We start from the raw sequence: 51,353 nt of genomic DNA, 5'->3' as shown, positions 1-51,353 counted from the left end.
TTAAAGTAAAAGTCATAAAGTTCATGTTCACATAATCTGTAGATCCTATTGTGACCCTCATGATTTTCTGGCCCGCAGAAAGATTGATGTCTTTCACATTTACAGTCTGCCAGGTTTGCCAGCCAGCTGTATTAGGAATAGCTATATTGCTGGCAATATCCTTACCATCCATAGCTACTGATACAGTTCTCCCATCACCACTGCATGCAATACGAAGAGCCATATCATAAGTACCTGCTTTAGTCACATTTACACTGTATTCAAGCCACTCACCTGCCGTGGTATAGCCCAAATTATAGCCTCCGCCTACATCAGTGCAATTCTCTATATCCACATCTTCATCTGTTCTATAATTGACTACAGGCGTTACCGCACTGCCAGGACTATCATCTTTATAAGCTACCCCATTACCACCAAGGTCATATTCCTCTAACTGTATCGTACCAGGAATAATATGCGCTGTCCCTTTATAAGGCCCCTGAGGTACATTTACTTTAATGGTGATTGAAGATTCCGCAGTTTTTCCCTGATTGTCCGTAGCAATTGCCTTCAGATTATAAGTTCCTGCAGGCACTTTGCTCCACACAATGGAATATGGCGAAGAATTATCAGATCCTAACAAAGTATTTCCATTATAGAACTGAACATTGTTGATTGTGCCATTTGGAGAGCTTGCAGAAGCAGTCAACGTAATGTCATCTCCGGCCTGATATGATTGCCCTGAAGCAGGGCTTGAGAAAGATACACTCGGACCATTGTATATGATATTATTCACACTTGCACCCACACGATAAAAATCAAAATCTGCATATCCTCCGGCTGATTTAGTCGCATAACTAAATAAACCAAAGCGATACCCCATAAAATGAGGAATGGTATACGCCATTTGCAAGCTTGTACCAATGGCAGTCCATGAAGTACCATTCAAACTATAATAAAAATAAGCTTTATCAGTGCGATTAGTGAAATCCATATCAATCCGAACATAAACAGTATTTTGATTCAGAGGAATGGCGGTCTTTTCACTTGGGGTGCCTGTAACATCGTCGCCAGTTACCATTATAATAGATTTGGTATTTCCTGACATTTTAACACCCACATAGCCATATTGCTTTTGAAGAGCAATCATTCCAGCATAATCACCATCTTTCATTCCAGAAACGTCTATGGATGTATAGGCTATAGACTTTGGACCAAATGTCCTTTGGGTTAAAGTATTGGTAGTCATTAACACATTGGGATCTGTCCGCTCGTTAGTTAAACGAAAATATCCTGGGCGTTGTGAGAGTGACCAATATTGGCTTTGGGGATTATGATTCCATTGCCAGGCCAACTGCAAGGGGCCCGAACTGCTAAATTCATCTGAAACTACAATGTTCCCTAAACCACCTCTACCTTTTGGAATATCTAAAGTTGTCGGCACAGCACTCAATACTGGCCAGCCATTCGACCATGTCATAGGAACCAGATACGGGATACGACCGACAGAACCAAAGTCTCTGAATAAATATGAATACCATTTACCGTCAGGTGTATCAATAAATGATCCCTGAGCCACACCCTGATCCTTTAAAATAACCCTTCCCTCATATGTACCGGTAATACTAGCACTGCGATGAAGAATCTGAGTGCGCATACCACCACTTGGCCAGCAGATATTATTAATATAATAATATCCATTAACCTTAAGGACCTGCGTTCCTTCTGCGTTAAGTCCTATGGGACCAGCAAGTGCTCCAGCATTTGAAATTAAAGTTTTATTTACTCCACCAGCCTTTACTGCTGATGCATCCGCTGTTAATTCAATAATCTTAATATCACCTCCACCATAAATAAGATATACCCGGTCATCATCATCAAAAAAAAGTGAACAGTCATGATAAGATGCATTCAAGGTTGAAACTGTCCAAGGTCCAGTTTCAATATTCGTCGTTTTATAGATATACGTTTTCCCGGTGTTTGCAAAAGTGGCAACATAATAAGTCCCATTCTTATAACGAATACTACTCGCCCAGGATCCATGTCCATATTCCTGCTTTCCATTATTTAGGCTATAGCTATCAGAATTGGCCAATGTCGTATAGCAATAATTAACAAGATCCCAGTTGACTAGGTCTTTGGATTTCATAATCGGAACACCTGGATTCATGTGCATGGTGGTGCTGCTCATGTAATAAGTATCTCCTACCCTGACCATCGAAACATCCGGCACGTCTGCATAGATGATGGGATTTGAAGCATTTTGAGCCTTTGTGATTGGCCTGATAAAAATTACCAGGCCAATTACAAATAGCAGATTTAATCCTGTTCTCTGAAATGAACTCCGTTTGTTTTTCATTTCTTCACTATTTTGTGAACAATTACATCATTATTATTTTCAACTATAAGGAAATAAAGTCCATCGCTTAAGTTTTTTCCAACCTTAAGGCCACCTTCTCCATTTCCCGATTCTACCAGTATACCGCTTACATCAGTAATTTTATAATTGAAATTTCCTGCATTGTTTATCTGTATACCAGTATCTGAAAATGGATTTGGAAAGACTGAAATTGACGAAGATTCATTCTCAGCAATACCTGTAATCACATCTTTGAATTCAACATAGTTAAGATTCATATAATCTGAATCAAAAGCGATACGCATTATATGTTCTCCCCCTGTCAGGCTTATATCTTTCAGAGTCACAGTTTGCCATGTTTGCCATCCTCCTGTGTTAGCGACAGTGATCGGACCGGTTACATTTATGCCATCCATTTCGATATGGAAGGTTTTACCCTCACCATCTGCAGCTATTCTCACATCCAGATCATAGTTACCTGATGCAACTACATTTACTGTATATTCAAGCCATTCGTCTTTAAGGATATAACCCACATTGTAAACACCTTCGACATCCTGTGTAGTTTCTATATCCACTTCATCGTTTCTGAGTGTTGCTTTTCCTTCATTACCATTGGCATTGGCTTCGTGATATGCAAGGCCTTCTCCACCAAGATCATATTCTTCAGCTTCTATTCTGCCTGGAATCAAATGCGCAGAACTTTTGAATGGTTCCTGTTTTAGTTCTTTGGTTAAAGTAAAAGTCATAAAGTTCATGTTCACATAATCTGTAGATCCTATTGTGACTCTCATGATTTTCTGGCCCGCAGAAAGATTGATGTCTTTCACAGTTACTGTTTGCCAGGTTTGCCAGCCAGTTGTATTGGGAATAGCTATATTGCTGGCAATGTCCTTACCATCCATAGCCACTGACACAGTTCTGCCATCACCGCTACATGCAATACGAAGAGCCATATCATAAGTACCCGCTTTAGTTACATTTACAGTATATTCCAGCCATTCACCTGCCGTGGTATAGCCCAAATTATAACCTCCGCCTGCATCTGTGCAATTCTCTATATCCACATCTTCATCAGTTCTATAATTAACTACAGGCGTTACCGCACTGCCAGGACTATCATCTGAATATGCAGCGCCATTGCCTCCAAGATCATATTCCTCCAGTTGTATCGTACCAGGAATAATATGCGCTGTTCCTTTATAAGGCCCCTGAGGTACATTTACTTTAATGGTGATCTGGCTTTGAGCAGTTGCTCCGTTATTATCTGTAGCCACGACTTTAATGGTATATGTCCCAGCTTGCACATTTGTCCAATTAAAAGTATAAGGTGCTGTATTATCAGAGCCTAATAAAGTAGAACCATTATAAAACTGAACATTACTAATACTGCCATCGGCATCAGATGCATCTGCTGTCAGCGTGATCGCAGCTGGTGATGTAAATAACGTATTTTCCGCAGGAGAAGAAAATGTAACTGTAGGAGGATTATTTCCCCCGTTACAAGAAGCAAATGGAGCAGGAGCAGGGCAACAAGACAAACTAGCCTGAGAAGCCATGTATTGTTTCAACCAGGTCATAGCAGGTCTCTCACCAAGTGGCTTGGTTGAATAGTTTGAGCTATATAAAAGACCAGTATCCGTCCCATTGGGCCCAAGAGTGCCATTACCACCTACCCAAGTACTTCCTTGAATGTATCCCCAAAGTGTAATACCAGCGACATGAGGGTGCTCCCAGGCAATTGGAATTAAAGTAGAATATACTGATTGTTGTTTAGATTCATTAGGGTTCGCATCTGAATCAAATTCGGTGATATGAATAGGTACACCTGTTTTGTTCCAGATTTCATCAATACAGTTTTTGAAATTTGTGGCAGTCAAATTGTTTATTCCGTGACATTGAAGCCCTACACCATCAATCAGATTCTTTTTACCATCTGTTAAGTTAGGAGCATTTTTTACTGCCTGAACCATTGCAATGTATGGAGCCCTGCAGTTATTCCAGTTCATCTCAATATTATATTCGTTGATTAGCAAGGTAGAATTTGGAAAATATTTTCTTGCAAGTTGAAAACACCAAATAACCCATCCGTATTGATTATTTTTATCATTAGCATTGGCCGGCTCAGCCTGGTAACCTGCAGTTAGGGCCGCCTTCATATTTCCTGGCATGGGAGTATTAACAGGTTCATTTAACACATCTATTAATTTTAGACCTCCCATAGGTGCATAGTGTGTTGAACATGCCTTAATATAATCTTCCACTCCTTTAGTTATAGTAGCAGCACTTGTACTAGAATTGCTGACCCATCCAGGAGTTTGTCCCCCCCAAACAAAGCAGTGATATTTAAACAAGCCATTGTTGTTTTTGGCCAAATTATAAGCAAGATCTGAATTACTAAAGTTATAGCTTCCTTTTGTTCCTTCTACTGACCCCCATTTGGAGCCATTTTCTGAAGTAACCTGATTCCAATATGTTCCATAATTGGAAGGAGTACTATAGGCTATGATATTACCAAAGTACTTACCCTTACATTTACCTATTTGAGCAAATGCAACTTTTGCGAACGATAGATATAAGAGACATGTCAGACAAAATATTTTTAGTACTGTCTTTTTCATAAAACTTCGTTTTAATATTTTTTAACAACAATTTCCCGCCTACAATTATTGATAGATTTTAGTAAACAGATTTTTCAAAAATTAATCAGGTATTAAAAATGATGATTATTAAAACCCTCATTTCAAGATCAAAACTATATCTTCATAAATAGTCAAACTAACAGGCCCAAAGAACCAATTCTATCATATGGGCCTGTGATTCAGAAATATTGCTAATGGCACTTCCGATATCTATGTTTAAATTTTAGATCATTAAAATATGCCAGCACAGAATTTCCTAGCTTTTATTGTCTTGCTATTTTATGAATGAAAACTCCATCATTATTCTCAATATTCAGAAGGTACATTCCAGATCTCAGGTTCAAACCAATTGCCATATCATCAGATCCATTGCCTGATTCAACTAAGGACCCGCTCAAATCTGTTATTCTATAAGTAAAATTACCCGCTTTGTGAATATGTAATCCCATGTTATTAAAAGGATTGGGAAAAATCTCTATTCCTGAAAGATTATTTGTCTTAACTCCCGTGATCACATCTCTGAACTCAACATAGTTGAGATTCATATAGCTAGCATCAAAGGCTATCCTCATTATATGTTCACCTGCTGTCAGACTGATTCCATTCAGTGTAACAGTCTCCCAGGTCTGCCAGCCTGCTGTGTTGGGTACATTAATTGGACCGGTAACATCTTTTCCATCCATTTCTATATGAAATACCTTACCATCTCCATCTGCCGCTACCCTTACATCAAGATCATATAATCCAGTCCCAGCTACATTTACTGAATATTCCAGCCATTCTCCTTGCAGAATATAGCTTACATTATAAGAGCCATCTGAATCCTTTGTTGCTTCTATATCTACTTCATCGTTCCTTAAACTTGCTCCACCTTCATTACCATTTGTGTTTGCCTCATGATAAGCCAAACCTTCTCCTCCAAGGTCATATTCCTCTGCTTCTATACGACCTGGGATCATATGAGCTGACTGGTTATATGCAGATTGTACTCCTTCTATGGTTATGATTACTGGTGAAGAGGTAGTACTTTGTCCTTTATCATCTGTAGCTATTGCCGTTAAAGTATGGACTCCCGAAATCATTCCTGACCATGCATAGCTGTATGGTGCGCTATTGTCCGTGCTGAGCAAAGTTGTTCCATCATAAAATTTAACACTGACAATACTACCGTCAGGGTCTGAGGCCGTTGCGGTTAAAGTAATTGTTTGCAAAGTAGTTCCGCTTGCTGGGGCTACAAGAGATACAACCGGAGCTTTGTTTGTCTCCACTGCTGTAAATGTTAAATAGTTCAGGTTGACATAATTCTGAGATCCTATTGTAACACGCATTACATAAGTACCCGCTGTCAAGCTGATATTGTTCACTGACACATTTTGCCAGGTTTGCCAGCCTCCAGTGTTTGGCATGGCTATATTATCAGCGATAGTCGTATTGCCCATTGCAACTGTCACAGCACGGCCATCACCATCGCATGCAGCTCTGAAATCAAGTTTATATAATCCGGTTGAAGTCACGTTTACACTATATTCCAGCCATTCACCTGCTGTTGCATAACCTATATTATATCCACCACCTGCATCTGTGCAAGCTTCTATATCTACATCTTCATCTGTTCTGAAGTTGACTACTGGTGTTACAGCACTGCCGGGACTATCATCCGAGTAAGCAACACCATTGCCACCTAAGTCATATTCTTCCAACTGAATTGTGCCAGGTATAACATGTGCTGTTCCTTTATAAGGACTTTGAACACCTTGAACTAAAACTGAAATTGAAGAAGAAACCGTGCTAATACCCGTGTTATCTGTAGCTTTTGCTGTAATTATGTGAGTTCCAGCTTTCGCGCCAGTCCAGGTAAAGCTATAAGGTGCACTGTTATCCGTTCCCAATAAAGTAGAACCATCGTAAAATTCTACATTTGCAATAGTTCCGTCTGCATCTGCAGCTGTTGCTGTGAGCGTAATGGTTTCCTGCGTTGTAAAACTGCTGTTGTTAGCTGGAGCTGTAATACTTACAGTGGGAGGTGTGCCTACTATATTGAGAAATTTAATAGTATTTACAAAAAAAGAATTTGCACCACCTACCCATCTCAAATATACATCATGTTGTCCTGAAGCATTAAATGAGCCAGTCACGTTTTTCCATGTATCAGCTCCTCCGGTACTGGAAATGGGAATTGTAACAACTTTTTTTCCTTCGCCTCCTATATTATCAAGCCATATTTCCAAACTAGCATTCCCGCTTGCTGAAGCTACATTTACCTCAATACCGCTGGCAGTGGTATTACCTCCGCCTAAATCCACTCCTGCCATCATAAGCCAGTCTCCGGTGGTACTATTAGTAACTGTCCTTCCCGGGGTTTTATTCGAATAAGTCACACCATACCAGTTGTTTCTTCCTTCTACTTTAATTGGAGTAAACCCATATCGATAACTGTACATGTCAAAATCTGCTGTGGTATTTGAGGCATACAAACCTACAGATGTTCCCACCCATTCATTATAATTTTCTTGTGACTTGTCAAGGCTGGAGACATCTTTAGTACCAATCTGTGACCAATTGATCCCATCAGCGCTATAATAGCCCGTAAGGATATGAGCTGCACGTTCAACCCGAAGCCATACCACATTACCGATAGTATTATTTACTTCAACAGTAGTAGTTCCGGTAAACTGCATTCCTATCTTCTTTCCTCCATTGTAGCCAGAATAAAGTGTGAAATAAACAGCATCTTTACCATTCGTTAGTCTGAGACCTGCTTGTTGTCCATTAGCCGTGGCATTGAAATCAACCTTAGTGGTTAATGAATAATATTTCCCTTTGTCCTTTTGCAAAATATGGGTTGTACCACTTCCTGCCTTCAATCTCAAATAGCCAGGTTTCTCAGTAAGGCTGAATTTCCCATAATTGGCCTTGTTGAAGACATGCCAATCAAGTTTAAGTGTGGTAGACTCAAAATAGTCTGATTTTCCAAAATCATAAATATAGCCAGCTGTATTAGCCAAATTAGGCCCCAATACAGGATTGGTACTAACAGGCTCTCCTTTGGGAACTCCATTCGCATCCCAATTAACCCTATGTAAGTGACTTTGGCGACCTTGACCTTCCCAACCTCCATTGTCGTAAGCATGAGATAGGCACCACCAGGATCCATCGGACAACATCACCGGATTGGTTACATGGTTAGGACCGGTAAAACCACCGGGGCTTGAAGCGTTTGCCCAAAAATTACCGTGTCTCGTCCAATCTGATTCTACATTGGAAAGCTTGGCAGAACTCAATACATATTGTCCCCCTGTTACGTTTCCCGCGACAAACATATAATAACGTCCATTTCGTTTGCACATCACAGGCCCTTCAGCCCAGCTATACTGATTGTTTGCATTAACCCAATTCATATTCAAAGCCTGACCTGAAGGCTGACCATCCATTCCCAATTTCTGAAGACCATTGTTGGCCTGACCATTTTTCAATAGCATGTAAGGGGTTCCATCTGTATCTACAAAAACGGAGTTGTCATACCCATACACACCAGTATTGGTATTGACCTTTACCGGCGCCGACCAAGGGCCGGCAGGATTCGTTGCTGTGCAGAAATACTGTCCGCCACCCGCATTGTTTGAGAAGTAGACCCAGAATTTGTTGTTAAAAAAAACAATCGATCCTTGCCAAGTACCCGCTTGTGTAGCATCGTTATTGGGTATACTGGAGGAAGTAGGAATAACTCTTGAAATCACCTTCCAATGCAACAAATCTGTAGAATGAAGTATTGGTAAATAAGGTGCAAAATGAAAATTTGAACCAGTGGTGTAAAAATCATTACCCTGTTTCCAGATCGTCTGGTCTGGGTGATCACCGGGCAAGATAGGATTTACATATGATTGTATACCATTTGGTCCCGGAGCATTGGAGATCTGAGCAGATATACCCATAACAATAAGTAGCATAGCTCCAAGACAAAAAAATATAGTTCGTTTAATCTGATACATATTCTTTTTGATTTTTCGTATTGATTACTGAAGAAAATTTTAACTTAAATTTATAAGAACACCTTCCTTACCAATCTATAAACTGTTGGAAAAACATAATTTGACTAGCAACAGACTAAATGGTTTACTACTCTAATCACCCTTTCCATTGTTCTTCTCAATCTGCCCACCTTTATCTTAATGAGTTTATTAGACTTAATAGCACATCTACCAGACTTAAAATTGCACACCTACAAAATGGAGATTCAAATAGTAAACACTAATGAAAAAAAATAAAAAAAATATTCTTGGTAATTAATTAGAATTGACTTTACAATGTAATGAAATCAGGCAATAAGGGGCCAGAACATATAAAAAAACAAATGGAAAAAAATTAATTGTTACAAAACAACTTCATAAAGAGGCCCCCAACATTCACCTGTCTTGGTTAGCAGAATATTTCCAACCAAGTAGAAAATTGATGAATAATAGCGATTGAATTCAGCAAAATAACAGTGTTGTAATCATGGGGATAGCTTATTTGAGGATTATAACTGAAATAAACCATATCAGGCTCAACATACAATTCTATAATCTGAACAGAGCATTCCGTGAATATAAAGTCTGTAACCTAAAAAATTTTATGCACTGAATGTAATATACGAAATCTGAATATCTTCGTAGGGTCTTTTCGTTTTCTCCTCATTACAAGATGTTTTCTTAAAAAGGATTTTAGCTTTTTTAACTTCATAATAATCTTTAGTCTTTTAAAAATTTCAGTATAACAATTCTACTATTTCATAATTTAGTTTAACAATCACAGTCGGTTTAAAATAAATAATTGTCAATGCAATTTGTATGAATGCAGATTTATGGAGCTTTGGATAAGTTATAAACCAAAGGGCAAAGACTTCAGTGAATAATATAGTATATAGACGACTATCTACATTGAAACAGTCAAAAAGTAAACATGATTTTGCACTATAAGTAGATTCCCTTATTATCTATCTGAAAATAATTTAGTAAAACTCATACTGATTCCTAATAGGCCGAAAAATGATTTATTCTAACTCGAATGTTAAATTTGAATTAGAGTAATTATAGGAACCTTTTAATCCTCTCTTCTGACTTTCGCTTAGGGCATCATAAAATTAAAAGCATTTTTATATGAATTACCTTTGAAACTTATAACTATTTTATTTTTCAGCAGGCGACGTTTCTTTTTTTTGTCCGGTCCATATAATAAAAAGCATTTATCTATCGACAAAAAACTATGAAAACAAAACTCTACTTAAAGGGATTGCTCACGCTGGCAATTGTACCTATCTTTTCAATCAGTGTCAATGCTCAAAGGAGCGAGCCTCTAGGATTAAAGGGAGTAGTAAGCAGTGCCCCCCCAGCTCCATTAAGTGATCCACATGTACATTCGCATGTAAAACCTAATCGTCCAGGAAGCAGCGATTCTCTTTCTTTTGAAGTACATGCTCCGTTATCAGAAAATTTCACCATGACAATTTCTGATTCTGCCAATCTTGTAATACACACTTTAAGCGTGCATGGAGGAGATAATGCACTTCCTGTTCTTCCAATAGGTCATTATTCCTATGTACTGACAGATGCCCAGGGAATTATTGTTTCTAATGGTAAAATTGATGTGAAGGCTCCACATGTACACTCACATATAAAACACAATCCTCCTGCTGAGAGAGATTCGCTTTCTCTTGTAATAGATGCGCCTCTATCAGAAATCTTCACCTTGACGATTTCAGATACTGCAGACGTTGTAATAAATACTTTAACAGTACATGGAGGAGAGAATGCACTTCCTGTTCTTCCAATAGGGCATTATTCCTATACACTGACAGATGCCCAGGGAATTATTGTTTCTAATGGTAAAATTGATGTGAAGGCTCCACATGTACACTCACATATAAAACACAATCCTCCTGCTGAGAGAGATTCGCTTTCTCTTGTAATAGACGCGCCTCTATCAGAAATCTTCACCTTGACGATTTCAGATACTGCAGACGTTGTAATAAATACCTTAACAGTACATGGAGGAGAGAATGCACTTCCTGTTCTTCAAATAGGGCATTATTCCTATACACTGACAGATGCCCAGGGAATCATTGTTTCTAAAGGTAAAATTGATGTGAAGGCTCCGAAAATTAAAAGTTCTATACGCCCTGGACATGTTCACTCTGGAGATACTTTATCCATCCAGATAGATGCCGATGTAACACAATCATTTACCTTAAATATTTATACACTCACTGACAGTCTTGTTCAGACATTAACTGTCAATGGAGGTTCCAATGCATTGCCAGTTCTTTCTTCAGGATTTTATAGTTATGAACTTTTGAACAGTGATGGATACAAAGTATCTCAAGGTAAAATAGCTATACATCCTCCAAAAGTACACACTCTTATAGCTCCAAATCCATCAAATGCTGGAGAAGCCAATATTGCCATTGACGCACCCGTTACTGAAATATTTACCTTAAATATATATGATGCGGCAGATCTTGTGTCGACACAAATTATAACTGGTGGAGTTACTTCACTTCCCCCAGCACTGGATTCCGGAATTCACTTCTATACTGTGGTGAATGCCAAGGGAGACATTGTATCTAAAGGAAGGATCATGATTTATTAAGTGCAGGTTATTATGAATAAATTGAGCCCATTGGTCGCAAGGTCAATGGGCTTTTTATTTAAAAACTGACTATAAAAGGCTGAAAATTGGGTTTATAATCACATTTATGCATTCAGAGAATTCTTTATATAAACTTTCAATTCCAAATCAATTCTCCTATTTCTAAAATTCTACACCTCTGTCTATCAAACACTTTGACACTATTTGCAAATTTTTCCATACACAGGCGACGTTTAAAAAAAAGTACCTGTCCATTTTATAGGAGGCTCATTTTAGCTGAATAAAAATGGGTCCTGATTCTAAAACTATTTAGTATGGAAAAAACTGCATTTTCCTTTTTCTGCTCAGGCATTTGCAAAAGGGCATTTGTTTGCTTGTTTATACTAATTCATGCTAATGCATTTGCTCAGAACGACCTACCCGTACCTTCGGCAAATTATCAAAATATTCCAGCCGGAAGCTTTATTATTCCGATGGATAATAATTATCAATCTATTGTCCCAGCGGGACAGGCACCTTTTAACCTGAAGTCATATGGTTTAGTCAATTCATTGCTTCAAAATGGAATACCTGTTAAATGGATCATCAATTCAAATAAACAAAGGGATGATATTGACCTAACTGCTATAGCAGAAAGAGTAGCTCCGGGATTTATAGCAGGTGCCACTATTGATTTCAGAGGAGGTCCTTTTATAGTTCCTGACACTGTTTTGCCGTGTGGACAAACTACTACCGATATAATAAATGCTTTCGGGAATAATGTTGCAGTGTATAAGCTGTTAAGCAATACTTCTGCGGACGTTAGGTACACGGTCACACACAGACCTAAAATAGCGGTATTTAATAATGGAGGCAATCAGCTCATACATACCAAAATACTTGATGCTGCAGGAATCACTTATGATATAATGGATGCTGCGCATATAGAAGAATTGAAAAACTGCTATACCTTTGCTTCAGAACCACATGCGGATGATTCACAGGTAAGCCTGGCAGTTATTAATGGAGTAAAAGCTTTTGTATTAAGCGGAGGAAACTTTTTGGCTCAGTGCCATGCTATAGAAACCTATGAAAGTAGAGGATTCTTCCAGACGACTGCTGGTATTGAAAGTGTAAACATAAAAGTTTCCCATCATTACCCTAATGCTGATATGGCTTTTGCCCAGATGCACGGGCCTGCAATGGAAAATGCCGGTGGTTCCGTTGATAATTACAAGCTAAAAGCCGGATCTACCTGGAAACCTTACACCTACCCCATAATAACCAATTTAAATTCAGACACCATAATAGCAACAGGAGCTCATCTAATTGCTCCTGCTGCTCCCGGTGGAAACGTCTTTTATCTCGGTGGCCATGATTATTCCAAGAGCGGTGGTAAGGGAAATACTGCTCCCAATCTTAGTAATATTGCTGCTGTAAATGATTTACGCTTATATCTAAACGCCTCCTTAATTCCTAGTGGAAACACACATGGAATCTGGGCAAATGCGGGTGAAGCTAGCCATATTTTAAGCTGTACTGATAGTGTTACATTGGGATGCACTGAGGTTGGCCCTCCTGGCTCCACTTTTTTATGGAGCCCGCCAGAAGGGCTAAGCTGTACGACTTGCCCTAATCCGGTGGCCAAGCCTAAGGTTACAACAACTTATACATTGCAGGTAACCAATACCTGTATTGCAAGAGATACTGTAAGAGTAATTGTCGCTCCTAAGCCAGTAGCACAGTTTAACAATACAACTGTTTGTCAAGGCGAGATTACAACTTTTACGAACCAATCTTCCAACTCAAACTATTGGAAATGGAATTTCGGAGATCCGGCACTGGGTTCCGGCAATACATCCACTGCTCAGAATCCTTCACTTATATTCAGTTCTTCAGGAAATTTCACAGTCACTCTTATTTCTGGTACAGATCCAAGCTGCGCTGATACAATTGTGAAGATAGTAACCGTAAAGCCCACTTCTTTTATTAAAGTAAACTCAGATACCATTTGTCTTGGGCAATCCATATTATTAACAGCTTCCGGAGCATCTACCTATTCATGGTCCACAGGAGCAACTACCAGTTCCATTAATGTTAAACCGACAACCTCAGCGAGCTATGTTGTTAGAGGCTTGAAGGATGGTTGTTATTCAAGTGATACTGCCAGAATAACTGTGAGTCCGATGCTTATCCCTACAACTATATCTGAAAATGTTAGTTGTTCTGGAGGCACTGATGGTACTGCCTCCGTTACTGTAAGTGGTGGAATACCTGGATATTTATATAGTTGGAATAGCACACCTGTACAAACTACTCCAAAGGCAACCGGCTTGCCAGCAGGAAATTATACAGTTAAAATAACTGATGCCGCTGGCTGTTCATCAAACTCTACTGTTTCAATTAGCCAACCAGCTCCCCTATCTGCAAATGTTATAAGCACCGATGCGCTTTGCAATAGCAACGATGGATCCGCAACAGTTACGATCTCAGGAGGTACTCCCTCTTATTCATACAACTGGAATACCGCTCCCATTCAGACTACTCCCAAGGCAATAAACCTTTCTTCAGGTAATTACATTGTGACAATTACTGATTCCAAAGGATGCTCAATCACTGCATTAGCTTCAATTGTAGAATTTCACACAATGACACTAAGCACTGTATCCACAAATGTATCTTGTAATAAAGGCTCTGATGGGACTGCTACTGTAATACCTACAGGAGGAGTACCAGCATATAGTTATAGTTGGAATTCAATACCAGCTCAATCTTCAGCGCAAGCGGTAAATCTTCAAGCTGGAGTTTATACAGTAACGGTAACAGATTCTAATGGCTGTATTTCCACCACTTCTGCAAAAGTTGAAGAGCCCACTCCTATTTCGCTTTCTGTAGATTTCACAAACCCTACCTGCATTTCAGGCGGAGTAGCCTCCATTACAGCAACAGGAGGAACTCCTTCATATTCTTACAGATGGAATTCTGAGCCAGAACAAACAACACCCACAGCAATCAATTTGCCTGCAGGAAGTTTTAATGTAACTATTAAAGACTTAAATAATTGTAAGATAGATACAACAATCACTTTAGCCGCACCTCCAGAGCCAGTTGCTGATTTCAGTTTTAATAGTACATGTCTTGGCTCCCCCATCACTTTCACTGATCATACTGCATTGAGCTCAGGAAACATTATTAAAAGAGAATGGAATTTTGGAGATCAAAGTTCTGGCAATAGTAATATGTCCTTAGGAGAAACACAAACTCATACGTACGGAACATTCGGAACATTCAATACAAGCTTAACGGTAACAACAAACCTTGGATGTAAAGATACCATCCTTAAACCTATAGAGGTTTATCCAATACCTGTAGTTAAATTTGGACCATTCGCAAAAGGTTGTGGTGCCATCTGTGTGGACTTCAAAGATTCCTCTTCTGTTCCCAATGGTTTTATTCAAAGCTGGTACTGGAATTTTGGAGATCCGAATAATTCCAATAATACTTCATTCCAGCAAAACCCAAATCATTGCTACAACCAACCGGGAAATTATGCTGCCACTCTTGAGGTAGTTTCTAATCATGGATGCTCATCTCAACTGACCATACCTGATATTGTAAAAGTTTATAAAAAACCTTCTGTTGATTTAGGTCCAGATCAGAAAATATGTACGGAGAATGAGGCCAATGTTTTCAGAGTATTGAATGCAGGTCCAGGAAGAAAATATTTATGGCAACCATCGGGAGATACGGTACAAACCATATATGTATACAAACCTGGAACCTATAATGTGACTGTGACAGACGAGAATAATTGTTCAGCCACAGAACGTGTAAACGTAAGGGAGGTTTGTCCTCCCCGGCTCTTTGTGGGAAATGCATTCAGTCCTGATGGCGATGGAATTAATGATCGATACGTTACCTACAGCGCGCATGTGGACAAATTCCAGTTGCTTATCTTCAATCGCTGGGGAGAAATCATATTTGAATCAAGAAATCCTGAACACCATTGGGATGGAATATACAGAGAAGAACCAATGCCTGTAGGCGTTTATGCCTGGATCATTACCTATGAAGGAGATTCGGAGGAATTCAGAGGTCCTTATAAATTAGAAGGAAGTGTTACAGTTGTCAGGTAAGGGATTATGGTAAAAAGAAAGAAATTAACAATAATCCTTTTAACACTGGTAAGCTTCTTTTTTACTACCTGTCAAAGTGAAAGGTATAGAAAAGATAGAAAAAACAAGTTGAGCAAGCACACAATTAAAGCAAGTGATTATCTAGCTAAGCAAGCTATTGCGCTTACACAGGAAAATATAGAAAACAGAGAAAATACTGAAAAGAAAGACCGAAAGAGACAGGAGAAACTACAAAAAGAGCTTAATGAAGCCAATAAAAGAACGAGTAAAGTTGCACCGGTAAAGAAGCACAAGGGAAATTTTAAATTTTATTAAGAATATGGTGCAAGGTAAACTACCTCGTTTATTATTTACTTTTCTGATTTATTGGATATTCAGTATAAATAAGGGCATCTCACAAGATATCCAATATTCTCAGTTTTATGCAAATGTATTATATCTGAATCCGGCTTTTGCAGGTAATGCTCATGCACTTAGAGGAATGTTTCATCAACGTATTCAATGGCCGGAACTCGATGCAAAATATATTACCTCTCACTTATCTCTAGACAGTTATTTCAGCAAGGCCAACAGCGGCATCGGATTAATGATTTACAAAGATTGGCAGGGAGCTAATATCATATCTTCTACGGAGTCAGCTTTACAATATGCTTATGAGCTGCATCTCACCGATAAACATTCTTTCCGTGCAGGAATACAGACGAGTTATGTATCGCGCTATATCAACTATTCAGGATTGTATTTCCCAGATCAGTATAGTTCTAATGGATACCTTGGTAAACAGACGAATCAGCCGACTAATAATGATGTCATTCAATATTGGGACTTCACCTCTGGTGGTATATTTTATTCAGACGATTATTGGTTTGGAGTTACTTACGCTCACATGAATCAACCTAATCAATCCTTTTATGGAGAAGTAAGTCGCCTTCCTTATAAACTTGATTTTATCGGTGGCTTCCGCATAGATTTTGAAAAGAAAAACGAATTAAAAGAAGGCTACCAGGGAAGAGATATTTACTTAACTCCTACTGCGCATTATAAGCTTCAGGGCAAATCAGATCAGTTTGATCTTGGACTTTATCTATTATACGATCATCTTATTTCAGGATTTTGGTATAGGGGTATTCCTTTGCTGAAACACTATAGATGGAGCCTACAAAATAATGAATCTATTGTATTGCTAGCAGGATGGCGCGTAAATAATCTGAGTATAAGCTATAGCTATGATTATACAGTCTCCAAGCTTTCTCCTGCAAGAACAGGTGGATCACATGAACTTAACATAACATATCTATACGATATGTCGAGAAAGAAAAAGAAAATTATGAAGAGAATACCTTGTCCTAACTTTTATAAATAATGAAAATATGATTGTTGCATGGCTTTGTGTTCAAAGTACATCTTATTCTCAAAAGTAGGTATGCAGATTTTCCTTAACAATCATAATTTATTATTCATATAAAATTGAATATCAAATATTATAGTTCTTATTTTGTTTTTCAACAAAATCTGACTATCTTCTATTTCCATTTATATAGTAAATCTTGTATACCAGAGCAATGTGCATTTATGGATAGATCAATTATAACAGCAGCGGCGGAAGGTGATAAACAGGCATTCAGAACTATATTCAATTTTTTTGTGCCGAGATTGAGATCTGTAGCATTGAGGTATGCAAGAACGGAATTTGAAGCAGAAGATATTCTCCAGGAAGCATTTGTAAAAATTTATCATAACCTGAAAACATATAAGTTTGAAGGATCCTTTGAAGGATGGATTAAAAGAATTGTGATCAATACTGCGTTAAATCATTATGATAAATATAAAAAGGATTATCAACTTGATAATATTGAAACCTACGATGAGGATGATCTTGGAATTGAAGAGGCCAAAGATATTGATGAAGTTGAACCCTCAGAACTTTTATCCATTGTCCAGAAACTTCCGAATGGATACAGACTTGTAATGAACTTATATGTATTAGAAGGCTATTCGCATAGAGAAATAGGACAAGCTCTTGGTATTTCTGAAGGAAGTGCCAGATCTCAATATTCAAAAGCCCGTAAACACATAAAAAAAATACTTGCCGGGCTGCGAAATAAAAGTAAAACCAATCTTATTAATAAAGACTCTACTATATAAATAATGAAAGAGCTTGGGAAAACAGATTCTTTCAAGGATCGAATAAAAAATAAAATGGATGACAGTCCTGTATACAAGGACTCGGAAGATGCACTATGGTCAAAAGTTATCGGTGATATAGAAGAGGATGAAGCAAAAGAAAAATCTTTATTCAAAAAAAATCATCCGATAATCTGGTATGCTTCTGCAGCAGCAGTCGTAATGGGTCTATTGATAGGCATGCTCTATTGGAAGGAAAAGCAAAATACTGAAGTATTAGCAAGCATTAAACAGCAACAACCAAAAACATCACAGATTATTGAGAAAAAGAAAACAGAGATCAATATAATCAATTCTCCAACACAGGAAGTAAAGGCATCTGCTAAATCAGATGCTCCTAATAATATTAAAACAGATCCTGTTCTTCAAATTCTTTCTGAAGATAAGATTACTGAATATGATTTACCTGACGGCTCACATCTCACCCTTAATAGATCAGCTTCCATAGAGCTAAAAGATAATTTTAAAAAAGAAAGAAGCCTATCCATGCAAGGAGAAATATACTTTGAAGTTGAACCGGACAAATCACATCCATTTAATATTTATTTCGATAACCATCGTCTTCTTGTTGTAGGTACTAAGTTCAACGTTCGTAATATAAAAGAGGAAATATTTAAAGAAATTTCCGTGACAGAAGGTATTGTGAAGGTATTTCCGAATAATCAGAAAAAAGGTATAGAAGTAAAAGCAGGAGAGCAATTAAAGTTAAATCAGGAAGGGACAATAGAATCTGGCAAAGCCGATTCTTACAATTTTATTTTCTGGAAAGATGGTATCCTTGATTTCAAAAATTCAAGTATGAAAAATGTAGCTGTACTTATGTCAAGACGATATAATCAAAAAATAAATATTGGACATTCCATTTCAAGATGTACCTTTACGGGAGATTTTACGCAACTAAGTTTGGATGAAGCGATTGAAATCTTAAAAATCACAACTTCGTATAAGGTAGAAAAAAGAAAGAATGAAATTTACATTTCGGGAGAAGGATGTAAGTAAACTGGGATGTTTCCTGGTATTTTTTTTTATTTCTTTTATTACTCTTTCTCAAAGCCTAACAGAGGATTCTCAATTCGTGAATAAATTCTCTGAATCCGTCTTGGAAAGGAACATTACCTTTTCATGGAGTGGAGGAAGTTTGGCTGATGCCTTAAATAAAATTGGAGCAGAGAATGAAATAAAATTTTCATTCTCGAACAGCACTATTGCTGGCATTAAAATACCTGCCAATAATTTCAGTTCAACAAAATTCTCTGATCTGCTTTTTCAAATTTTTAAAAATACAGGCTTCAATTATGTTCTGGTTGGAAGAATAGTAGCAGTGTATAAGGATGAAAAGAATCTTCCATCCAAATATGAAATTCCCGATTCAACAGCGATCACCCCTCAAGAGAAAAAGCAAACATATAATCAAGTTTATACTCCCGCATTTACACAAGAGATACCTTGGCGTGAAAGAAAAATACTCAAGCGCCTATACAGAGAGGAATTAAGATGGGCAGCGCGTTACCGAAGACAGAGGGAAAACAGGGACACTATTAACTCAGAAAAAGAGAAGGGTTACAAACCATTAAATAAAGATGGGGATTTTCTTTATTTCATTTCAACAGATTTAGGTCTGCGTGCTAATATTTTGAAGTATCAAAGCAATTCTCAGCTTCATTGGAAAGAAGATCTTCTTTGGAAAAGCAAATCTGAAACAAATGTCTATCCTACTCTCCTTTTTGGCATAAATATAAAAGCATTTATGATTGGCGCAGGATTAGGATTTCAGAATATCACTATTCATAATACTTTCCGAGATATCAAAAAAGAACCGCCTAAACCTCCACCTGCCCCAGCACAAGAAAACTCTAACTTATATATAACGGAAAGATATTCCTTAATTTCTATACCCATATCAATTACCTATAGCAAATGTCGAAAAAACCTTTGGCTTGGAGTTGGTAGTGGTATACGATTTAATATCGTCAATGGAAATGAAGCTATGAGAAACAAACTCAAGAAATATTATAATGATTCAACCGCAACAAAGACCTATTTTGATGAATATAAAAAGTTAACACCTGAATTATTTGTAGACGTTGCATTGGGATATAAATGGCGGAAAAGGTTTCTATTCACAGGAGGGCTTACGTATACACATTCCTTAAATCCAATATATGAAAACGCTCTTTACCGTTTAAACGCTAATGCTATCGTTTTTAAAGCCGGATTCTATTATAGATTTAATCTTTTCAGAAGGAGTGCAAGATGATGCTCATAAACCACTATTTATGTAACGTCCAATTAACCAAAGATTAATTATTTAACCAACTCTTAACATAGCCATAGCATTCAATTTCTCTGTCTTACTATAATTGTCTTTTCAAAGTTTATTAAAACAATCATCCTATTAATCGCCTATCATTTAGATTAATGTTTGACTAAGACCAGTGTGCCTTCTCTCCTACACGTCACTTTCTTCCTCTTTAATAAAAAAGAAGCCCACAGGAACAGTCAAGATCCTGTGGGCTGAACTTATAAACCTTTATCTACTATTTTGCTTTTAGAACCTTAAGAGTTTCCTCTGAACCATCCATATACTTCACAGAAATAGTATAGAGACCATTAGCAAAGTCCTTTCCGAATTCAAGACTTGTTCCCTCTGGCAGCTGAGAAGTTTTATACACTTGCCTTCCTTGATTATCTGTAATGAACATCATCTCTATTGACTTTTCTGCATTCAATACAAATTCTTCTTTTGAAGGATTTGGTGAAACAACTATAGAATGGGTTGTCGTGATACTTGATACTCTCGGAGAAGTTGACCCATTGCAAACTGAAATATTCTTGACATAGCCAATTTGCTGCAATGTAGGCTGAGAGGCCCAGGTAAACTTAAACACTATACTTACATTTCCTGTGAAGGCTGAAGTAATAGATACCGACTTAGTGGTAAAGCTGGAGGAATTATATCCTGCAGGAACTGTCACCAATGACTGAACCGTTTGCGGTCCATTGCTCGATGAATTCAACCCCTGAGCAAATCCAACTTCAACCCCGGATACTCCAGTATTAAAATTCTGAAAATCAAATTTAAAGGTATAGACCTGCCCATTGGTAACAGCAAAAGTCTTCCCTGTTTCAATCACATATAACTCTGGTTGACCGTATTGACGATGAGTGATTTTCAAAGCTCCTGCATCGGTAACTACTGATGAACCTGCATTCTGGTCGTTCCATAAATTCCTTATAACATAAAGAGAAGATACTGGAGTAGCTTCATCCAATGCACAGGTAGAAGTTCCACTTACCGTAATTGCAATACCAGAAGTGGTAGTTACATTTCCAGAATTGTCGTAAGCTTTTGCTGTTAAAGTATAAGTACCTGCTGCAACATTTGTCCAGCTAAAGGTATATGGATTCCCAGTACTTAAGGATTGTCCAAGCAGAGTGGATCCTGAATAAAATTCCACTTTCGAAATTGTTCCGTCAGCATCATTTGCAGTGGCTGATAAAGCTACAGTTGCTGGCGCTGCAAAAGTAGCATTATTTACAGGCGAAGTTAAGCTGACCGTCGGAGATGCGTTTGCTGTAACTGTCACAGTAATTGCAGTTGTAGAAGTTGAAACTCCTCCATTATCAGTAGCTTTTGCTGTAATGGAATAAGTTCCAGCAGCTACACCAGTCCAGCCAAATGTATAAGGACTTGTCGTGCTGGAAGATTGTCCGATCAAAGTTGTACCTCTGAAAAACTCTACTTTAGCAATGCTTCCATCTGAATCACTTGCATTCGCTGATAAAGCAATGGTTGCAGGTGCAGTAAAACTTGCATTGTTTGCTGGAGAAGTCAATACTACAGTTGGAGCTGTATTTGTGCCTGTTACGGATACTGAAATGGCAGTTGTAGAAGTTGAAAGGCCTCCATTATCAGTAGCTTTTGCTGTAATGGAATAAGTTCCAGCAGCTACACCAGTCCAGCTAAATGTATAAGGACTTGTTGTATTTGAAGATTGTCCGATTAAGGTTGTACCACTGAAGAATTCTACCTTAGCAATGCTTCCATCCGAATCACTTGCATTCGCTGATAAAGCAATGGTTGCAGGTGCAGTAAAACTTGCATTGTTTGCTGGAGAAGTCAATGTTACTGTTGGAGCTACATTTGCCGCTGTCACAGTTATGTTAATAGCAGTTGTAGACGTTGAAAGGCCTCCATTATCAGTAGCTTTTGCTGTAATGGAATAAGTTCCAGCTGCTACACCGGTCCAGCTAAATGTATAAGGACTTGTCGTGCTCGAAGATTGTCCGATCAGGGTTGTGCCTCTAAAGAACTCCACTTTAGCAATGCTTCCATCCGAATCGCTTGCATTAGCTGATAAAGCAATGGTTGCAGGTGCGATAAAGCTAGCATTGTTTGCTGGAGATGTAAGAGAAACTGTAGGAGCAATATTGCCAGTGCCAGTTACAGTAACAGAAACAGGTTTAGAGGTCGTTATTAAACTTCCGTTATCATATGCTTTTGCTGTAAGTGTGAATGTACCGGTAGCTACGTTTAACCAACGGTAGTTATACGGTGCCTGTAAGGCTGTACCTAATAAGGAAGTTCCTGAGTAGAACTCAACTTTTGTGATGTTTCCATCCAAATCAAATGCATCCGCTGCCATTTCCACTGTTGCAGGACCTGAATAAGTAGAACCAGTTCCAGGATAGGTCAATTTTACGACAGGGGCATTGCTAGAACTATTTGTTCTACGAAGGGCGCTGTTAGGAATCGTAGTCCGACCAATCGTTGAACTTTCATATTCCACATTTAACACTTCATCACCACCAGACTCAAAATATTTAACCGTGATAGAATGAAGCCCTGCTTTTAAACCAATGCGTCCGGAAATAGAATTATCAGAACCGTGCAATCCATCATTGTTAACTACAACAGTGTCACCAATCATCAGAATACTACCATCATCAGATGTCAGGTAGAAAGTATACAGATTATCCGAAGGTACATTGATATACCCTTTATACATAAAGGCAAAATTATCATCAGTTCCTGCATCTCTTACGCTCAGGTTAAAGTTATCGGTTGTAGATGTTCTGACAGGAGTTTGAGCCTGGAAATCCGGAATAAAACTAAAACCTCCAGTGTAGTATTTATAATAAACTCCTTGAACAGTAGTTCCAGGGTTATCTGCATTCCGATAGGAACTGACGTTCAAAAGCAATGGTGACGAAGTAAAGGAAAGACCGCTATTGTCTGTTGCTTTCACTGTTATGTCATATGAACCTGTTTGAACGTTGCTCCAAAGCAGGGTATATGGACTTGATGTTGATTCCCCAAGCTTTGTTCCATTAGAGAAGAATTCAACTTTGCTAATAGTGCCATCTAGATCAGTGGCAAATGCTTTCAGCGTAAATGAATTACCGACGAGGTACATTGTTCCACCTGAAACATTGTCTGCTTCTACTGAAGCAACAGCATAAGGAGCTACAGAGCCAGCAGTTCCTTTGACATAAAGGTTAGTTGCGAGAACACTTGTTTTAACTCCGTTAAGAGAGTATGCAAGCGAAAGTGTTTCGCTACCTCCACCTTCAAAATACTCCAGACGATATGCATGCTTTCCTGCTTTCAGCCCTATAGGGATACTTTGTTTTTCTCTTGCACCATGCCCACCATCGTTATTTACCAACAATGTGTCGCCTATATAAAACTTACTGCCATCATCAGAGTTCAGGTAGAAAGTATAGATACCATCTGTAGGAACATTTATATATCCGTCAAAGCTAAAGGCAAATTGATCTTCTTTGACTTTCACAGTGGGAAGATCAAAGCTTTTGGCTTTGCCAGTTTTCACAGAACTCCACTTTGAGAAATCCGGCATTTCAGAAAAATTCCCCTCAAGGTATTTGAAGTTGACTCCGTTAACAATCGTAGAGGCAGCGGGATTTTCAGGAATACGATAATTGACTGCAAAAACTTGAGTTATTGGAGAAACATTGACCAAGCTAGTAGTGGTAGTTACTTTGGCAATAACCTGATAAGTTCCTGCAGTGGCAGGAGTAAATGTAACAGCATACGGAGCTGTTGATGATTCTCCGACTTTTATCCCATTTGCAAAATATTCTACTTTTGACACTCCAGAAGAAGGTGTTACCGAAGCATTCAATGTCACATTACTACCAGTAAGAATTGCTAACCCATTTGTTGGGTTAGTAAGGGTGACTATCGGGGCATTTGTTGCACTATTAAACGGTGATAATCTGATAGATGGAATAGGTCTCTCATAATCTCCGTTAGGTAGGGTCCAGCCAACGGAAACCGTGTTATCTCCATTACCACCCTTGTGCAGAAGCTCAATATAATATTGAGTTCCTGCCGCTAAGTTAATTGTTGCTGATTTCTGCGAAGGATATCTGTCATAATCCTGATCTCCCGAATTAGAAGAAAGAAATGCAATCTTCACTGCTTTCTCTGGAGTGGCATCTGTGCTAAGGTATAATTCAGCCGCCTCATTTCCGCAGATGTAAAACGTATAGGCACCGCTATAAGGAGGACAAACCAAACCAGAAATCTGTTCTCCAAAATTCACAGTATCTCTTTGAGAAGTATAAAAATGATTATTGAGTTTAGAAACCACGGTTGGAGCAGTAGTTAATGGTATATCCAAAATTGAGTTCCCAATAACTCCAGTCCACATCTTTTTAGTCAAATAACCTGTACCTGAACAAGCTATAGGATCAGCTAATCTGACATAGGACGTTATTGGAATTGCTTGTTTACTAATTGTCCCGGAAGAATAACTGAGCGTTAATGCATCTGTAGTTCCTGTAGTTTCAAAATATTCTACGGTAATGGCATGATACCCTTGCTTCAATCCGATCGTGCCTTGTGCTGTGCCGGACGCGTTATGTACACCATCATTGTCCACAACTAGCTTATCACCAATATAGAATCTGCTTCCTTTATCGGAAGAAAGATAAAAAGTATATTGATCATCTGCAGGAATATTAACAAATCCCTGATATATGATACCATTATTATCCGTCTGATTGCGAACTGTAAGGTCAAGCCCTGTAGAGTTCCCAGCTTTTGCTACGGTCAACGAATTAAAATTAGGCATTCTTGTCCAGGTACCGTTATAGCATTTATAGTTAAGCCCAGCTAATGCTCCTGTGGGATTTTCAGGTTCCCTAAGAAGAAAAGGTTTCCCTTTCAGATTAGATTCAAAAGTTCCTCTTCCACGTGTAGCCACTCTCAGCACTGAATTAGCCGTACCATCGTTATAGATCATCAACCTTGAAATATCAGCAATGGTAGGAATACCAATAGAATAGTTTTCCCAATCGGTCATCGTGTTATTTTTATAATAAACAGCTTTGTTAGTAGCAAAATAAACCGATTCATTCGTACTGTAATCATCATGAATAATTTTGATAATATTGGTTCTGTTGGTCAGATTCCCGGTAACATCAGACCAGGTAGCACCTTTATCACCTGATCTGTAAATCCTGTCTCCACAACCCAGATAGACAACATTCGGATCATTCTTAACAAGGCCAATTGCCGCTGCTCCATCAGTAGGACCAGGAGTTTTATAGGTCATAAAGGAAGGAGTAGCACTTAATCCATCCTCTGTTCTCAATAATTTACCACCACTTGTAACTATATAAACAACATTAGCATTTACAGGAGAAATGGCCACCTTGAAGACTTCGCTATTAAATGTAAGCCTTTTCCACGTAGGAGGGTTTGAAGAAAGATTGGTTGTTCTGTAAAGATCTTTGTTAGATACAAATGCAACTTCAGTATTGGCAGGTGTAAATTCCATTTCGATTTCATCAGCATTACCCGTCACAACAAAAGGAAGATTCAATGAAAATCCGCCAATATCAGGAAGGAGTTTTCTATATCCAAAATAGTCATATCTGTATGCCGTACTTGCATAGTCGTAGGTGATTTTGAAATTAACATCTCCTCCTCCATTGGCAATCCAGGTTTTTCCGTTTAATAAAAACTCAGCATTGTCTTGCGAACCCACACTGAATAAATCTTTTTTCAGCGGGCTTTGTGCCGCAGTATTTGACTCGTTACCACAAAGTCCCTCGTTGATAGCAATCCAGGTTTCAGAACCATCTAAAGTATACCAGATACCGCCATCGTTTACATTGTACAGCTTCTTATTATCATAAGGAGAAAAAACAAACTGATGGTAATCTGTATGTAAGTTGCTGTTTTTGGTAGTCCAGGTTACGCCACCATCAGTAGACTTCCATACCTGATGTCCACCACAATACAATATATTTGCATTTAAAGGGTCTGCACCAAAAGCATGGTTGTAGTTACCCTGACCACGGTCATATGCAGAATAACCATTTAAGTTAGGTAATCCAGGTGCTCTTACTCTTGTAACTGTAGATACTGTGTTAGAAGCTGTAAGAGTAATTTTGTAAACTGGTGTTGAAGTACTTGCGCTAGGGTTGTCTTTATTAAAACTTCCCACAAAGTTGACATAGACAATTGAAGGATTAGCCTTGGAAACAGCAATACGACCACCTTCTTCAACACCCGTTAAATTCGGGTTGGAAAGATTTACGTTAGTCCAATTATCTCCCATATTGTTTGAGATGTAGAATTGATCTTTCGTTGCAGCATATATTACAGTAGAATTGGCTGAAGGCTGAAAAATCATCTGGGTAAACTCTCCTGTTGTTATTTTTGGAGTCCATGATTCTCCGCCATCTGTAGATTTCCATAAACCATCATTAGTGGCTGCAACCAAAACCTGATTATTCAGAGGAGACATCAGTATCTCAAGGACAAGCCTGGTTCCGAGCCCAGGCTTCTTTACCCATGTTTTTCCCCCGTCGGAAGATTTATACAATCCACTGAAATCGTTTGATCCATAATATTGAGGGTCACCTGCTCCAAGATATAAAATCCTGTCATCAGTGTGATCAATGCATATGGATGCAGAACCGGTTTGAGGCAATCCGTCAGTACCAGAAATCTGCCAGGATTTTCCTTCATCTTTACTGATAAAAAGCCCACCGGTAACGCTGACCAAGTACAAAGTCTTGGAGTCTTGCGGATGGAATTTAACTTGGGCAACCCGGGTTATCCCATCACCGGCCGTCGTTTCAATCTTAGAAGACGGTCCTAATGAACGCCATGTTACAGTTTGTGCAGTTGCATGTATTGCCAAAAAAGCACAAACGACGGCAATAAGAATGTGTTTAAGTTTCTGTTTCATAGATCTAATGGCCTTATTTCCGTTGATTTTTGTATACTTCCATTTGTTGTTCCGGAGTCATAATACTCCCGTCGGCCTGCACATAAGGATAGACTTCCCGTTGCCAGGCATTGAATTTTTTATAAGCAATTCTGAGAGGATGAGTTTCTGCTTCCATTTCTTCTTCATCTTCCTCATATCCTTCTTTTTCTTTTTCTCTTTCTCTTTCTCTCTCTCTTTCTCTTTTTCCTTCTTTCTCTCTTTCATTTTCTTTTTCACTTTCATCCTTACGGCCTCTTTCTTCAGGCACCTGACGCCCTTGCCAATATTGATTGAAAGCGTTGATAGCTTCAAAATAATTTACATTGGGCTCATTCATCATTTTTACCCATGAAGGTTCTTCTTTATCAGCCTCGTCTTTTGATTCTTTACGAGCTTCCCGCCTTCGTTCCTCTTTGTGGTGGTCAAGAGTATGAAGGCTAGCTTGCCTGTTGGAGGTGCATTCCTGGAATAACCCCAGTAGTATAACCCCTCCGGCTAGCGACATAAGCCTTATTGGTCTTGTAATCATAGTATTATATAGATTGTTAGTTGAACTGCCAGTAACAGTTACTAAGATAATAAGGAGGGTATGTCAAAGTATGTATCTGATGTTACACACAGATAAAAGTAGGTGAAGAAGAAGAACTTAATTTATTTTAAAAGAGAGGAAAATTTGTCTTGAAACTAAATCGTTTAAAAATTAATAAAGCATAACACTGCCTCCCCTGCTATTTGATTATACTATACTTCTACTAAAAATATAAGAATCAAGTCAGAACAATTTCATTTAAACTTTAAAGATAAAGCAATGGTATGAGCACTAAGATTAGTTGTCCTGTAATAATAACTATAACGCATTTCTAAAACATTCAACTTTTTAATTCCAAGAATCCCTTCAGCAGATATCTTTCTAAAATTCAATCCTATCAAGTGACTATCGAACTTTGAAAGGTCATAATCACTTGTATAAAATTCATCTGAAGGGCTATGTACTTTGAAGGGAGCAAAATAGTCTATACCTGTTTGGGTGTAGAATCTATAAACCGGACCTAGTGATAAAAAAGGCGTGATCTTGACCGGTGCTTCAATGCTAAAGGTATTTGCCCAAAGATTCCAGGTATCATAGTAAAATCGGTAGAACGTTCGAAGAACTATTCTGTCTCCCAAAAAATAATTCAACCTTGCGCCAATAGGAACTTTAAATCTAGTATCCGGAAGCTTTTCCACTCTTACTTCATCATTTGAAAAATAAACTCTGTGAAAGGGCGTACTTAATAAACCATTCTGAAGAGCAAGATCAGTAATTAATGCAAAGTTTGTTCTTTTATTAATAATTGCTGAATAAATAAACGAAGCATTATAAGAATTTCTATTTGAGTTATTAATCTGATCTTCCGGATTATATCTTAACTCTATCGGAAGTATGATCAACCATTTATCAAAAAAGGCCTGAAACTTAAAAGTAAACTCTTTATTATTATCTTCTGAAGCCTTAGTAAAATTGACCCCTCCGCTAAAAGATGTATAGTCATATTCTGTAGAAAAATACCCAATAATACCTAAACTCCTCCTTTTAATATTATTCTTTATTAAATAGGTTACAGATGGATATATCCGTTTGTCTGATTTTGATGCAGATGATACTGTAGCAGGATCTATTTTATCTGAAGAAGCGGAAGTATAAGCATCAACACCCAATTGAAGGCTTGCAAGATGAAGTCTGTTTTTATTATCAGGCTTTATTAACCTGACCTCAAGTATACTTGAGACGTCCGATAATAGTTCAGAGCCAATCCCTCCGGTAACAGCAGAATGATTACCATTCTGAGTATAGTAGCTAGATACAAAATTAACTTCCTCAAGCTTTAACCTTCTACTTTCATAAGGAATAGAATCGGGCTTTACATTTTGACCATAAACAAAAATAACTGACAAGAGATTTGCCAACCCTGCAAGTGATAATTTAATTACATCCACAACCACCTCCTGCTCTTCCGCCATTTCCTCCGGATGCTCCTTCTCTATATAGTTGAAAGTTCATTTCTGCACTTTCTACCTTTCTTGGAGCAAGATCCATTTCGGCATCATTGACATACATTTTCTGATATTCCTTAACAGGAACACAGGAAACTGTCATAGTTCCAATTACTATCCATCTTATTGAGCTTAGCATTATTTTAGCTTTATATTTCTGGATGTGTGAATTATATTATCATCATCAACAATGATACATGCCATATGCCTTATCTGATTGATCATATGCAGCCCTGCATGAACTCCCATTACCATGATTGGAGTAGCCATAGCGTCTGCTATTTCGGCATTAGGGCAGATAGTGGTAACGCTTTTAATCCCAGAGACCGGATACCCCGTTTTTGGATCTATAGTGTGAGAGTACCTTTTCCCTCCTATTACTACATATTTTTCATAATTCCCTGAAGTTGCTACCGCCAGATCTGAAATGGATAAATAGGAAAATAGCTGATCAGCCTTTTGTGGATCAGCAATGCCAATGGTAAATGGATCTCCATTAGGCTGTTTACCCCATGTAGACAAGTCACCTGCAGCATTCACAATTCCACTTTTTATCCCCTTTTTTAGTAAGAATGCTTTTGCCATTTCTGCAGCATAACCCTTACCTATTCCTCCAAACCCAATTCTCATACCTTTTTCCTTAAGAAAGATTGTTCGATTTTTTTTATTGAGGATTATGTTTTTATAATTTATAAGATGCACTGAACCCGCGGCCACTTCTTTCTTTGGTAAAGTTGTCATCGATAGATCAAAATTCCATAAACGTTTATCCATTGCCCCATAGCTTATATCAAATGCTCCTTGAGTAAGTTCGGAAATTTTAATTGAACGCTCTATGAGATTGTAAACTTCTTCATCCACCCGCACTGGAGAAATGCCAGCATACCGATTAATTAGATTGGTCTGGCTATTTTCATCAAATGTTGTAAGCAATCCTTCTATACGCCTAATCTCTTCAACAGCTTCATTTAAATACTGCAAGGCCAGTCCTTCCTTTTCAAAAGCAATACTTAATTCAAAGGTATTGCCCATCAGAGTACCTACAAGCTTATGCATTGCTCCCATATAACAAAAGCTTCATAATTATTTAACCTTTTCAATCTGATCAATAAATTCTGAAGGGGAAGCGCCTGTGTATCCACTCCATTCCTTCAACACCTTTCCTTCTGAATCCAGCAATATGACATGAGGAAATTCACCAGACTTGTTATATTTTTCAGCTAACATTTCATTCTGTTTGACTATTGCTTCATCAAGCCTGTTCTTTTTCATTCTCGGGAAATCGGCCAGCACCAGTATTAGATTTCTTTCCGAATAGTTTTTAAATTCGGTAGTTTCAAGAAGATTCTTCTTCATCTTTGCACATATGCTACACCAGTCAGAGCCTGAAAAATAAAGTAGTATTTTTTTTCCTGATGACTTTGCCTCTGTTTGGGCTTCATTAAAATTTGTTAGCCATGGACCTTTTAAAAAAATAAAATTAATACTCAAGCATACCAGAGTGAGCAAGGGGATCAACTTCTTCATAGTAGCCCGATAACTGTAGAAAAAAGAAATTGTTCATCAACAAATCTAGTTCTTCTATTCCCTTTTCCTGTTAAATAATTTATAGCATTCAAGCCATAACACGCTGACAAATGCCACAATTACGCAAATAGTAATTTGATAAATAGAAATAGGATCAAAAAGAAATAAATCCCTTGTAAAAGAAAAGGAGAGAATAAAAATTAACAAAAATATTGTGAGGCCAATAATAAATGGAATCAAAGGGTTTTTATATTGAAATGATTTTAATATACTTTCTTTAAACGACCGGTTTTCCAATGTCAGGAAAATATTCGCTACAACTATATTCGTAAAAACTATAGTCCTGATCTGTCGCTCTGACAAACCTTCCTTCATAGTATAATAATAAATCAATAATACACCGAGGGATATTACCAATCCTTGAAAAACACTTATTACTAACTCGCTCAGACTTAAAAAACCTTTAACTGCTGGACGAGGCATTGAGACAGAAGCTTGATTTTCCAGAGGCTCACGCTCATAAATAATAGAACATGTGGGTCCCATGATAAGCTCAAAAAATATTATATGAATAGGAGAAAAAATGTTCACTATATCCCAACCAAGCAACAAAGGACCTGTCACCGTTGTAATGATGGCAATGTGAATTGACAAAATATATCTTAATGCCTTTTTCAGGTTTTCATAAATTTTGCGACCAGACACTATTGCAATAAACAATTTCTCCAAATCATTATCTAAAAGTATTATAGACGATGCTCTTTTCGCAATTTCCGTCCCCTTTGAACCCATTGCCACACCTATATCAGCTTTTCTCAATGCAGGACCATCATTCACTCCATCTCCAATCATTGCAACAATTTTTCCTCCTTCTTTTAAAGATTGCACAACCCTTAACTTTGCATCAGGAAACATTCTGGCAAAAATTTTCTTTTTCTCAATTACATCAGAAAGCTCTTTTTCGCTAATATTTTCAATTTCAGGTCCAGTTATAAGTTCATTAACTCCTTTAAAATCTATCTCTCTAGCTATTGTCTTTATAGTTTCAGGATAATCTCCTGAAATAATCTTCACTTCGATTCCTGCTTTATAGAATCTATTCAAAACCTCTTTGATGTTCCTCTTCGGAGGATCATACAAAGCAATAAGTCCGAGAATAGTCCAAGCAAAATCTTTTTGCTCAATTGGGAAATGATCATTATTGAATTGAGCTTCAGCCACACCTAACACCCGGTATCCATCTCTTGCGAAATCCTTTGCTATACCCAATATGCGGTTTGCATTATTTTCAGACAAGTTGGAATATCTAATAACAGACTCTACCCCTCCTTTACAGGCTACAATTCTACGTCCTTTTTCATTTTCATAAACATGCGTCATTACAGGCGGTGAGCCGGAAAGAGGATATTCATGAATCATTCTGAAATTATGTCTCTCATCATATTGAACTGAATGAACGTAAGCTTCATGAATTGCAATTTCCATGGGATCAAAAGGTGTAGGTTCACTTGACCACATGGCGAAGGAAAGAACATTTGCTGCTGAAGAAGTTAAATTTTCAAGGGTAGAGATCAAATTTTCTGAACAAGTAAATATCTTTGCTACAGACATCTTATTTTCAGTTATCGTACCTGTCTTATCAATACATATTACAGTAGCAGAACCTAAAGTCTCAACTATCAAAGGATCCTTTGCAAGAACATTCTCCTTTAAAAGTCTCCATGAACCTAATGCCATAAAAGTCGAAAAAGCAACAGGAATTTCTTCGGGCAAAATAGACATAGCAAGAGCTAGAGCAAATAAGAGTGAATTTAATATTTCTCCAGACTTGTAAAAATTAATTCCTAACACCACCAAAAAAGCAACAATTCCTGCAAGTGCCATTCGACGCACAAATACTCTCAATTCCTCCTGAAATCTACTCCTTTTCACTTCTATGACTTCAATCGATTTTCCCAATTGTCCCAACATAGTATTATTGCCAACTCCTTCTACCTCAAGAATTGCGCTACCAGTTTTTACAGTAGACCCAAAGTAAACTTTGTTGTTACTTAAAAGCTCATTCTTCTCAATAGCAAAAGATTCTCCTGTTAAAATAGATTCATCAACTGTAAAATCATGAGCTTCCAAAACCTTACCATCAATCGGAATTTGCTCACCTTCCTCAATAAACAGAATGTCACCGACAACTAATTCTTCAGAAAAAATTTTATCTTTTTTATCTCCTCTTAACACCAGCACCTTGGGTTGACTCATTTCCTTCACTGCCTCTAATGCAGCCTTACTTCTTCTTTCCTGAAAAAACGAAATGGAAGCAACTAGGACCATAGCAACAAGCATTAGCACACCCTCAGAGTATTGCTTAACTAAAAAGTAAATAATACAAGCTGCAATAAGCAATAAAAACATGGGTTCAGTCAGGACCTCTTTTAATAATTTAAAAGTCCCTCCTTTTGCTTGTTTGATTTTGTTTGCCCCAAACTTTGACCTATTCTCGATTACTTGATCTTTTGTCAGACCTTTATAACATGGTAATTCACCTTTCATTGATTTGCTAATTACCAAAGCCAACAAATGTTTTAATGAATATCAATAAGAATAAGGCAATGATCGAAAGAAGGGATGGGTTGAAACAAACATTTCGCTCTTTTACATTTGTTCAACATTATTTCATTATTCTAGTTTTATCTAAATATTCAAAAACTATGAAGTGGACCAAGAAAACAATTCCCTTTTAAATAAGCTCAAGCAGCTATTTATTGGAAATGCCAGAAACATTTCAGATAGTTCCCTGTTTCAACATACTACACTCATATCATTTTTAGCCTGGGTTGGCCTAGGTGCAGACTCCCTGTCTTCTTCTTGCTATGGCCCACCTGAAGCATTCATTATTCTAAAACATCACCATTACCTAGGCCCCATAGTGGCAATAATGAGTTCTTTAACCATTTATATCATTTGTTCTGGTTACAACTTAATCATTGATTTATTCCCTAATGGCGGAGGAGGTTATTTTGTCGCAGGCAGATTGCTATCGCCAAAGCTTGGCATGATCTCCGGTTGTGCATTAATCCTGGATTATATACTCACCATTACTATTTCAATCGCAAGCGGCACAGATGCCTTATTCAGCCTTCTTCCAGCCAACTATTCAGGCATTAAACTACCTTTTAGTTTTGCTACCATTATCTTTTTTATTCTAATAAATTTAAGAGGAGCCAAAGAGTCTATAAATGTTTTACTTCCCATTTTCCTTATATTTATAATTACCCACTTAATAGCCATTACATATGCAATTATTTCCCATATAGCAAACTTTGACAATATCGTAAGCGAAGTTCTAAGCGACATTACAACCACCAAATCCCAATTGGGAACTTATGGATTAATTTTTCTAATCTTAAAAGCATTCTCTATGGGGGCTGGAACATTCACAGGAATTGAGGCTGTAAGCAATGGTATGCCTGTTCTAAGAGAACCTAAAAAAGCTACAGCAAAAAAAACAATGGCCTATATGGCATTTTCTCTAGCCTTCATGGTTTTAGGATTAATGATTTCTTATTTATTGTTCCATGTAGAGCCGGCACCCAACAAAACCTTAAATGCAGTATTGTTTGAATCGGTCACCAAAGAATGGACAGTATTCGGCCCTCCTTTTGTCATTATCATATTAATTTCTGAAGCATGTTTATTATTCGTAGCTGCTCAAACAGGATTCTTAGATGGTCCTCGTGTACTTGGGAATATGGCTACAGACAAATGGTTTCCTACCAGCTTTGCAATGTTGAGTGACAGATTAGTAATTCAAAAGGGAATAATTCTTATGGGTGTGATGTCTGGTTTAATAATGGGGATTAGTCATCAGTCAGTAAGATTCCTTGTTATTTTATATAGTATAAATGTATTTATAACATTTACACTTTCCCAATTGGGAATGTCTAAACATTGGTGGCAAAATAGAAAGGCTGAAACTAAATGGGTCAGGAAGTTTTTCATCAATGGTACTTGTTTTATAGTCTGTGGGTTTATTCTGATAATGGTTGTTGTTCTAAAATTTCATGAAGGAGGATGGATAACTCTATTTATCACTTGCCTTTTTATTCTATTGGCTTTAACCATTAAAAACCACTACGATAAAATATCCAGAAAGCTTTTAAAGTTAGATGCCCTTGTCCCAAAAGCGGAGCATGAAATGAGCAAAATCCTCGAAAACATCAATACCAAAAGATATAGCTTTGGAGATTTTCATGAAACAAATAAAACTGCTGTCTTATTTGTCTCTGGCTTCAATGGCAAAGGCATTTCCTCTATATTATATTTACTAAAACTCTTTGATGCACAATTCAAAAATATAGTATTTGTTGAAATAGGTATTTTAAACACTAGAACATTAATAAATGAAGAAGTGGTCCACCATTTGGATGAAGAGGTAAAATCAGATTTAAAACACTATGTGCATTTGGTAAACAAATTTGGATTTGAAGGGAAAGCAATAAGAACCTTAGGGACAGATGTAACAATAGAAGCTATGAAGATTGCTTCTTCTATATTGGAAAAATATCCTAACAGCATTTTTTTCGGAGGTCAGATATTATTTTCAGAGGGAACAATATTTGCTAAATACTTGCATAACTATGAAGCCTTTTCGCTGCAGAAAAAATTTTATAAAAAAGGTATTCCATTTATCGTGTTACCAATTGAACTTCCTCAAGTTGAATAACCATTTCCAAATTGGAAGTAAATAGAACCGGTGGTCACCGAAGTGGAACACAATAAATTATCCTCCACTTCCAGATTAAAAAAATATTCATGCTATTTAATTAATAAATTTCTTTCAACAAGCAGAAGTATTTGACGAATTTTAAATTGACCTTATATTCCTTCAGCTTTATGCCAAAGGAATATAAACCAATTAAATCTATTCCTTAAGCACCAAACTGTCTCAAATGATGATCACTATGCTTATATGCTTGATAACCTATTTGTTCTTTGGTCATCTTTCCGAAGAATGGATGAATAAAACTATTGTCAGGATATTTGTATGATTCATACTTATTCAGATGTGAAATCCATCTGGCCTTTTCTTGTGCAAAATCTCCGAAAGTTTCACTTATCATTAGTTCTGGAATAGTAGGATTATTGCGTCTCATAGGTCTGTCTTTTAACTCATTTTTCAGCATAAATCTGCCTAGCAAGAGACCAATAAAAGGGCGTTTATATCTTTTGTTCTGCAAAACCATTTCTTCCCAAAGCACACAATGTTTCAACATTTGATAAATATTCATTTTGCCCCAGTTAGCTTTGCTATCCTGACTTAGAGAATTGATCCTTTGAATCAATTCATCTCTTGTCGATTTTTCAAATACAGTTTTCAAAGCTTTCAGTTTAGTTGAGAAAGTGAAAACCAGTTACCTGAATCATCCACAAACAAGGCTTCAAAGCCATAGAATTCCTTGGTGGGTTCCTTCTTAAAAACAACACCTTTGGATTTCAATTCTTCATAAGTAGCAAGCAGATCATTGCAAGTAAAGACTCCAGCACCAAATGTACCTTTTTTAACAAGGTCAGTCATAATTTTAACCGTTTCCTTGTTAAACGTACTTCCTTCTACTACGGGGAACAGCGTAAGTTCCAGTTCCGGCTGCTCTGGAGGGCAAACAGTAAGCCATCTCATACCAGGCCCCATAGGCGCATCTGTATGCACTTTAAATCCCAGTTTATTTACATAAAAATCGTATGCGCTATCCTGATCAAGGACATAAATGCAGACATGTGTCAATTTTGTAATCATAGATGTTATTTATTTAAAAACTGTTTGTTACAAATATGAACGATGGCCTACAAAGATTCTTCTTCAAAATTGCTATTTTTTACCCAGCCATGAGTTTCTGCAAAGCAGTTAGGGATAAAACGAAGAGGGTTAGTTGAGATTTCCGAATTTCGCAGATTTTGTTGCTGTTTGAATACGGCTGGGGTTACACCAACATTCTTTTTAAAAAGTCCGGTAAAGGTACTCACACTATCAAAGCCAACTATTGAGCAAACCTCTGAGATTGTTATTTCTTTTGCTAATAACAATTTGGCATTTTCAATCCTGACTTGTGTCAAATATTGGTGAGGTGTTTTACCATATATACTTTTAAATAGCCTTATAAAATGAAACTTTGAAAAATACGCTTCGTCAGAAATATCATTAAGATCAATATTATTCGCATAATGATTATCGATATAGAGCTTTGCCTGAACGATTCGTTTGTATAAATACATCTTCGGATATTGATCCTTTTTCATCTTCATTTATCTATAAAGCTTCACAATGAATTATTAAGATAAATAATAAATCCGATGATGCCAAGTTCTTACTCCGGACAAAACTATTAATGCATTTTCACCATCTTTTGATATAATGAAAATGCCAGGCATAAATAAAAACCCTCCATGACCATATCAATCAGGAGGGTTATATCGCAATAAGAAAATTCTGATGAACTATTTTCCAGATATTTTTTCAGATGAGGTATGATTTTTTTTATTTGGCCAATGTTGATACAGAAAGATTATGTACAGCCAGAACATCCCCACCATATGCATAATCTTTTCCTTCCATTTTTATATCATAAACAGTATTTGGCTCCAGATTCGGTATTTTATAGGTAATAGGATTATTAATAAGGTTCTGATATGGACCAATCTCCGTAGGGCTTTCTCCTTTTTTACCAATATATATTGTATACCAGGAAACTCCATTTATGGGCTTCCAGCTTAAAGTAATTGCATCTGATGTGGAAGTTGATGTGACCTCTATATCTTTTGCAGTCACCGGATCTGGCGTATCGTCTTTTGTACAAGAAACCAGAGAAAAAGTAAGCACAAGCGTTACAATAAAAAACTTTAATGAATTTAACATAAAAATTATATGGTTTAGTTTTTCCGGGCAAGCCATACCTCGGAGTTTCTTTTAATGAACCTTAGGCTTGAACTGATGATAATCAGCAAGGCTCTTTTAAATCAGTTAGGAAAATATATAATAAAAATAAAACCTTTCATTGGCTATGCATTCTCGACCAAGCGTCATTTTGCTCATACTCAGTATGCAGATCAAAGAATGAAGTCATGTCATTCAGACCGATTATAAATCTCCCTATTATGTAAGTAGGCGCTGGCCACATCTTTCTGTTACAATAAATTTCAAAATAAATTTGCAATACGGACCTGCTTTCTTCTGTTTTCTAAAAGCAATCTGATTAGATAAATATATCAGCCTTTAACAGAAACAAAATAACACTGCATAATAAAAAAAGAGACTATTCTCTATGAACAACCTCTTTATCATATATTAAACCAGGAGGCAAAAATTATTGAATACAAAAAAACGGGAAGTATCGTCAGTAAAGGACGATCTTCCCGTTTTAATAATAAGCAAAGAGTTCTACTAAAATAACTTTATCTTATTCCATCTTTTGATAAATCGGTGGAAGAAATATTTTCCTGTTACTGATTCTTATATCATCGAAATAAGGATTCAGCTGAACTTGTGACTTATATTTTGCCAGATTACTTCTCCAAACATCTGGGACATCTATACCATAAAAATCTCTATAATTGATTTCAGCCTGTAATTTCGCATAAGCCTCCAATAAAGCTGAAGCAACCATTTGTTTTCCGGCTCTAGTTTGAAAAAAGGCATTTCCTACTTCATAGAAAGGCTTAACTTCTCCAAGCCCCAAATCACTTGCATAATCAAAGCCAATTAGAATCATTTTATCACGAGCCACATAATACTTCACTTCTCTTTTCTTTTCATCTGTTTCGTTAACAAAATCTGCTAACCTGTAATAACCCTCGGCCCCATCAAGAATTTTAGCTGCAACTCCGAACATTTTACCTCCGGTAGGATTTCCGGTAAGGTCCGACACCAGACCGGCCTGACTTGACTTTTCCTGAGCATACAACATAGGCCTGAATGATGCATCCGGATCCTCTTCCTGACCTTTCTTCGCCGTCGGAAGCATAACAGTTCTTGTTGCATCAATTACAGCAAGCTTTTTATCCTTCACTGTACCAGGCAATGCCACTTGCTTTGGTTTCGTATCGGTCTGCTTTGCCTGGCTTTTCGAATCGTTTGGCTTTGCTGAAGATGTAGCTGATCCAGCTCCAGGTTTTTTGCTTCCGTTATTCTTATTCTTTCCTCCTTTTGTTTTCCCAGACTTATATTGCCCATCGCTTCCAACTGTTTTTGAAGATGTCGGATTATCTTTTAATCCAAGTGGATCATTGAATGCAAGAGGATTGTTACTCACAAAATTATATGGATTCTGAGTAGCTCGTGCGAGTGGATCTATACTTAACCATCTGCCTACTGCCGGATCGTATAATCTGAATTCTGTATTATAGGTACTTCCTGTGCTCAATGAAGAGTTATTATTAGCATCATCTCTTTCCATGCCTTGGAAACCAAATTTATAAGTATTCGTCACCGCGCGATCCGCCATTGGTAATCCGAAAGCATAGTAATCTGTCAGATGTTTTACGTCTGCTTTATTCTGAGCATTTCTCTTACCACTGACCACGGCACGAACATTCCCTATATGATCTGTTATTTCAAACTTCAGATTTGCTTTATTCACCGCACTTAAAGTTGGACCCGAAGTATTATAGGCATAAAGTTTTCTGACCGGCTGTAACGGTAATCCACCAAGGTTCTTTCCTCCAATATGAGAATACGTACCTTCAACAATTCCCGATAACACGCCTTCAGTATTAGAATAAGTCAGCAGACTATTTTTCATTTCTACACCATTTCTTAAGGCTGCATTTACATAGAGTAGATTATTATACCCCAGACGGATTCTGGCTGAATTTAAAGGTCCGCCAAAACCAGTAGCAACAGTTTCAATAATTCCGGACGATATGTTAATTCTCTTTAATGTGCTTCCCTGTTGCGTCAAGTCATTGGTGACATAGCATCCGCTGATGGAAGTACAATTGGTCTCCAGGTAATAAACATAATTACCTTGGGAGGAACAATCCATTGAAAATGGCTTTTTGAGGAATAAATTTCTACCTCCAGGAATACTTCTGTTCGCGTTGGTAGCATCTCTTAACTCTGTATTAAGAAGTTTGCTTGCCGAATAACTTAGAACGGCCTCTGCTGAACCTGAAGAAATATTGAATATTTCCAAAGTGGAAGCAAGATCCGAACTTCCGACGGAAGCTTCTGCCCGACCTTTAATCAAGGACACAATGAGCTTGTCTCCTCCTGGACTAATCTGCATTTCTCCAAGTGAAAGATAAGCGTTACTTCCTTGGTCAGTACAAGCTGTCGAAGAACTGCAAATCTTATCCAGGAAGGTATATACAAGTTTACCACCAGTAATTCCATTATCAGTAATTCTGAATTCATATAGGTTAATGGAAGTGGATTTATTTACAGCTAAATACAACTTGTTTCTTCCCTCAGATGAGAAATCATTTAGGACCGCCATTGCAACTTCGCTTTTATCAATTGAATATGAAACAGGCGTACCCTGCACTGTAAGCAATTGATTTCTAAAAGTCAGCATTGGATTATTATCAGTTGCATCAATGCCATGCTGATAAATATTACCATCGGATGCAGTAACAAGATAATAACGTTCATTTGAAGCAGAACCTTTAGCTATGACAGCCGGCTGATAACTATTTGCCTTAATTGATGAGGAAGGGTCAAGGTTCATTCCATTACCAGCAAGCACAGGCAGATCAGGAGTCTGAACAAAAAAGTTGTCAAACGGAATAATTTGTTTTGTGATTGATGAACTACTCCAGCTCAACCTTGCATATGCAGCCCCAACACCTTCATAATATTGCACCTCGATATCATGAAAACCCTCTTTCAAAAACATCTTCTGAGATCGTTCCGAATTTTGAAAGCTCCACAGTTCTAAGCCTGTAAGGATTGTTCCGTCAATATATACACGGGATCCATCATCTGACTTGAAATAGAATGTATACTGATCAGTTTTAGGCACATAAAGTTTTCCGATCCAACGAACTGCTATATTATCCTTACTGCTTGCTCCAGGAATAAGAGTATTATAACCCCAGTTCAAGTTTACCTGAGGTTCCACCCTGGTTAAGGTAGGTGCTGTAGTAATATTAGAAGGATTTACGGTTGTAGTTGTGTAACCTGTATAATAATATGCAGTCAGACCTCTTTTAGGAGTAGTAAAAGAGCAAGGCTTAGATAAGACAGGTCTTAATGAAGTTGATGGAACGAGAGTTTTAGCTGCAGTTCCTAACTTCCATAACAGACTAAAATTACCATATCTCAATCTGTTTACTCCATTGAATGCATATACAATCCTTATCGGATAAGTCCCTGCTGCCAGGCTTGTCGTATATTGGGCCTCGTATTCTGATTCAAACAGTGTACCTCCTCCCATCATGTCGGTCTTCGTCACAGAAGTTGGAGTTAACTGAGTATCATTAATAAACAGCTTAACTGTTTCCTGATATTTACTATAATCAACAGTACTTCCAGTATCGGCAACAGTATAAAAAACTACCTGTGATCCTGAAAGAGGTATGTCAATGTATCCGGTATACTCAACGGAATATTGATTATAGGTTACATTAGCCACAGGACTTTCCAAATTCCAACCTCTCAACAATGGATTTGGCTCTAACTTCATTGCACTATAAGGAGCTGTTGCAGTGATATTATTAAAATACTTTGCAAGTAATCCGTTTTCCTGATATTGAACACTATCTTTTTCCGTTCCTTTCATAGAGTAAATAGGACAATTATTTAGAGCATTGTTGCTACTGTAGAAACGAAGCTTTTCAACCCCGGAATTATTTTCACCTATTGCAAGACTGTTTTGCGTAACAAGTCCTTGGTAAATTCCAGAGGAAACTGAACCGAACAAGTTCGATTCACTTCCTTTAGATGCTCCTACCATCCATGAATTCTGAAGACGGCTGTTTTGTTGTGTATATTGACCATAAGTCAAATTTTGCTCATAAAATCCAATACGCGAATTTCCATACATATAAGTTTCTGATAACGTAAGAGTCTTATCAACTCCATTTGACTGGAATGTCTCTCTATATGAAGCGATTTGATTTCCAGAAGCGTCATATGTATAAATATCTTTATAGTCTGACGCAGTTGATCCTGGATAGTCAGCAGTTTTAGTCAACCTTCTTCCAAACGGATCATATGTAAAATATAGATCAGGCTTTGTACTTCCAGTAGTTCTTTTCACCCTGACTACTTTATTGTAATGATTCCAGCATATTGTATCAATCTCCGACTTCAGATCTTTACATAGCCTTCCCATATCGTCATACTTATAATTACCTGTTGATTGATCCAACATTTCTTCAAATGCCACAGGGCTGTCTCCTCCATTTGAAACATTATCATCAATATAAAGTAATCTGTTATTAACTTTCCTGTTACTCTTATCATCTGGTAAAGACTGGTTTTCCAATGTATATCTATATACCAGTTTATCCATTAGGTTTCCATCTGCCCCATAGCGACTAACAGTGCGAATATTCCCGTTAGGGTCGTAAGTAAGCGCTTCTTTATACTTATTGTCAGGAGAAAGTGTCCACGAACTAAATGTAGATTCATTATTTGCTGCACTTACCGTACTACTTCCTTTCAATCTATATAGATAATCATAGTAGTAACGAGAAGCCAGGAGTTCATTTGCAGTAGACCCCATGCTTGAGAAACTACTTTTTGATACAGTACTTACCACATTACCGTTAAAAAGCTCAGAGCCATTTTTATTTGCATCCTGAAGAGGCACTGCAATAGAAGAAGTAAGATCCAACCCTACACCTGTTCTGTTAAAATCATTTTTGTAATAATTAACAACCTCTGCAAATATATCATCAGGACAAGATGATGTTATTCCGTCCTTTCCTGGATCTTTACTCTTAAATGGATGGTTGATCGCTTTCAACCAACCTTGAAGATTATAAACATAATCTGTACCCTGAATATTATCGCCTAATATCGATCTTTTTAAAGGACCGTGTGTATAATAAGAATAGGAGATAGCATTTACATTTCCAGTCTGATTGCCAACTTCTGCCAATGTCATTCTGGAGTCTGCGTCATAAGTATAATACTGATACCACGTATCCTTGCTTGACATAGGTTCATAGATGATATTTTTTATTAAACCTGAAATGGGCAAGTTTTTATAAGTCACATATTTATACCGTAGCTCATTGGACGAGGATGTATTGAAGTTCTTAAGTTCCTGAACCATTGAAACCACATTCCCATAGATATCATAGTTGAAGTGATAACATGCATTTTCATTACATATACTAGCCAACTTTCCTTCTACATAAGGTTGTGCCAATATATAAGACTGAGGGATATCCGGTACTTTACTATAGGTAAAGAATAGTTGTTCTGACAAAACTGCATTTGAGTTTCCATAAGGAAAAGCATCTGTATTGGCAAAATCGCTCATATACACAGTACCTGTAGCCGGAGTACCTGTTCGTTTAAAGACAAGACTGTTTCCCGTTGAACCTCCATAAGTGGCGACTCCAGAGTGCTTTATATTTCCTGTTTCATCATCATAGCATATATAGGTAAATACCTGAAGGCCAATCCCCGACTGTGCAGCCTGAACAGAGCTTTGAATAAAACGAACCCTGCCAACTCTATCATAAACATAAACAGTCAATCCCTCATCCGGACGAGACTGACTGGTTATCTGATCCAGCGTATTAGAATTGAAGTTAGAAATCTGTGTATGTGTAGGAACTAACCTAGAATCCCACTCGGAATTTTTTATTATATCTACACCGTCCGGAGGAACTGTGCTGTACACTTCTCCAGCAGCATTTCTGTTATATAGTGTGTAATGATAATAGTTCTCATTAATCGTTGCTGTAAATAGCTCATCCATTTTACCAAAGCAATTATTATAAAAATCATTCATAATCTGCTTTTTGTAATTAATGATCTGATCATTCTTCCACCTCATAAATGCCTCCTCGTACGTATCTTCACAACGTTTCAGACAGGCTTGATCTACCACATAACTATCCAGCAATTCCTTTAATTCATTGAGAGTCTTTGTTGCTCTTGTAGAGCCCACGCTTACATAAGTAGGATTAGCAACCTTAAACTCTTCAAATTTTGTATTTCTTACTGCCGGATCAGTATAAACTTCGGAAATGGCCGTTCTGATCAGACTGTTACGAAGAGAATCTTCATAAACAGCACAATAAGTTTGAGTACACTTTGATGGATCTCCTGTATTGGCCTTGAGACATTCATTGATAATCTCAGCACAATAGTCCCCAGTCGCTTTGTTAATTGAAGATTGCAATTCATCTTTACAGCCCACATTTGAGCTTTCCAGCAGTGGTAAAAGTATATTCGGGAATACACTGATATCCTGAGCATTATTAACAACCGGACAATAAAGGGCTCCATCGCTGCTCGTAACAGACGGTGTCTTACAGCTCGCACAGGTTGATCCAGCAGAGCTTACAGAAGCATTCCATTCCGTTTTGGTTTTGGCGCTAAGAGTGGTAAAGGTTGAATAGTTATTTGTTGGTGTCATCAGATAGTTATATAGAATATTTCCCATCTGATCTTTGTCTGCATCACTAATATTAGGAACGCCGTTCTGTAAAGCAAATGGAAATGAAGAGCTCCATTTACTCATGATGTATTCATGGCCATCCATGATCCTGTCAATATTATCGGTTACACAACCTTGATAGACAGCAGCGGCATTCTGACATTTTAAACTGCCTGTATTGGTACCTGCTTTTCTCGCAGCACAATTTGTCTTACATAAATCTGCATTAAATAAATCTCTTGCTCCTGCAGCTGAAGCATACGCTTCATAGATGTTTAATCCGCTCAATCGATCTTTAGTTGAAGGATCCAAAGTATACGGATTGCTCTTATATGCAGCAGAGGCCTCCTCACTTATCATTGCATTCGTTACATTAAGATCCTGCATATATCCACCATCTGCAAGCGATTTTAATGAAGTGGCACCAAGATTCGGAATTGTAGTATAGAAATACTGAAAATTCTCAATATCTCTATACCTTGTCATCGCCGATGTATTTAATGCTTTGAATTGTTCATCACATATTGTAATACAATCATCGCTTCCAACTTTAACATAACAATCTTGTTTACATCCACCTGAAGCAATTTTTGCCTTTATCAGATAAAAATCCTGCAAAGGAGTTTGTAAGGAACGATCCTCCATTAACGTTTTTACCTGGCTATAAATCTGTGAAGTGCCTCCCGCATTATTTATAGAATACATTTTAAGAGATACAAGGTTATTGTTTTCAGGGTCATTCAGTAAATACTTGATGTCCTTCCAGAAAAGATTGTTGTAAATGGTTACAAAATTGTACTTGAAAGCGTCTGCAGCTTCTCCAATTTCTGTAATTCCTTCAACATTATAATTCTCATCTCCCCTAGCAGAAGTCTGAATTCCATCCAATTGTGTAATATTCTTCATCAAGACTGAACCCACATTTACATCTATAACTTTAGCCTCATCGAGGTACCAATAGTCGGAAACACAAGTACCAGAAGGAGTATACCCATTTGCAAATGAAGTACTCACCAATGTGTTGGTTCCTGTACCTGTTATACTTGAAAGTACTAAAGCTTTCCCGTTATTCAGATCTCCTTGATTTTCGGGAGCAGTAATTGAAATTACGTTAGTAGCAGTTCCATAACTATTCAAATTGGAGACTTTAAAACCTGCATTTCCTGGCGCATTGATAATTTTGGAAACTAAAGCTGAAGCGGCATCTACTGATGATATTTGCCCTCCGGTTTTATTAGTATACTCAAGGTTTATAAAAGGGAATGGACCTTGGGTAAACTTTAGTTGTTCACCATTATTAACTGCATTGGAAAGAGTAATGGTCGCTGTTGATCCTTTTCTCTTACAATCCTCTGCAGAAGAACACGTAATTTTTGTAAAATAAGTCCTATTGTCTTCGACGGCAACTCTAAGCGTACTTATCACCAAATACTCATTTCCATTTTGTTTGATATCAAGAATATTCGAACCGAGTTGCGCTGTCGTGATTGGTCCAGCGGAGTATCCGACTGTGGTTCCTGCAATTTTAACTATGCTTCCTCCATTTTTCAAACATTTATAGATGCATCCATTATGACCAAACAGAGCGTTATTTTCCGCATCAAAAGACACATTTTTTGCAGATGGGCTAATAGGTAACTTAGTTATTATATTTGTCTGTGTATTTATTTTACACCAAATTCCATTTCTATAGTTGAGTCCATCAGTAAGAAAATAAACAGGTGTTCCACTTTCATTAAAGTTAATGTATGCACCATAGTCAAGCATCCCCCCAGTAAATTCGCCAATTGACTCAAACTCTTTTGAATAAAAAGAAGTGGTTGAATATGTATTTCCAGATTTTGAAACTTTATAAACTTTTAAAAGGTAATTTATATTATTTGGATAAGTTTTATAAGTATTTCCGACAAGGTATATTTCATTGGCATTTTTTATTGATATAGTTGAATAGTAATGAAACTGTTTAGCGATAAGCGTAACGGAATATCCAGATGGATATGCTGCATTCTTTTCCATCATATAAAGACAGGTTGTATCACTGGTCAGATTATTAATATTAAGATCATATTGTCTCTCCACAGTGAAATATATCTTGTTGTCATAAGGAGACACTTTAATATCCCCAATATGATCAGATACAACATTTGGTCCCTGCACACGCAAAGTCGCAGCATCAATCGTAGTATTAAAAGCATCAAGAACATTATTTCCCAAACCTGCCAGGACAGATTTTGTACCGGTCGATAAATTATAATATCCTATTGATTGTAAATAATAAGCATCACCAGGAATTTCGAAATATACTTCGTTCATATTTGAGGTATTTATATCGGCAGCTCTAACAGCCCAACTTTTCACGAGGTTCAGTGGATATGGAGTCGTAAACTGATTATCAAAATATCCTAAAGCTGTAGCTACTCCATTAGGACACGGACTATCCAAATATGCTGGTCCCCTGTTTACATTTGTCCTAGCTTTTCTCATCAAGTACCAGCTTTCCTTTGAGTAATAGGTGTTTTTGAAGGCCGCTCTCGCAGATTCGGTTCCTGACAAAGTGTTAAGATTTTCTATATAGCTTTGAACCTGTTCTTCCAAAAATGTCTTTCCGCTGGAAGCATTGACTTTCGGACGAATAGTTCTATATACAGTATAAGTACCTTTTCTAGCCAAGGTGAGTTGGTAATCAGTAAGCTTAGGAGTAGCAACCGAACTGGTGCAGGAAATTACACCAGTACTACCAACAGAAAAAGTATTATCGTAGCACACTTTTTGGGTCGCATTTTCCACTACCTTCAGTTGTATATCATACTGACACTGTTTACACTCTGTGGCTCCTACCGGTAAACTAGTCAGCTTAAAGTTGTAATTAAGTGTTACTGTAGTGTTATCACAAGTAACAAGGAAAGAGGCACTGCTAGTCTTATCGGCATTTTCTATTGTGAGCTTATCATTCTCCAAAACATTGTAGGTATTCTGAAATGCCTCCACATTAGTTGTCCCTTTCTCATTCAGAGTATCAAGGCCCGAAGCAGAACAAGCAGTCATTGCTGTTGCTATGACATGGCCATCAAGATCCGTATAAGTTACATTACCAACTCCGTTTGCATCAATTGTGATAGATTTACTGATGCTCTGTAAAGTTTTGTCTGTCTCGACAGCTTTCTTACCAAAAATCCTTTTAAGTTCGGTATTTCCAGCTTTTGCATATAAATGAAGTGTTTCATGTTTGCTTCCAGGTTGGAATGTACTTCCAAATCCGCCATCAAGCCAAGGTCGTCCTTCCGGTTCATTTTCTCCCATAGAATAAGCATAGGGATAACCCTTGGCATCATCAACACTGAGATCTGTATTGGTATTGCTATAGTATTTAGCCACATCACAGGTTGCATTCAACGGAACAGGTTTATATAAACCTGTTGCAAGTTTAGTAATGGCATTTCCAGTTACCTGAATTTCTGAAATTGTATCTCTGTCGAAATGTTCAGTGGAGAAATCTTTGCCATCAGAAGCTTCAAAAAAGCTTTTTGCATATTCAAAATTTGTACTGCTCGTTGGCGCAATTAGTGAATTTACTACGGATCCACCTTCTTCACTATAAGCCACTTCTTTACATAAAATCTTATTTTCAGAATTCAACCTGGTTTGTACCTGTCGCTCTTTATTTAACCCATCTCTATAACTCATTACTTCGGTTACTCTCCCTTCATCCAGATAACTTACTTCATATCCCCAATTTATATTTTTGTTATTAGTTCCCCCTCCATCAGACGCAAGAAAAGTAGATGCTGAAGGAAGTCCTTTATCAAGCGGAGCGAGTACAAACCTGGCAAGGTCCGACCACAGTACAGTTTCAGGACTGCCGGAAGTCGCCAAAGCAACTCTCCAGAAAAATGTCTGAGCCTGCTCCTTTTGAGTTAAGGAAAAATTAGATAGAGCTGTCTGCTTATCTGTAGTATTGTTAATAGTAAAACGTTTTACAGCGACCCAATCGGGAGTTTGGCTTCCATCCGTGTTATAAAGCACAGGTACTACTTCTATATAATTCTTAATATAAGTACCAGGAACAGATCCATTGTATTTCCACTTCAAAAGAGCGCTCAAATTTGATACTGTCTGATTAAGAGGTTCTGTACCTTCAACTAACGGCGTTACATCTGCAGCATCTGGTATAGCATCAACAGTAAGTTGTTTTTCAACAACACAACCACTCACAGTATATTTTAAAGTATATATTCCTGCACCGGCGGAGGAAGGAGAAAAAGTTGTTCCACTTACTCCCGGTCCTGAAAAAGTTCCTCCTCCAGGCGTTGCGGACAAGGTAATACTGGCACTATTAGCGCAATAGCTGGTTGTAGTCGGTGCAGTGAATGCAGGAGCAGGATTCAGCATCTGAAAAGGACAGCTTGATGAAAATGCTGACATTCCTGAAGTGCCAGTTGCAGAAGAATAAGCCAACGCTGCATAATTTGTGTTACAAACCAGAGGACCAGAATATGTCCATGTATTGTTTGATGTATTTAGCACCGCATCTCCGGCATAAAAATATCCATTTGATGAATAAAATTTATAAATCTCTACCCTTGTAACATTCGCCGCAAAAGTTCCTGATAAAGACGATGACCCGCATGATATCGTTGGAGTGGCAATAGTTGTATTACCAGTAGGAGGAACTGCTCTGAAAAAAAGACGATTAGAAGGAACTGGGTTAAGGTTTGCTACCCCAGTCGAAAAAACATCTCCAAGCACATTATATATATTGTTCTTAAAATAATTAACATTAGAACACCCATTAAATATAATACCCTGAAACGTACCGCCTATTGTATTACCAGACAAAGTAAGATCATTTGAATTAACAACATCAAGTGAAAACATACCCCTTCCAGAGATTGAGTGAACACCTATAGAGTTGTTTGTAAAAACAAGGCCATTTCCATCTTTGACAAGAATTAACGCAGAGGAAATTGATTCACCTCCATAAAGATAAGATTGTTGATTTCTAAAAGTACAATTATCAATTGTTATATTAGAGCTATTAACATAAAGGCTATAATAGAGATTATCTTCATTCCGCCGGTAATTGTTTGATAAATGTATTCCTTTGATTATAGAACCATTAGTATTTGCTCCTGAAATATTTATTAAGGTATAAATACTTCTTTGTGATGTTATAAAGGAATTGTCTGTCAGCACCGAAGTTGTAGTGCTAAGAGATTCTTCTGCATTACTTAGAATAAACACTGCTGGCGATCCATCAGCTTTTAAACCTGCAGGAGTTCCGTCAATTGCTATTTTATTATTAGTTATTTTTATAGTCTCTGTTGCTCCCATAGTAATAGTACCAGGAGTACAGATCCGTATATAAGTACTGTATGATCTGCTATTAGCTTGCTTTAAAGCCCATCTGAATGAATTCACAGTATTTTCATCCCCATTAAGATCACATACATCTATCGCACTTTTCCATCCGGTGGGTATAGGAAGGTTGCTGTTGCAAGCACTATAAAGATATGTAGGAGAAAAAGCTGAAGTTCCTGATGTCGAAGATGAAGATGAATATGCCACTGCAGCATATTGGGTATTGGGTACAAGATTTTGGGAATACGTCCATGTCATGGTACTTGTGTTCAAAGTAGCGTCTCCAGCATAGTAGTATCCATTGGAAGGATAGAATTTATAGATTTCTACTCTGTTTACATTACTGGCAAAGGTTCCCCAAAGTTGTGATGCACTAGAGGCTATAGTCGGTGTTTCTACAAAGGTTGCTCCCGGCCCAAGAGAATGTCTGTAAAAAAGTCTATTCGAAGGATCGAGACTATGTTGAGTATCAACATCACCAACAACGTTAAAAATAGTGTTTTGAGAATAATTAACATTATTACATCCATTAAATACTATTCCCTGATACGTTCCTCCCATAGTATTACCTGTAACGGTGAGATTGTTTGAGTTAATGGCATCAAATGTAAGCATCCCTCTTCCTGTGATAGAACTCACTCCTACTGATGAATTTGTAAATGTAAGGCCATTGCTGCTATTGATTAACACCAAGGCTGATGGCAAAGAGCCACTTACATAAGAATAGACGGATTGATTCCTGAAAGTACATTTATCAATTGTAATATTCTCATTATTACTGATGAATACGCTATAAATATTTGTTTGAGAATTTGATCTCGAACCATTATTAGACAATAAAATACCTTTAATTAAAGATCCGCTTGTATTAGCTCCTGTTATCTTAATAAGGGTGGTAACATTTCTGCTAGTAGTTGTAAAGCTCGAGGCAGTGAGACTCGTTGTAGTCGCACTAAAGGTCGCATTTGCCGAACTTTTTATAAAAACTGCTGGTGTCCCATCAGGCTGAAGTCCAGCAGGGGTACCATCAATCGCCACCTTGTTGTTGGTAATCTGTATCATTTCTGACGCTCCAAGAGTAATAGTACCTGGAGTACAGATCCTTATATAAGTGCTATAACTTCTGTTATTTGCTTCATTTATTGCCCATCTGAAGGAGTTGACGGTATTTACGTCTCCCGAAAGATCACAAACGTTGATTACACTGGCCCACCCAGAAGGTACCGGAAGATCTCCGCAGTTACAGTTCTGCGCATTCAGGTTAGTACACAAGACCAGCAATAGAATAATGACTAGGCGTAAAGCTTTCATATATGTTAAAAATTTCTAAACTAAAATCGTTTGTATATCTATATTATCTTCTGACTTCACTCACCATAAACCTCATATCAAACACTTCATATCCATAAAGGCTGCTCACCTCCTTCTTTGGTATATTTACTTCATAATTATATGAAACAGGAGGTGAAGTGATTTTTCTTATCCAGTAAACATCATATTTCTGATCATGGTAATCCGCCATCATAATCAGCTTATTATCTTTGACACTGATATAGTAATAACTTACAATCGTTTGATCCTTTGAAGAACTTGTTTTAATCCGGTAACATTCTATTCCTTTTACCATTTCTTTTCCATCATGAACAAATGAAATATCTGATGCGATATCA

Annotated in this window: 24 protein-coding genes (1 of these 24 running past the window's edge); 8 read left to right on the top strand and 16 right to left on the bottom strand. The window is 37.5% G+C overall.

Features of this window, described 5'->3' with window-relative positions; all coding sequences use genetic code 11:
* The 3 genes from J7604_RS02715 to J7604_RS02705 all read right to left on the bottom strand — a co-directional run.
* Positions 1-2,338: family 43 glycosylhydrolase (locus J7604_RS02715; RefSeq protein ID WP_367113547.1), on the bottom strand; the 2,338-nt coding region annotated here is incomplete at its 3' end.
* A complete protein-coding gene (locus tag J7604_RS02710) occupies positions 2,335-4,959 on the bottom strand; it encodes an endo-1,4-beta-xylanase (protein ID WP_293890619.1) in 2,625 nt (874 codons plus the stop codon). The genes J7604_RS02715 and J7604_RS02710, both read right to left, overlap by 4 nt.
* A 284-nt stretch (positions 4,960-5,243) precedes the next feature.
* The gene (locus J7604_RS02705; RefSeq protein ID WP_293890616.1) at positions 5,244-8,927 is read right to left on the bottom strand and encodes a carbohydrate-binding protein; all 3,684 of its coding nucleotides are present in this window, start codon (positions 8,925-8,927) and stop codon (positions 5,244-5,246) included.
* 1,294 nt (positions 8,928-10,221) lie between these two features.
* Here J7604_RS02705 and J7604_RS02700 point away from each other — a divergent pair.
* The 7 genes from J7604_RS02700 to J7604_RS02670 all read left to right on the top strand — a co-directional run bounded on the left by J7604_RS02700 (position 10,222) and on the right by J7604_RS02670 (position 20,160).
* Entirely contained in the window at positions 10,222-11,604 is a 1,383-nt protein-coding gene (locus J7604_RS02700) for a hypothetical protein (protein ID WP_293890613.1), read from the top strand.
* Between the two features lie 314 nt (positions 11,605-11,918).
* Positions 11,919-15,719 (top strand): PKD domain-containing protein, encoded by a 3,801-nt coding sequence (locus J7604_RS02695; protein WP_293890610.1) that lies wholly within the window; start codon positions 11,919-11,921, stop codon positions 15,717-15,719.
* A gap of 6 nt (positions 15,720-15,725) precedes the next feature.
* Positions 15,726-16,034, top strand: a complete 309-nt coding sequence (locus J7604_RS02690) for a hypothetical protein (RefSeq protein WP_293890607.1) — start codon at positions 15,726-15,728, stop codon at positions 16,032-16,034.
* A 4-nt stretch (positions 16,035-16,038) separates the two neighbouring features.
* Positions 16,039-17,082, top strand: coding sequence for a type IX secretion system membrane protein PorP/SprF (locus tag J7604_RS02685; RefSeq protein WP_293890604.1), 1,044 nt, complete (start codon positions 16,039-16,041; stop codon positions 17,080-17,082).
* A gap of 209 nt (positions 17,083-17,291) precedes the next feature.
* Positions 17,292-17,864 carry an RNA polymerase sigma factor gene (locus J7604_RS02680; RefSeq protein ID WP_293890601.1) on the top strand — a complete coding sequence of 191 codons (573 nt, stop codon included), beginning with the start codon at positions 17,292-17,294 and terminating at the stop codon, positions 17,862-17,864.
* A 3-nt stretch (positions 17,865-17,867) separates the two neighbouring features.
* Positions 17,868-18,902, top strand: coding sequence for a FecR family protein (locus tag J7604_RS02675; protein WP_293890599.1), 1,035 nt, complete (start codon positions 17,868-17,870; stop codon positions 18,900-18,902).
* Entirely contained in the window at positions 18,868-20,160 is a 1,293-nt protein-coding gene (locus tag J7604_RS02670; RefSeq protein WP_293890597.1) for a hypothetical protein, read from the top strand. Before J7604_RS02675 ends, J7604_RS02670 begins: the two co-directional genes overlap by 35 nt.
* 280 nt (positions 20,161-20,440) lie before the next feature.
* Here the strand turns inward: J7604_RS02670 and J7604_RS02665 are convergent, their stop codons facing one another.
* The 7 genes from J7604_RS02665 to J7604_RS02635 all read right to left on the bottom strand — a co-directional run bounded on the left by J7604_RS02665 (position 20,441) and on the right by J7604_RS02635 (position 33,262).
* Positions 20,441-27,133, bottom strand: coding sequence for an Ig-like domain-containing protein (locus tag J7604_RS02665; protein WP_293890595.1), 6,693 nt, complete (start codon positions 27,131-27,133; stop codon positions 20,441-20,443).
* 13 nt (positions 27,134-27,146) lie between these two features.
* Positions 27,147-27,683: a hypothetical protein gene (locus tag J7604_RS02660; RefSeq protein WP_293890592.1), complete on the bottom strand. Its 537-nt coding sequence runs from the start codon at positions 27,681-27,683 to the stop codon at positions 27,147-27,149.
* A 254-nt stretch (positions 27,684-27,937) separates the two neighbouring features.
* Positions 27,938-29,155, bottom strand: coding sequence for a DUF3570 domain-containing protein (locus J7604_RS02655; protein WP_293890589.1), 1,218 nt, complete (start codon positions 29,153-29,155; stop codon positions 27,938-27,940).
* Positions 29,118-29,327 (bottom strand): DUF4266 domain-containing protein, encoded by a 210-nt coding sequence (locus J7604_RS02650; RefSeq protein WP_293890586.1) that lies wholly within the window; start codon positions 29,325-29,327, stop codon positions 29,118-29,120. Before J7604_RS02650 ends, J7604_RS02655 begins: the two co-directional genes overlap by 38 nt.
* Positions 29,327-30,244 carry an FAD:protein FMN transferase gene (locus tag J7604_RS02645; RefSeq protein WP_367113546.1) on the bottom strand — a complete coding sequence of 306 codons (918 nt, stop codon included), beginning with the start codon at positions 30,242-30,244 and terminating at the stop codon, positions 29,327-29,329. Before J7604_RS02645 ends, J7604_RS02650 begins: the two co-directional genes overlap by 1 nt.
* Positions 30,245-30,271: 27 nt before the next feature.
* A complete protein-coding gene (locus J7604_RS02640; RefSeq protein ID WP_293890580.1) occupies positions 30,272-30,715 on the bottom strand; it encodes a thioredoxin family protein in 444 nt (147 codons plus the stop codon).
* A gap of 54 nt (positions 30,716-30,769) precedes the next feature.
* Positions 30,770-33,262, bottom strand: a complete 2,493-nt coding sequence (locus J7604_RS02635) for a cation-translocating P-type ATPase (protein WP_293890578.1) — start codon at positions 33,260-33,262, stop codon at positions 30,770-30,772.
* Positions 33,263-33,425: 163 nt separating this feature from the next.
* Here J7604_RS02635 and J7604_RS02630 point away from each other — a divergent pair, with 163 nt between their 5' ends.
* Positions 33,426-35,435 carry an APC family permease gene (locus tag J7604_RS02630; protein WP_293890576.1) on the top strand — a complete coding sequence of 670 codons (2,010 nt, stop codon included), beginning with the start codon at positions 33,426-33,428 and terminating at the stop codon, positions 35,433-35,435.
* 205 nt (positions 35,436-35,640) lie between these two features.
* Here J7604_RS02630 and J7604_RS02625 read toward each other — a convergent pair whose 3' ends face one another.
* From J7604_RS02625 to J7604_RS02600, 6 genes are all read right to left on the bottom strand, one after another.
* On the bottom strand, positions 35,641-36,090 hold the full coding sequence (locus J7604_RS02625) for a DinB family protein (protein ID WP_293890574.1): 450 nt from the start codon (positions 36,088-36,090) through the stop codon (positions 35,641-35,643).
* Positions 36,091-36,095: 5 nt separating this feature from the next.
* Entirely contained in the window at positions 36,096-36,506 is a 411-nt protein-coding gene (locus tag J7604_RS02620; protein WP_293890572.1) for a VOC family protein, read from the bottom strand.
* Between the two features lie 47 nt (positions 36,507-36,553).
* A complete protein-coding gene (locus J7604_RS02615; protein WP_293890570.1) occupies positions 36,554-37,006 on the bottom strand; it encodes a helix-turn-helix transcriptional regulator in 453 nt (150 codons plus the stop codon).
* A gap of 238 nt (positions 37,007-37,244) precedes the next feature.
* On the bottom strand, positions 37,245-37,622 hold the full coding sequence (locus J7604_RS02610) for a fibronectin type III domain-containing protein (protein ID WP_293890568.1): 378 nt from the start codon (positions 37,620-37,622) through the stop codon (positions 37,245-37,247).
* Positions 37,623-38,163: 541 nt separating this feature from the next.
* Positions 38,164-50,994 (bottom strand): PA14 domain-containing protein, encoded by a 12,831-nt coding sequence (locus J7604_RS02605; protein ID WP_293890566.1) that lies wholly within the window; start codon positions 50,992-50,994, stop codon positions 38,164-38,166.
* 43 nt (positions 50,995-51,037) lie between these two features.
* Positions 51,038-51,353 carry the final stretch of a hypothetical protein gene (locus J7604_RS02600; RefSeq protein ID WP_293890564.1) on the bottom strand. Its footprint extends 401 nt past the window's final position, so the window shows 316 of its 717 coding nt (coding positions 402-717); the start codon falls outside the window, past its right edge — the gene reads right to left on this strand; its stop codon occupies positions 51,038-51,040.

The sequence above is a fragment of the Sporocytophaga sp. genome, assembly GCF_017745095.1.
Taxonomy (GTDB): Bacteria; Bacteroidota; Bacteroidia; order Cytophagales; family Cytophagaceae; genus Sporocytophaga.
The sequence above is the reverse complement of the archived record's forward strand: the minus strand, read 5'-3'. Positions and strand labels throughout refer to the sequence as shown.

What these genes read in the sequence shown, in the direction of transcription:
- J7604_RS02645 (WP_367113546.1), bottom strand. Translation starts at nt 30,244, where the DNA reads ATGCATAAGCTTGTAGGTACTCTGATGGGCAATACCTTTGAATTAAGT.
- J7604_RS02700 (WP_293890613.1), top strand. Translation starts at nt 10,222, where the DNA reads ATGAAAACAAAACTCTACTTAAAGGGATTGCTCACGCTGGCAATTGTA.
- J7604_RS02685 (WP_293890604.1), top strand. Translation starts at nt 16,039, where the DNA reads ATGGTGCAAGGTAAACTACCTCGTTTATTATTTACTTTTCTGATTTAT.
- J7604_RS02690 (WP_293890607.1), top strand. Translation starts at nt 15,726, where the DNA reads ATGGTAAAAAGAAAGAAATTAACAATAATCCTTTTAACACTGGTAAGC.
- J7604_RS02665 (WP_293890595.1), bottom strand. Translation starts at nt 27,133, where the DNA reads ATGAAACAGAAACTTAAACACATTCTTATTGCCGTCGTTTGTGCTTTT.
- J7604_RS02670 (WP_293890597.1), top strand. Translation starts at nt 18,868, where the DNA reads ATGAAATTTACATTTCGGGAGAAGGATGTAAGTAAACTGGGATGTTTC.
- J7604_RS02635 (WP_293890578.1), bottom strand. Translation starts at nt 33,262, where the DNA reads ATGAAAGGTGAATTACCATGTTATAAAGGTCTGACAAAAGATCAAGTA.
- J7604_RS02620 (WP_293890572.1), bottom strand. Translation starts at nt 36,506, where the DNA reads ATGATTACAAAATTGACACATGTCTGCATTTATGTCCTTGATCAGGAT.
- J7604_RS02675 (WP_293890599.1), top strand. Translation starts at nt 17,868, where the DNA reads ATGAAAGAGCTTGGGAAAACAGATTCTTTCAAGGATCGAATAAAAAAT.
- J7604_RS02615 (WP_293890570.1), bottom strand. Translation starts at nt 37,006, where the DNA reads ATGAAAAAGGATCAATATCCGAAGATGTATTTATACAAACGAATCGTT.
- J7604_RS02710 (WP_293890619.1), bottom strand. Translation starts at nt 4,959, where the DNA reads ATGAAAAAGACAGTACTAAAAATATTTTGTCTGACATGTCTCTTATAT.
- J7604_RS02705 (WP_293890616.1), bottom strand. Translation starts at nt 8,927, where the DNA reads ATGCTACTTATTGTTATGGGTATATCTGCTCAGATCTCCAATGCTCCG.
- J7604_RS02650 (WP_293890586.1), bottom strand. Translation starts at nt 29,327, where the DNA reads ATGCTAAGCTCAATAAGATGGATAGTAATTGGAACTATGACAGTTTCC.
- J7604_RS02660 (WP_293890592.1), bottom strand. Translation starts at nt 27,683, where the DNA reads ATGATTACAAGACCAATAAGGCTTATGTCGCTAGCCGGAGGGGTTATA.
- J7604_RS02610 (WP_293890568.1), bottom strand. Translation starts at nt 37,622, where the DNA reads ATGTTAAATTCATTAAAGTTTTTTATTGTAACGCTTGTGCTTACTTTT.
- J7604_RS02680 (WP_293890601.1), top strand. Translation starts at nt 17,292, where the DNA reads ATGGATAGATCAATTATAACAGCAGCGGCGGAAGGTGATAAACAGGCA.
- J7604_RS02695 (WP_293890610.1), top strand. Translation starts at nt 11,919, where the DNA reads ATGGAAAAAACTGCATTTTCCTTTTTCTGCTCAGGCATTTGCAAAAGG.
- J7604_RS02655 (WP_293890589.1), bottom strand. Translation starts at nt 29,155, where the DNA reads ATGGCGGAAGAGCAGGAGGTGGTTGTGGATGTAATTAAATTATCACTT.
- J7604_RS02605 (WP_293890566.1), bottom strand. Translation starts at nt 50,994, where the DNA reads ATGAAAGCTTTACGCCTAGTCATTATTCTATTGCTGGTCTTGTGTACT.
- J7604_RS02640 (WP_293890580.1), bottom strand. Translation starts at nt 30,715, where the DNA reads ATGAAGAAGTTGATCCCCTTGCTCACTCTGGTATGCTTGAGTATTAAT.